Source organism: Burkholderiaceae bacterium DAT-1, assembly GCA_019084025.1.
Lineage (GTDB): Bacteria > Pseudomonadota > Gammaproteobacteria > Burkholderiales > Chitinimonadaceae > DAT-1.
Map to the genome: position 1 here is coordinate 280,085 of JAHRBI010000004.1, position 56,828 is coordinate 336,912.

The 56,828-nt window shown below is 54.3% G+C and carries 58 protein-coding genes and 2 tRNA genes (1 of these 60 cut by a window edge); 45 read left to right on the top strand and 15 right to left on the bottom strand.

The genetic code is table 11. From position 1 onward, the window contains the following. Positions 1-98, bottom strand: the start of a protein-coding gene (locus tag KSF73_09960; protein MBV1776037.1) for an ABC transporter ATP-binding protein. Its footprint begins 610 nt before the window's first position; only the first 98 of its 708 coding nucleotides appear in the window; the start codon lies at positions 96-98; the stop codon falls past the left edge of the window. Positions 99-220: 122 nt separating this feature from the next. On the opposite strand from KSF73_09960, the gene KSF73_09965 reads away from it, so the two are divergent. Continuing rightward, positions 221-1,141: a helix-turn-helix domain-containing protein gene (locus tag KSF73_09965; protein MBV1776038.1), complete on the top strand. Its 921-nt coding sequence runs from the start codon at positions 221-223 to the stop codon at positions 1,139-1,141. Positions 1,142-1,279: 138 nt separating this feature from the next. On the opposite strand, the gene KSF73_09970 is transcribed toward KSF73_09965, so the two are convergent. From KSF73_09970 to KSF73_09980, 3 genes are all read right to left on the bottom strand, one after another. Beyond that, entirely contained in the window at positions 1,280-3,058 is a 1,779-nt protein-coding gene (locus tag KSF73_09970) for a DUF885 domain-containing protein (GenBank protein MBV1776039.1), read from the bottom strand. A gap of 220 nt (positions 3,059-3,278) precedes the next feature. After that, on the bottom strand, positions 3,279-3,686 hold the full coding sequence (locus KSF73_09975; protein MBV1776040.1) for a response regulator: 408 nt from the start codon (positions 3,684-3,686) through the stop codon (positions 3,279-3,281). Positions 3,687-3,802: 116 nt separating this feature from the next. Beyond that, on the bottom strand, positions 3,803-4,846 hold the full coding sequence (locus KSF73_09980; protein MBV1776041.1) for a cation diffusion facilitator family transporter: 1,044 nt from the start codon (positions 4,844-4,846) through the stop codon (positions 3,803-3,805). Positions 4,847-5,011: 165 nt separating this feature from the next. On the opposite strand from KSF73_09980, the gene KSF73_09985 reads away from it, so the two are divergent. Both KSF73_09985 and KSF73_09990 read left to right on the top strand, forming a co-directional pair. After that, positions 5,012-5,344, top strand: a complete 333-nt coding sequence (locus KSF73_09985; protein ID MBV1776042.1) for a metalloregulator ArsR/SmtB family transcription factor — start codon at positions 5,012-5,014, stop codon at positions 5,342-5,344. A 105-nt stretch (positions 5,345-5,449) separates the two neighbouring features. Beyond that, complete coding sequence (locus tag KSF73_09990) at positions 5,450-6,133, top strand: hypothetical protein (GenBank protein MBV1776043.1); 684 nt, start codon at positions 5,450-5,452, stop codon at positions 6,131-6,133. A 93-nt stretch (positions 6,134-6,226) separates the two neighbouring features. Here KSF73_09990 and KSF73_09995 read toward each other — a convergent pair whose 3' ends face one another. The 3 genes from KSF73_09995 to KSF73_10005 all read right to left on the bottom strand — a co-directional run bounded on the left by KSF73_09995 (position 6,227) and on the right by KSF73_10005 (position 8,203). Next, positions 6,227-6,988 (bottom strand): transporter substrate-binding domain-containing protein, encoded by a 762-nt coding sequence (locus KSF73_09995; GenBank protein ID MBV1776044.1) that lies wholly within the window; start codon positions 6,986-6,988, stop codon positions 6,227-6,229. A 67-nt stretch (positions 6,989-7,055) separates the two neighbouring features. Further along, complete coding sequence (locus KSF73_10000) at positions 7,056-7,826, bottom strand: MBL fold metallo-hydrolase (GenBank protein MBV1776045.1); 771 nt, start codon at positions 7,824-7,826, stop codon at positions 7,056-7,058. Positions 7,827-7,933: 107 nt separating this feature from the next. Continuing rightward, a complete protein-coding gene (locus KSF73_10005; protein ID MBV1776046.1) occupies positions 7,934-8,203 on the bottom strand; it encodes a hypothetical protein in 270 nt (89 codons plus the stop codon). Positions 8,204-8,687: 484 nt separating this feature from the next. On the opposite strand from KSF73_10005, the gene htpG reads away from it, so the two are divergent. Next, positions 8,688-10,580 carry a molecular chaperone HtpG gene (gene htpG / locus KSF73_10010; protein ID MBV1776047.1) on the top strand — a complete coding sequence of 631 codons (1,893 nt, stop codon included), beginning with the start codon at positions 8,688-8,690 and terminating at the stop codon, positions 10,578-10,580. Positions 10,581-10,751: 171 nt separating this feature from the next. Here the strand turns inward: htpG and KSF73_10015 are convergent, their stop codons facing one another. Continuing rightward, a complete protein-coding gene (locus KSF73_10015; protein MBV1776048.1) occupies positions 10,752-13,775 on the bottom strand; it encodes an Rne/Rng family ribonuclease in 3,024 nt (1,007 codons plus the stop codon). A 556-nt stretch (positions 13,776-14,331) separates the two neighbouring features. Here KSF73_10015 and KSF73_10020 point away from each other — a divergent pair. The 5 genes from KSF73_10020 (at position 14,332) to motD (ending at position 18,211) form a co-directional block, all read left to right on the top strand. After that, positions 14,332-15,306 (top strand): RluA family pseudouridine synthase, encoded by a 975-nt coding sequence (locus KSF73_10020; GenBank protein MBV1776049.1) that lies wholly within the window; start codon positions 14,332-14,334, stop codon positions 15,304-15,306. Between the two features lie 14 nt (positions 15,307-15,320). Then, positions 15,321-15,959 (top strand): HAD-IIIA family hydrolase, encoded by a 639-nt coding sequence (locus KSF73_10025; GenBank protein ID MBV1776050.1) that lies wholly within the window; start codon positions 15,321-15,323, stop codon positions 15,957-15,959. Between the two features lie 6 nt (positions 15,960-15,965). Continuing rightward, positions 15,966-16,328, top strand: coding sequence for a Rieske 2Fe-2S domain-containing protein (locus KSF73_10030; GenBank protein MBV1776051.1), 363 nt, complete (start codon positions 15,966-15,968; stop codon positions 16,326-16,328). 56 nt (positions 16,329-16,384) lie between these two features. Then, positions 16,385-17,332 carry a S49 family peptidase gene (locus KSF73_10035; GenBank protein ID MBV1776052.1) on the top strand — a complete coding sequence of 316 codons (948 nt, stop codon included), beginning with the start codon at positions 16,385-16,387 and terminating at the stop codon, positions 17,330-17,332. A 93-nt stretch (positions 17,333-17,425) separates the two neighbouring features. After that, entirely contained in the window at positions 17,426-18,211 is a 786-nt protein-coding gene (gene motD / locus KSF73_10040) for a flagellar motor protein MotD (GenBank protein MBV1776053.1), read from the top strand. Positions 18,212-18,251: 40 nt separating this feature from the next. Here the strand turns inward: motD and KSF73_10045 are convergent, their stop codons facing one another. Next, positions 18,252-18,746 (bottom strand): flagellar protein FlgN, encoded by a 495-nt coding sequence (locus KSF73_10045; GenBank protein MBV1776054.1) that lies wholly within the window; start codon positions 18,744-18,746, stop codon positions 18,252-18,254. After that, the gene (flgM, locus tag KSF73_10050) at positions 18,743-19,078 is read right to left on the bottom strand and encodes a flagellar biosynthesis anti-sigma factor FlgM (GenBank protein ID MBV1776055.1); all 336 of its coding nucleotides are present in this window, start codon (positions 19,076-19,078) and stop codon (positions 18,743-18,745) included. The genes KSF73_10045 and flgM overlap by 4 nt, the downstream gene beginning before the upstream one ends. Positions 19,079-19,476: 398 nt before the next feature. Between flgM and KSF73_10055 the strand changes: the two genes are divergently transcribed. After that, a complete protein-coding gene (locus tag KSF73_10055; GenBank protein MBV1776056.1) occupies positions 19,477-20,445 on the top strand; it encodes an acetyl-CoA carboxylase carboxyltransferase subunit alpha in 969 nt (322 codons plus the stop codon). A gap of 108 nt (positions 20,446-20,553) precedes the next feature. Continuing rightward, on the top strand, positions 20,554-21,915 hold the full coding sequence (gene tilS / locus KSF73_10060; protein ID MBV1776057.1) for a tRNA lysidine(34) synthetase TilS: 1,362 nt from the start codon (positions 20,554-20,556) through the stop codon (positions 21,913-21,915). A 28-nt stretch (positions 21,916-21,943) separates the two neighbouring features. Here the strand turns inward: tilS and KSF73_10065 are convergent, their stop codons facing one another. After that, on the bottom strand, positions 21,944-22,891 hold the full coding sequence (locus KSF73_10065; protein MBV1776058.1) for an SPOR domain-containing protein: 948 nt from the start codon (positions 22,889-22,891) through the stop codon (positions 21,944-21,946). 215 nt (positions 22,892-23,106) lie between these two features. Here KSF73_10065 and ndk point away from each other — a divergent pair, with 215 nt between their 5' ends. From ndk to KSF73_10155, 18 genes are all read left to right on the top strand, one after another. Then, positions 23,107-23,532, top strand: coding sequence for a nucleoside-diphosphate kinase (gene ndk, locus KSF73_10070; GenBank protein MBV1776059.1), 426 nt, complete (start codon positions 23,107-23,109; stop codon positions 23,530-23,532). A gap of 54 nt (positions 23,533-23,586) precedes the next feature. Then, complete coding sequence (rlmN, locus tag KSF73_10075; GenBank protein ID MBV1776060.1) at positions 23,587-24,690, top strand: 23S rRNA (adenine(2503)-C(2))-methyltransferase RlmN; 1,104 nt, start codon at positions 23,587-23,589, stop codon at positions 24,688-24,690. Positions 24,691-24,723: 33 nt separating this feature from the next. Beyond that, positions 24,724-25,467 (top strand): type IV pilus biogenesis/stability protein PilW, encoded by a 744-nt coding sequence (pilW, locus tag KSF73_10080; protein ID MBV1776061.1) that lies wholly within the window; start codon positions 24,724-24,726, stop codon positions 25,465-25,467. A 27-nt stretch (positions 25,468-25,494) separates the two neighbouring features. After that, positions 25,495-26,610 carry a DUF4115 domain-containing protein gene (locus KSF73_10085; protein MBV1776062.1) on the top strand — a complete coding sequence of 372 codons (1,116 nt, stop codon included), beginning with the start codon at positions 25,495-25,497 and terminating at the stop codon, positions 26,608-26,610. Positions 26,611-26,703: 93 nt separating this feature from the next. Continuing rightward, positions 26,704-27,969, top strand: a complete 1,266-nt coding sequence (gene ispG / locus KSF73_10090) for a flavodoxin-dependent (E)-4-hydroxy-3-methylbut-2-enyl-diphosphate synthase (protein ID MBV1776063.1) — start codon at positions 26,704-26,706, stop codon at positions 27,967-27,969. Positions 27,970-28,009: 40 nt separating this feature from the next. After that, complete coding sequence (hisS, locus tag KSF73_10095; protein MBV1776064.1) at positions 28,010-29,269, top strand: histidine--tRNA ligase; 1,260 nt, start codon at positions 28,010-28,012, stop codon at positions 29,267-29,269. Between the two features lie 70 nt (positions 29,270-29,339). Then, entirely contained in the window at positions 29,340-29,576 is a 237-nt protein-coding gene (locus KSF73_10100; protein ID MBV1776065.1) for a hypothetical protein, read from the top strand. 5 nt (positions 29,577-29,581) lie between these two features. Continuing rightward, the gene (locus KSF73_10105; GenBank protein MBV1776066.1) at positions 29,582-30,214 is read left to right on the top strand and encodes a tetratricopeptide repeat protein; all 633 of its coding nucleotides are present in this window, start codon (positions 29,582-29,584) and stop codon (positions 30,212-30,214) included. A 2-nt stretch (positions 30,215-30,216) separates the two neighbouring features. After that, entirely contained in the window at positions 30,217-31,341 is a 1,125-nt protein-coding gene (bamB, locus tag KSF73_10110) for an outer membrane protein assembly factor BamB (GenBank protein ID MBV1776067.1), read from the top strand. Between the two features lie 18 nt (positions 31,342-31,359). Further along, positions 31,360-32,739, top strand: a complete 1,380-nt coding sequence (gene der, locus KSF73_10115) for a ribosome biogenesis GTPase Der (protein ID MBV1776068.1) — start codon at positions 31,360-31,362, stop codon at positions 32,737-32,739. Between the two features lie 113 nt (positions 32,740-32,852). Next, positions 32,853-33,104: an RNA chaperone Hfq gene (gene hfq, locus KSF73_10120; GenBank protein ID MBV1776069.1), complete on the top strand. Its 252-nt coding sequence runs from the start codon at positions 32,853-32,855 to the stop codon at positions 33,102-33,104. A 75-nt stretch (positions 33,105-33,179) separates the two neighbouring features. After that, a complete protein-coding gene (gene hflX / locus KSF73_10125; GenBank protein ID MBV1776070.1) occupies positions 33,180-34,307 on the top strand; it encodes a GTPase HflX in 1,128 nt (375 codons plus the stop codon). Then, the gene (gene hflK / locus KSF73_10130; GenBank protein MBV1776071.1) at positions 34,294-35,475 is read left to right on the top strand and encodes an FtsH protease activity modulator HflK; all 1,182 of its coding nucleotides are present in this window, start codon (positions 34,294-34,296) and stop codon (positions 35,473-35,475) included. The genes hflX and hflK overlap by 14 nt, the downstream gene beginning before the upstream one ends. A gap of 1 nt (position 35,476) precedes the next feature. After that, entirely contained in the window at positions 35,477-36,352 is an 876-nt protein-coding gene (gene hflC / locus KSF73_10135) for a protease modulator HflC (protein ID MBV1776072.1), read from the top strand. A gap of 16 nt (positions 36,353-36,368) precedes the next feature. Next, positions 36,369-36,554: a DUF2065 domain-containing protein gene (locus tag KSF73_10140; protein ID MBV1776073.1), complete on the top strand. Its 186-nt coding sequence runs from the start codon at positions 36,369-36,371 to the stop codon at positions 36,552-36,554. A gap of 20 nt (positions 36,555-36,574) precedes the next feature. Then, complete coding sequence (locus KSF73_10145) at positions 36,575-37,732, top strand: ATP phosphoribosyltransferase regulatory subunit (protein ID MBV1776074.1); 1,158 nt, start codon at positions 36,575-36,577, stop codon at positions 37,730-37,732. A 97-nt stretch (positions 37,733-37,829) separates the two neighbouring features. Continuing rightward, positions 37,830-39,125: an adenylosuccinate synthase gene (locus tag KSF73_10150; GenBank protein MBV1776075.1), complete on the top strand. Its 1,296-nt coding sequence runs from the start codon at positions 37,830-37,832 to the stop codon at positions 39,123-39,125. A gap of 79 nt (positions 39,126-39,204) precedes the next feature. Then, on the top strand, positions 39,205-39,963 hold the full coding sequence (locus KSF73_10155; GenBank protein MBV1776076.1) for a pyridoxine 5'-phosphate synthase: 759 nt from the start codon (positions 39,205-39,207) through the stop codon (positions 39,961-39,963). Positions 39,964-40,155: 192 nt separating this feature from the next. Here KSF73_10155 and KSF73_10160 read toward each other — a convergent pair. Both KSF73_10160 and KSF73_10165 read right to left on the bottom strand, forming a co-directional pair. Then, positions 40,156-40,242, bottom strand: a tRNA-Leu gene (locus KSF73_10160). Positions 40,243-40,304: 62 nt separating this feature from the next. Further along, positions 40,305-40,391: transfer RNA gene (locus KSF73_10165), tRNA-Leu, on the bottom strand. A 274-nt stretch (positions 40,392-40,665) separates the two neighbouring features. Here KSF73_10165 and KSF73_10170 point away from each other — a divergent pair. Next, the gene (locus KSF73_10170) at positions 40,666-42,951 is read left to right on the top strand and encodes a response regulator (protein ID MBV1776077.1); all 2,286 of its coding nucleotides are present in this window, start codon (positions 40,666-40,668) and stop codon (positions 42,949-42,951) included. On the opposite strand, the gene KSF73_10175 is transcribed toward KSF73_10170, so the two are convergent. After that, positions 42,948-43,292: a hypothetical protein gene (locus KSF73_10175; protein MBV1776078.1), complete on the bottom strand. Its 345-nt coding sequence runs from the start codon at positions 43,290-43,292 to the stop codon at positions 42,948-42,950. The two genes, KSF73_10170 and KSF73_10175, sit on opposite strands and share 4 nt — an antisense overlap. A 95-nt stretch (positions 43,293-43,387) precedes the next feature. Between KSF73_10175 and KSF73_10180 the strand changes: the two genes are divergently transcribed. After that, positions 43,388-43,747 (top strand): hypothetical protein, encoded by a 360-nt coding sequence (locus KSF73_10180; GenBank protein ID MBV1776079.1) that lies wholly within the window; start codon positions 43,388-43,390, stop codon positions 43,745-43,747. Positions 43,748-43,941: 194 nt separating this feature from the next. Beyond that, positions 43,942-44,190 (top strand): hypothetical protein, encoded by a 249-nt coding sequence (locus KSF73_10185; protein ID MBV1776080.1) that lies wholly within the window; start codon positions 43,942-43,944, stop codon positions 44,188-44,190. Between the two features lie 45 nt (positions 44,191-44,235). On the opposite strand, the gene nadB is transcribed toward KSF73_10185, so the two are convergent. After that, a complete protein-coding gene (gene nadB / locus KSF73_10190) occupies positions 44,236-45,819 on the bottom strand; it encodes an L-aspartate oxidase (protein MBV1776081.1) in 1,584 nt (527 codons plus the stop codon). 322 nt (positions 45,820-46,141) lie between these two features. Here nadB and rpoE point away from each other — a divergent pair, with 322 nt between their 5' ends. The 13 genes from rpoE (at position 46,142) to KSF73_10255 (ending at position 56,801) form a co-directional block, all read left to right on the top strand. Beyond that, a complete protein-coding gene (gene rpoE, locus KSF73_10195; protein ID MBV1776082.1) occupies positions 46,142-46,747 on the top strand; it encodes an RNA polymerase sigma factor RpoE in 606 nt (201 codons plus the stop codon). A gap of 9 nt (positions 46,748-46,756) precedes the next feature. After that, complete coding sequence (locus KSF73_10200; GenBank protein MBV1776083.1) at positions 46,757-47,287, top strand: sigma-E factor negative regulatory protein; 531 nt, start codon at positions 46,757-46,759, stop codon at positions 47,285-47,287. A 60-nt stretch (positions 47,288-47,347) separates the two neighbouring features. Next, positions 47,348-48,358 (top strand): MucB/RseB C-terminal domain-containing protein, encoded by a 1,011-nt coding sequence (locus KSF73_10205; GenBank protein ID MBV1776084.1) that lies wholly within the window; start codon positions 47,348-47,350, stop codon positions 48,356-48,358. Positions 48,359-48,459: 101 nt separating this feature from the next. Further along, the gene (locus KSF73_10210) at positions 48,460-49,971 is read left to right on the top strand and encodes a DegQ family serine endoprotease (protein MBV1776085.1); all 1,512 of its coding nucleotides are present in this window, start codon (positions 48,460-48,462) and stop codon (positions 49,969-49,971) included. Between the two features lie 47 nt (positions 49,972-50,018). After that, positions 50,019-50,216 carry a glutaredoxin family protein gene (locus KSF73_10215; GenBank protein ID MBV1776086.1) on the top strand — a complete coding sequence of 66 codons (198 nt, stop codon included), beginning with the start codon at positions 50,019-50,021 and terminating at the stop codon, positions 50,214-50,216. Positions 50,217-50,370: 154 nt separating this feature from the next. Beyond that, positions 50,371-52,164: a translation elongation factor 4 gene (gene lepA / locus KSF73_10220; GenBank protein MBV1776087.1), complete on the top strand. Its 1,794-nt coding sequence runs from the start codon at positions 50,371-50,373 to the stop codon at positions 52,162-52,164. A 249-nt stretch (positions 52,165-52,413) separates the two neighbouring features. Beyond that, positions 52,414-53,199: a signal peptidase I gene (lepB, locus tag KSF73_10225; GenBank protein MBV1776088.1), complete on the top strand. Its 786-nt coding sequence runs from the start codon at positions 52,414-52,416 to the stop codon at positions 53,197-53,199. A gap of 27 nt (positions 53,200-53,226) precedes the next feature. After that, the gene (locus tag KSF73_10230) at positions 53,227-53,592 is read left to right on the top strand and encodes a DUF4845 domain-containing protein (GenBank protein ID MBV1776089.1); all 366 of its coding nucleotides are present in this window, start codon (positions 53,227-53,229) and stop codon (positions 53,590-53,592) included. 14 nt (positions 53,593-53,606) lie between these two features. Then, the gene (gene rnc, locus KSF73_10235) at positions 53,607-54,281 is read left to right on the top strand and encodes a ribonuclease III (protein MBV1776090.1); all 675 of its coding nucleotides are present in this window, start codon (positions 53,607-53,609) and stop codon (positions 54,279-54,281) included. A 1-nt stretch (position 54,282) separates the two neighbouring features. After that, positions 54,283-55,173, top strand: coding sequence for a GTPase Era (gene era / locus KSF73_10240; GenBank protein MBV1776091.1), 891 nt, complete (start codon positions 54,283-54,285; stop codon positions 55,171-55,173). Positions 55,174-55,183: 10 nt separating this feature from the next. Next, on the top strand, positions 55,184-55,939 hold the full coding sequence (gene recO, locus KSF73_10245) for a DNA repair protein RecO (protein MBV1776092.1): 756 nt from the start codon (positions 55,184-55,186) through the stop codon (positions 55,937-55,939). Between the two features lie 7 nt (positions 55,940-55,946). Beyond that, the gene (gene acpS / locus KSF73_10250; GenBank protein MBV1776093.1) at positions 55,947-56,342 is read left to right on the top strand and encodes a holo-ACP synthase; all 396 of its coding nucleotides are present in this window, start codon (positions 55,947-55,949) and stop codon (positions 56,340-56,342) included. Positions 56,343-56,456: 114 nt separating this feature from the next. Then, on the top strand, positions 56,457-56,801 hold the full coding sequence (locus tag KSF73_10255) for an STAS/SEC14 domain-containing protein (GenBank protein ID MBV1776094.1): 345 nt from the start codon (positions 56,457-56,459) through the stop codon (positions 56,799-56,801). Positions 56,802-56,828 lie beyond the last annotated feature (27 nt).

Sequence of the window (56,828 nt, forward strand, 5' to 3'; positions counted from 1 at the left end):
TTCTGGCGAAGATCGACCTGAATATCGATCAGCGCGGGCACCTCAACGGTATCCAGCCGATAGGTTTTGCCCACGCCGCGCAGGCTGGCCGTGTACATGATGCGTCTCCCTGATTCGAATCATTTGTTGTAGATCCTAGCGCGTGTTGGTCGCAGGGTATTGAATGATTTCGACATGCAATACCCATGACAAAACCGCATGAGTCTTTCTATACTCGCGCATGCGTAAAATTGACCATGCCCTCCCGGATCTTCAACACGTCTTTTCTTCTGCGCGCAGCGAACTCTGGCTGCCGGAGGCTAATCTTGCCTCATGCATCCGTGCGGTTCTGACGCGTGATACGCGTGGTGCAGGGTTGGCGGCGCATCAGCGGTATAACCACATTCCCGCCTCGCCACTGTGTGCGATTGTCTGGTATTTCCATGGCGACGCCGAACTGCTTGCTCCGGGCTTGCCTGCTGATGCTGGTACGCCTCGCGCTCGTATCAGTTCATTTGCGTTTTGTGGCCCGTCCACGCGTCCAATGATTACCTGGAATCCCGGTGATATGGAAACGCTGGTGATCCTGATGCTACCCGATGCCTTGCAGCACCTGACCGGTATTGATCCCGGAGCGTATCTTAATTGCTGTGTCCCCGCAGAGGGGCTGTTAGGCTCTGAATGGCATGCACTCGGGCAAACTTTGCATGCCTTACCGGATAATGCCGCACGCGTTAGGGCAATTGAGACTTGCCTGAGTCCGCGCTGGCAGCAAACCCGGCCGGATGCGCATGCCATTCGACATTACTATGCAGACTGGTCGACCAGTTTGATGCTGCGCGCTGCAACGTCCGGCTTCGGGCGCAGCTTGCGCCAGGTAGAGCGGCGGATCAAGCAGTGGGCTGGATTGCCGATGCGCGAACTGAAAGGATTGAGTAGGGCGGAACAGGCGTTTTTCGATGCCGCGATGAGGGAGCCTGACGCCACCGTGAACTGGAGTGATATCGCTGCGGCTGCCGGCTATACCGATCAATCGCATATGATTCGGGCGACCCGAAAGATCACCGGCTTTGCACCTGACGCATTGCGCAGGCTGATTTTTTCAGACGAGTGCTTCTGGGTTTATCGCCTGTGGGGAATGGCAGATCAGTTTCCCGAATAAGGGTGACCAACCTACCTCGTGACAACAAAGATGAACAGGCCAGGCAGCGCAAACTGACTGGCCTGCATGCCACACTCAGTCGTTAAGGCAGTGCAGGGCGGGACATTGAATGCGATCCATGCCCCGCTCAGACTGGGATCAATGCTTGCGCATCATTTCTTTGATCAGGCGGACGGGCGCACTGCCGTAGCTCAGGAATTGCTCATGGAAGTTGTACAGGTTGAATTTTTCGCCCTGTTCGGCCTTAAGCTGATTGCGGAAGTCATATATTTCGGCAAAACCGGCAAAGTAGCTGGTCAGCTGAACCTGACTCAGACTCGCGCGGCGCCATTTGCCTTCTGCTTCAGCTTGAGACTGGAAGGCCTCGCGCGTCAGCATCTTCAGCGCGTCTTCCTTGCTCATGTCGAGCACATGAATGCTGTAATCCAGAATGGTGTTGCTCACCACGCGCAAATTCCACTTGGCATACATGAACCACATTTCCGGTGTGTTGCCACCATAGCCCGACTCCAGCATCATGCGTTCGCTGTATACCGCCCAGCCTTCCACCATGGCGCCATTGCCAAAGATGGTTTTGACAATGGATGGTGACTTGTTGGCGTGCATCAGCTGCACATAGTGACCCGGTACCGCTTCATGGATGCTCAGAATCTGCAGAATCCAGTCGTTGTATTCGCGCAGCCAGGACTCCGCACGCTCGGGTGTATCGCCATCCAGCGGCGTCACATTGTAATAAGTGTTGGCTTTGGGATCATATGGCCCTGGCGCACTGATAGACGCACCAGCGGTACCACGCATATAAACCGGTGTTTCCCGCACAACCAGCGGACGTGTTTTGTCTTGGCTGACCAGATGATGCTCGTCAACCCAGGCTTCTAGAATCGGAATGCGGCGTTTGATTTCCGGTACAAACTCTTCCACTTTGACATGGTGTTCGGACATTTTGTTGATCAGCTGCCCGATCCGGTCAAAGCGATCTGCTGGCATGGCTGTATCACCCATATACTTGGGCCAGAGTTCGACAGACAGTTTGTCCATGCGACCCAGCAGCGATTCCTTTTCTTGCAGTGCGCGATGATACAGCTGCTCGGCGGTCATCCCGGCCTGAATCTCATAGGCAAACATGGGTTCATACAAGGCCTTGCCAATGCGGAATGAACGGGCATTGCCGTTCTTCTCAAGGGACGCTTTCAGATCCTTGAGCCAATCGCCATACCCTTGTATGGCTTTGCGCGCCGCAGCCACCCGGGATGTAAACAGGGCTTTATCTGCTGCAGACAGCTTGGATTCGCCTAATTTTTTCTCCAGCGAATCAAGTACCTCAAGGTTACCCGGGTTCTGGTCGATGGCCAGCTGGGTATGCTCCATCACCGGCTGGTGAATATTGGCCTTGGCTGCTTCGTAGTAAGCAGGCACGCGCGCAAGGCGCTTACTGATGGCCTGCAGGCGTGTTTCAAGCGGGGCATAGGTGTTGGCCAGCATCAGCGAAAGTGGCTCTGCAACACCGTAGTTGGCAGGCGACCATTCCCAGGAGCGGAAGGTCTCTTGATACCAGCGAGCCGCATCCAGCTGATTGTTCAACATGGCCAGATCGGTGCGATGGCCATCATCCAGCCTGTTCGTATTCAGTGCCGCAAACCGCTTCTGCCAGTCGTTTACAAAGCGCAGCAGTTCTTTGCGACTTGCTGCATTCGGGATGTCTAGTACGTCGGCGTATTTATAGTAGCCGGCGCTGACTGCGCTATCCGGATTGTGTTTCCAGTAGTCGTCCAGGAATTGCTTCACGAGTTGATCAAAGCGTGCATCTTCACTCGACTGAGTGTGTGCGGCGTTTGCTTTGACTGTTGTGGCGCTCGCAACGGGCGCAAAAGACAAACACGCTGTAGCCAGGGCGGCAGCAATAAGGGTGTACTTCATGAGGTTGTACTCTTCCTGTTCTTGTTGGTGGTAATCGTGTTTAACGGTGGGAATGGAAAGAAAACGAAAATTATACCAGCTTCCATGATCGGAAATGAGGTGTCCAGTCACACCGCATGCAGACAGTATGTTCAACTGGATTCAGTCGTATAAATGCAAACAGGACACGAGGGCGTGTCCTGTTGCACGAAAATAAAATGCGACTTGGGATGCGGGGAAATCAGTCGTCAGGCTTGGGTGGACGCTTCACTTTTCTTAGTGTTGCACTCAATTTGACCTGAAGTTGCTGCATATTGAAGGGCTTCATCAGAATCTGGGTCACCCCGCTGGTCACAACTTCCTTGAGCAAATTGGCATCTTTTTCTGATGTAATCATCAAAAATGGAATTTCGGCAAGATCAGGCTCGCTGCGCATTGCCCTGAGCAGATCCAGCCCGCTCATATTCGGCATGTTCAGATCCGACAGGACGACATCGAATTTGCCTCGCTTAAGCGAATTCAGGGCTTCGCGACCACTGCTCACTTGGACGATCTGCTCAATGCCAAACTCACGCAAGTAGCCCGAGACCACCTGGCGCACCGCCATTGAGTCGTCCACCACCAGAAATTTCAGAAGCTTTACCGACATCGCGTCCGCTCCACATTGTGCGCTCCCGCAAACGCATACACATAGAACCCTACATCTTGTTAGCAGCTCGGCCGTGAATGCTCAACGCCGTCTGGCGGATATGGGCTGGGTAGAGCCTAGACGACATGATGCGGCGCCAGCGAACACTCAGCATCCGAGTCACTAACTTCAATCTGGATCGTCGTATGCGAGATGCCAAAGCGAGCCTGTAACGCATGACTGATTGCATGTACAAATGCAGATCCCGGATAGCCTGCAGGCATGCGTAAATGGGCGGTGAGTGCTGTTTCCGTCGTGCTCATTGCCCAGATATGCAGATCATGTACACCTGCAACGCCAGGCTGTGCTGCCAGAAAATCGGATACGGTTGCTGTCGAAATCGTCGGCGGCACGCCATGCAGTGCCAGATTGATTGCATCCTTGAGCATGCCCCAGGTCGCCACAATGATGACAAGCGAAATGAAGACACTTACCAACGGATCCAGCCATATCCAGCCGGTGACCAGCATGATGACTGCGGAACCAGCCACGCCAAGGGAGATCAATGCATCTCCCATCATATGCAGGAAGGCAGCCCGCACGTTTAAATCATGTTTACGGCCCGACATGAACATGATGGCGGTACCTAAGTTGATGACCACACCAATTAGCGAAACCACAATGACAACTTTTCCCTGAACCGGATCAGGGTGCATGATGCGCAGCAAGGCCTCCCATGCAATGCCGCCAGTGACCAGCAATAGGACAACCGAATTCAGCAAGGCGGCAAGAATGGAGCTGCTGCGTAGTCCGTAGGTGAAACGCCCTGATGGTTGACGTTTCACCATGATGCTCGCGCCCCAGGCGATTAACAGCCCCAACACGTCGCCGAGGTTGTGTCCGGCATCGGCCAGCAGGGCAACGGAGTTGCTCATGACGCCAAAAAGCGCCTCTGCGACAACAAAGCCACCATTCAATATCAAGCCGATAATAAACGCACGCCCGAAGTCTTTCGGCGCATGAACATGGCCTATGCCGTGGCCATGATCGTGACAATGGGAGTGATCGTGTGAGTGATCGTGTGAGTGATCGTGTGAGTGATCGTGTTGGTGTGGTTTTTGCCCGCGGGTCACAGGGTGTGGGGGCGAGCTTCTGCGATAGTGTGTAGAGGAGTCTGTCATGGTGGCATACTGCTTTCGGTAATCGGGCAATACGAGTATCAAACACGTGGTAGTTACTACAGAGTCAAGTATGCCAGCTATTACCGAAAGTGCATCCTCATGCGCGATGTTGCAGATTCACATAGAATCAGCCCATTCCAGCTTATTAATCCAAGGTCGCATGTGATGGATGGACTGCCCGAGCAGGCTCTCGAACGGGTCGCGCGTTACTTTCAGACACTGGCCGAGCCAACGCGTCTGCGCATTCTGAATGCGCTCAGACATACGCCGCACAGCGTAGGCGAGTTGGCCACTGTATGCGAATGCTCCATTGCCAATGTTTCCAGGCATCTGGCGCAATTGGCAAGGCAGGGCATGGTGATCAGAGAAGAGCGGGGCACCAGTGTGTTCTACAGCATTGCCGATCCTGCGATCTACGCATTGTGCGATATCGTCTGCGGGAGTATTGCGCGGCAACACGCTGATTTCTCGCGAATGATGGATGCCGGTGACGAATAGTTGATGCGGTCATTTGTATGTTTGTCATCAAGCCGATAAGCGGCAGGGAATCAGTCATCTGGATTGGTCTATCATGTCAGGGTGAATGTCTTTGGCCCGTGCGTCATGAACAGCCCGGAATCCACTTCTTCTTTTGCTGAATTCGATCAGGGAGGTTTCCCTGTCAGCCTCGACTTGCGTCGAGCAATCGATCGTGCCGTTCACGCTGTGGTGTCAGAGGTCTTTTTGATACAAGGCTTTGGCCAGTGTGCGACATATGCGGTTGTGGGGGCGGGTGTACTGAGCAAAGTACTCAACCAACCCTATCGCGCGGTAAGTGGCGGGGAAATCATTGATTGCGGGAATGGCAACTATCTATCCATGTTCCCGGATCGAAAAGCGCGCCGGGATGCCAAAAAGCTGTCCGACCTGCGCGAGTACCACTGCTGGATAGAGTGCGGACGTCAGGTAGCAGGTGTTGGACGCAGAATCGAGTTGGTAGATTTAACCTGCAGACATGATCAACTGACTGCAGAGCATTTCGGCGTGCATTTCTCCAGACGCTACGTGAACAGTTTCACGTGGGACTGGAAAGATCAGATCGAGGCCTCCTTCCCGGCCATCCTGCGCGACAATCCATTAATGAGTGGTCGACCCAAGGCGTGGTACTGGGAAGATAGTCGATGTACTAAATTGCTTCAGCAGTGGCATCAGGCAGAACCTGTGATTGAGCGTGTGATGATTCCGGCGGCACTCGATGCTTTCCGACAGATCTTCTGTAACAGCGATCTTCAGATAAGCGGTCAGTAAGGTCGTCATTCATCTGCAATGACGGAGACAGGCGCGCAGACGCATAAGGTGCTGCGACCAGTCGGCTACCTTTATCCGCCTCAGACTCCTCCCCTAATTACCAATGCCGTGCTTGGCCTTCAGGCGCGCAAGTGTGCCGTCGGACTGCATGCCTTGCAATGCAGTAGCAATGCGATCCTTTTGCGAGAACAGAGGAGAGCGCTTGCCGATCATGATATGAAACGGCAAGGTATCGAGTACCAGTGGCAGCTCGACCACCTCCGCGCGCACCCCCCTGTCACGTATCATCCAGCTCGCGGTTTCATGCAAGTCTGGTATCAAATCAATTCGACCAATCAGCAGCTTATCGATGCTTTCCGTGAAATCGCGGGCTGCATCGACCTTGTACCCAGTTAAGTGGGCTTGCACCCAGCCTGAGCCAAAATAGGCGCCAATACGAAAGGGGCGCGCATCTTCGAGCTGTTTGATTTTATAGAACGATTTAAGCTCGGGGTGCGAGCGTAGCGTATAGAAGCGAAGCTGTTCGACCTGTATCGCGGGGGAGATTTTGTCGCTGTATGCCAGCCGATCGGTAGTAGGCGCGGTGACCATTAAATCGGCCTGGCCATTGGCGACCATCGCCTGCGCACGTTTCCAGGGCATACCCTGATGCTTGAGAGATATCCCGGCGCGTTTTGCGACGGCTTCGTTCAATACGTCAACGAAGTAACCCTTAACCTGGTCGTGCTGTCCAAAGGAATAGGGTGCAAATTGCTCAAAATACACTGCCAGACCGGATTGTGCCGATGCAGTGACGGCCAGAATTGTAAGCGCAATCCTGATCTGCCAGTGAATGAAATGGGCGCCGTTTTTCACATCAAGTTGCCATATCGTGATACTTCTTTATACACGGTTACGAAAACCTTGACATGCCGTCGGGCGATCAGGGAATGCGGTAGCTTTGCTGTGTTACGACATCGACACCACATTCGAGCAGTTCAACCCAGTCGATAAAGCGATTGACCATATCGTAACCTTCGAATCGGCAGCCATGCTGCGGCACGATCATGCGGATATCCAGGTCGCGCACCATACTGGCCCACAGTCTGCACACCTTGCCTGAGACCATATAGCGCCTGTGGAATTTGTCCATGTATCGGATATGGGCATCGAAATCCTGGACCGGCAGCTCAGCACGATCAGGTGGTACCAGCGAGGTGCCCAGGTCACCGGAGAACAAGATTTTCGAGACAGGGTCGTAGAACTGGAAATTACCTTCTGCGTGCAGAAAGTGCGCAGGAATCGCCAGCACTTCTGTCTTGCCCAGGCGCATGCGCATCCCTTCGTCCGGGATGCCGATGATTCGTCCGGTCAAGTCTTTGCCAGACGTGAAGTGCGGCAGAAAACGTGTCCATAGCTGAGAGATCATGACTCGGCAAGGCGTTGCAATGAGCCACTTGTTCAGCGAGGCAATGATGTCTGGGTCGGCATGCGACGCGAAGATGTAATCCAGATTGCGCGATGAGAAATGCTTCTGCATATCCATCAACAGACCGTTGTAGGTCATGTTGCCACCCGGATCGATCAACGCGCCATGCTCATTGTTCACGATCAGAAACTGGTTACTCTGAACGACTGCACCGTCGTCTTCAGAGACCAAATCGTAGAACGCATGCACGATATGGTTCCCGTCGTTATAGAGCTCTACAGCCATGGGGAATCCTGCGAGTAAAAGACGCGATTATCAGTGCAGGTGTAGCTGGCGTCCAGATGTCTGCTTGAATTCGTGTACGAAAATTCGGACGATCTTTACCCGGAGGGTCACATGATGCGTCTTAACATGAACATGAGTACGATGAGCAGGCCAGTTCCGGTAAGAAATCCGCTAATTGTCAGAGGCCCCAATTTCTTACCATTGCGTAGCGTCCCTTTACGCTTAACGGGACCGCTCAAGGGCTGGGAAATTTTACACGTAGGGTTGATTGGCATTTGCAGACGCTTGATCAGCCGCTGTTGTTCCTCTTGTTTGCGAATTGCTTCCAAATCAGCCCTGGAGGGCTTTTTCCCAGTCTCAAGCCAGTCTTGCTGCATGAGTTTCTCCATCCATTAAATACATATTTACGACACATGCTTTGAATGCGCTGTTTAGTGCAGCGTCCAGCATGGGGTGGGACAAATGAATAACAAAGTTGCCATAGCGATCATGTATGACCAAGTCAGACATTATACACTATATTTTCAGCAATCATTTCAATGTACTATGTATTGAAGACAATATGATGAATGATTGCTTATGAATATGTGTCGCTTGTTACTGATAAAATTAGGAATTGACAGAATCACGTAAATACCACGTGCGCTTTACTATTTTATTAATCGTGTAGTGGATTAATTGATTTATGGTATTACATATTAATGAATTAATAATATTCCATAATTTATTGTGCATGCGTACTAATAAGTCGCTAAAAGATCGATTTGATCAATCAAATGATGTTGCTTGCTCATCACTTGAAATCTGCTGATGCTGCCCCGATCTACCCGCTATCTTTCTGTCACCCACGGGTAGAACACCATGAGCAAGCAAACCCTCGGCTTTCAGACCGAAGTCAAACAACTGTTGCAACTGATGATTCATTCCTTGTACTCCAACAAGGAAATCTTTCTGCGCGAGCTGGTGTCCAATGCCAGTGATGCCTGCGACAAGCTCAAGTTTGAATCGCTGAACAACGATGCGCTCTATGAGGGCGACGGTTCCCTGCATATCGATGTGTCCTTCGACAAGGATGCGCGCACCATTACGATACGCGACAACGGCGTCGGGATGACACGCGATGAAGTGATCGCCAACATCGGTACCATTGCGCGTTCAGGCACCAAAGCTTTCTTCGAGCAGTTGTCCGGCGATGCCAAGAAGGACGCCAATCTGATCGGTCAATTCGGTGTGGGCTTTTATTCCGCCTTTATCGTCGCCGACCGCGTGACGCTGACTACCCGCCGCGCAGGCGCATCAAAAGAACAAGCCGTTCGCTGGGAGTCTGAAGGCGCAGGTGAATTCACGCTGGAAGAGGTGACCCAGGACGTGCGCGGCACTGAAGTCGTACTGCATCTGAAAGATGGCGAGGACGAATTCCTCGATGACTGGCGCCTGAAGTCCATCATCCGCCGCTACTCCGATCACATCACCCTGCCGATCCGCATGAAGAAGGGCAATAGCTACGGCGAAAACGGCGAAGTGATCGTGTCTAATGAGCTGGAAACCATCAACAAGGCATCGGCTTTGTGGGCGCGCAGCAAGAACGACATTACCGAAGAAGAGTACAAAGCCTTCTACAAGCATGTTGCTCACGACTGGGAAGATCCGCTGGCGTGGAGCCATGCCCGCGTCGAAGGCCGTCAGGAATACACCGAGCTGCTCTATGTGCCAAAGCGTGCGCCATTCGATCTGTACGATCGCGAGCGTCGTCATGGCGTGAAGCTGTTCGTGCGTCGCGTATTTATTATGGAAGATGCGGAAAAATTGCTGCCGCAATACCTACGCTTTGTGCGCGGGGTCATCGACAGCAATGATCTGCCGCTGAACGTCAGCCGCGAAATCCTGCAGCACAGCAAGGATATCGACACCATCAAGGCTGGTTGCGTCAAGAAGGTGCTGGGCCTGCTCGAAGATATCGCCGAAAACCGCACGGAAGAGTATGCATCCTTCTGGACCGAGTTTGGCAAGGTGCTGAAGGAAGGCGTGGGCGAAGACACGGGCAACAAGGATCGCATTGCCGGTCTGCTGCGTTTTGCATCCACTCATGCCGATTCCGACGTCCAGAATGTGTCGCTTAAGGACTATGTGGCGCGAATGAAGGATGGTCAGGACAAGATTTACTTCGTGACTGCCGAGACCTTTGCTGGCGCCAAGAACAGCCCGCATCTGGAAATCTTCCGCAAGAAGGGCATCGAAGTCCTGCTGCTGTCTGATCGCGTGGATGAGTGGCTGGTCTCCAGCCTCACCGAGTTTGATGGCAAGCAACTGGCTTCAGTTGCCAAGGGCGGGCTCGATCTCGGTACGCTGGAAGACGAAACCGAGAAGAAAGAACAGGAAGCCAAGGCTGATGCCTTCAAGGATCTGGTTGGTCAGGTTCAGGCCACGCTGGGCGACAAGGTCAAGGAAGTGCGTATCACTCACCGCCTGACTGATAGCCCGGCCTGTCTGGTGGCTGACGAGCACGCCATGAGTGGCAATCTGGAGCGACTGCTGAAGTCGGTCGGTCAGGATGTAAATGCTTCCAAGCCGATCCTGGAAATCAATCCGGATCATGTGCTGGTCAGCAAGCTGAAGGCGGAGCAGGCTGGCGAGCGTTTTAGCGAATGGACGCATCTGCTCTTTGATCAGGCACTGCTGGCTGAAGGTGGCACGCTGGAAGACCCGGCAGGCTTCGTGAAGCGTATGAACCGCCTGATTGTCGATCTGGGTTGAGTGATCCAGCTTGAATCAAGCGCCTCTGAGGAGGCGCTTTTTTTGACGCACAATCAATGCTGATCGCTTGAGCCTTTATGCTTATAGCAAACCGACAGGTCAGACAAAAGCATCGGGCAAAATAAAACCCCCGCCATTTCGCGGGGGTTTATCTTTGGTGGCTAATCAGCCTTACTCAGCTTTGTCGCCGGATCGAGCAGTTTCAACCAAAATCAGCTCTTCCTGAACAGGTGCCGAGCGCTCGGATGGCTGAACATCGCGGCGGCGTTTACGTGCCGGAGCGGCAGGTGCATCCACCACAGCAACGGGTTCGAACGCCTTGGTCGCGACCTGAACCAGACCTACGTCTTCAGGTGAGGCGATTTCCGGCAGGACAATTGGCGCAACCACTGGTGCAGGTGCTGCTACCACAGTTTCTACAACAGGCGCGCTTACTTCGACTGCTACCGCTTCAGCTGCTGTATCAGCAACGGACGCTGCGGCAGGCGCCGTAGCGGCAAGCACTACGTCTGTGACTACTTCCACAGCAGGGGTGCTTACGACTTCTGCTACAACGTCTGCAACCTGAGCGGCTGGCGCTACAACAGGCGTGGCTTCTACAACTGGTGCTGCGACAACTTCCACCACAGGGGCAGGGGCTTCGATGATCGGCGCAGTTTCAACAGGCTCAGCTGCAGCAACGGGTGCCGGAGCGGCTACGACGTCTGCTGGCTTGGCTGCTGCAGCAACCGGGGTTGCAAGCTCTGCCACAATCACTTCTGCAACAAAAACTGCTGCAGGTGCCGCTGCGGCCACCGATTCGGTCGATTGTTCCGCGCTGTCGGTTACGGACACGCCTTGATCCTGCTGGGCGTTGTCCTGACGATCACCACGACCGCGGCGGTTGCGGCGGCGACGGTTACGGCCTTCGCCACTGTCCATGATTGGTTCGGCAACGATGATCGCGCTCTCATCTACAGGCTTGGTATCCTGCGATGCGGCCTCGACTGCTGCCACTTCCGTGCGTGGCTGACGCTCGCCACGCGGTTCGCGTTCCTGACGCGGCTGGCGTTCGCCTCGTGGTTCGCGTTCCTGGCGTGGCTGACGCTCTTCGCGACCCTCACGTTCCTGACGTGGTTCACGCTCAGCGCGCTCCTCGCGTGCCGCACGTTCTTCGCGAACCGGGCGCTCCTCGCGCGGTTGACGCTCTTCACGCGCCGGGCGCTCGTTGCGCGGCTTGTTGTTTTCAGAGCGGCCTTCACTATCCTGATTCTGGTTACGACCATTGCGACGCTCGTTGCGGCCATTCTGGCGCGGTTGCTCGTCTTCCTCAATGCGTGGCTTGCCACCTGCAGGGCGGCGATCTTCGCGTTGTTCGCTGCGTTCGCCATTTTCGTTGCGATCACGGCGACCATCACGGCGACCATCGCGACGACCATTGCGTTCACCCCGTGCCGGACGCTCCTGAACCACAGGTGCCGGCGCCGGAACAACTTCCTCTTCACCCTTGAAGAAGGAAATGATGCGCGAGAACAGGGACGGCTTTTGTGCCTCAATCACTTGTGCTTGCTTGGCCTTGGGCGCTGGCTCAGCCGCAATCGGCGCTGGCTGGCTTGGTGTAATGCCCTTGACCGCAGCTTCCTGACGCGGCTTGACGGCTTCTGCTTCCTTGGCTGGCTGATAGACTTCATCCGCAGGGACGTCGACCATCTTGTAAGACGGAACGGCATCATCGCCATGATTCAGATCGTCATGGCGCAGACGCTGCAGATGATAGTGCGGCGTTTCCATGTGAATGTTCGGGATCAGCACCACGCTGACCTTCAGGCGCGATTCGATCGAGAAGATGTCGGCACGCTTTTCGTTCAGCAGGAAAGTAGCCACATCGACCGGCACCTGTGCGTGGATCGCACCGGTGTTTTCCTTCATGGCCTCTTCCTGAATGATCCGCAGGATGTGCAGGGCGGATGATTCGATCCCACGGATAAAGCCGGTGCCATGACAGCGCGGGCACGGCTGGTGCGCGGTTTCGCCGAGGCTAGGCTGCAGACGCTGGCGTGACAGTTCCATCAGGCCGAAACGCGAAATCTTGCCGGTTTGCACGCGGGCACGATCATGACGCAGGGCATCGCGCAGGCGGTTTTCCACCTCGCGCTGATTGCCGGCCTTTTCCATGTCGATAAAGTCGATGACGATCAGACCGCCCAGATCGCGCAGGCGCAACTGGCGGGCGATTTCATCGGCCGCTTCGAGATTGGTACGGGTGGCGGTTTCTTCGATGTCGCCGCCCTTGGTGGCGCGAGCCGAGTTCACGTCAACCGATACCAGTGCTTCGGTGTGGTCGATCACGATGGCGCCGCCGGATGGCAGCGGGACTTCGCGCGAGAATGCGGTTTCGATCTGGTGTTCGATCTGGAAGCGGGAGAACAGCGGCACATCATCGCGGTAGAGCTTCACGCGGCTGACGTTGCCCGGCATCACATGGCTCATGAACTGGCGAGCCTGCTCGTACACGAATTCGGTGTCGATCAGGATTTCACCAATGTCCGGCTGGTAGTAGTCGCGGATAGCGCGGATCACCAGACTGCCTTCCTGATAGATCAGGAATGGACCGTTCTGTGAGCCGGCAGCGCCTTCAATCGCTTTCCACAGTTGCAGCAGGTAGTTCAAATCCCATTGCAGTTCTTCGGCGGTACGGCCAATACCGGCAGTACGGGCAATGATGGACATGCCGCCCGGTACTTCGAGCTGATCCATCATTGCGCGCAGTTCCTGGCGCTCTTCACCTTCGATACGGCGGGAGACACCACCACCACGCGGGTTGTTCGGCATCAGCACCAGATAGCGGCCAGCCAGGGAAATAAAGGTGGTCAGGGCAGCGCCCTTGTTGCCACGCTCATCTTTTTCGACCTGGACAATGACTTCCATACCCTCGCGCAGGGCGTCCTGAATACGGGGACGACCACCTTCACCGCTGTCCTGGAAATAGGAGCGTGCGACTTCCTTGAAGGGGAGAAAACCGTGACGATCGGTGCCGTAATCTACAAAGCAGGCTTCGAGCGAGGGCTCGATGCGGGTAATGATGCCTTTGTAGATATTGCTCTTGCGTTGTTCCTTGCCGACTGTTTCGATGTCCAGATCAATCAGCTTCTGGCCGTCGACAATCGCGACGCGCAGCTCTTCGGCCTGCGTCGCATTGAACAGCATGCGTTTCATAATCAACTCTCCTGCACCCGGACGCGCAGGAACGAACACACCGGCGGCACTTTAGCCGTCGCGTGGTAAAAAACCGCTAGGGGTGGCGATGCAATAATACCTGCAAGGCTGATGATTCCCTGTTCGTGTTCAAATCTTCATGCGCGCCATGTTGCACGCATGGGTATGTTCGTCTGTCGCGGGCAGATGCGACGTAGGCATCTGCAAGTGTCCGGCAATGCATTAAAAATGCTTCATGGGCGCCGTTGCTTGTGGTGAACGGCGATGACCGGTTCCGGCTGGTTCGTCTTGGTCTGTTTTCCTTGTCAGGCCGCGAATGAGCGGGCAGGCGTCGGTCTTGCGCACGTGGTGCCAGACGGGATCGGCACGGCAAGAATGTGAACAACGCAGGGAAAAGAACAGAGAAAGACCGCGCGAGCCGGTCGCACGTGAGATAATCAGATTTTGATCCCCGCAGATGTTTGCCGGGATCTCCGGGCAACCATTCTGCAGGCCATCGCGGATAAACGGGCTAGACTGATTTGTCTCACACCCGTAAGGTCCGTTGCGATGGACCATGCAAGTATATGACAAGATGACTGACACTAGCAAAGTTTCCTGGCTGACTGTTGACGCCGAAGAAGCAGGACAGCGGCTCGACAACTATTTGATGAAGCACCTCAAGGGTGCGCCAAAAAGCCTGATCTACCGGATCATCCGCTCGGGTGAGGTACGCGTGGACAAAGGACGTGCCGATGTCACCCACCGGATTGCCGCCGGTCAGGTCATCCGCATCCCCCCGATCCGGCTCGCGGAGCCCGATGAATCGCGCAAGGCTGCCGTGCCTGCGCTGGAATTCCCGGTTATCTTCGAAGATGAAGCGATCATTGCCATCAACAAGCCTGCAGGCGTGGCCGTGCATGGCGGCAGTGGCGTGAGCTTCGGGGTGATCGAGCAGATTCGTGCTGCACGGCCTCAGGCCAAATTTCTGGAGCTGGTTCACCGACTGGATCGTGAAACATCCGGACTGTTGCTGATTGCCAAAAAGCGCAGTGCGCTGGTGGCGCTGCACGATATGCTGCGTGATAACCACAATATCGATAAGCGCTACCTGACGATGGTGAAGGGGCATTTCCCTGACCCCAAGCGCGCAATTAAATACAAGCTGACTAAATACAACACTGCAGACGGCGAACGTCGGGTAAAGGTTGATCCGGAAGGCATGACCTCGCACACGATTTTTTACCGGCGCACGCTTGGTAAGGCATCGACTTTGCTGGAATGCGAGCTGAAAACAGGCAGAACCCATCAGATTCGGGTGCATTTGTCCCATGCCGGATTTCCGATTCTTGGCGATGACAAATACGGCGATTTCCCGCTAAACAAGGCATTGCAGCGGGCAGGGCTCAAACGCATGTTTCTGCATGCCTGGCGCTTGAACCTCAAGCATCCGCTGTCGGGCGAGATGCTGTCGCTAGAGGCGCCTCTGCCCAAGGAGCTTCAGCGCTATCTGGATCAGGAAACCGCGCAGGATGAGGGAGCTGCATCATGAGTCGGCGCTACGATCTGATCGTGTTTGACTGGGATGGCACACTATCCGACTCTACGTCACTGATCGTGCGATCGATCCAGCATGCTTTTGCTGGCGCCGGTCTGCCGGTTCCCCCGGATGAAGAAGCGGCACACGTCATCGGATACAACTTGCGCGAGGCGCTGGAATATCTGGCGCCGGGCGCAAATCCAGATCATGTGTCACACGCGCTAGAGGCCTACAAGGATTACTTTCTGGCGCATGCAGATGAAGTGGTGCTATTCGACGGGGTGCGCGAAGCACTGTCTCATTTTCGCGAAGAGGGGTACTGGCTGGCGGTGGCCACGGGCAAATCGCGTCGCGGGCTGGATCGCGTCATGGCCGAAGCCGACCTCACGCATTTCTTCGATTTCACCCGCTGTGGCGACGAATGTTTCTCCAAGCCGCACCCGCAGATGCTGGAACAACTGATGGAATGGACGGGCGTCGAAGCGCGACGAACCATCATGGTCGGTGACACCACGCACGATCTGAATATGGCACTCAATGCCAAAGCCGATGCGCTAGGCGTGACCTATGGCGCCCATCCTGTCGAGGCCTTGCATCAATGCAAGCCCCTTGCTGTACTGGATCGTTTCACCGAAGTCGATGCCTGGTTAAGAGCGAACGGGTGACCAGACATGGATGTTTCAAGCGAACGCATTCTGATATGCGACAGTGATGCACTGGCTGATCGTGGCGCAGGTGTGCGCTTTACCGCCAGTTGGGCTGGGCAGTCTGTACCGGCTTTTGTCTTGCGCCACAATGGTGTGCTGAAAGCATTTCTCAATGAATGCCGGCACGTACCCATCGAGCTGGACTTTAATGAGGGTGACTTTCTTGATCTCACCCGGGAGTACATCATCTGTTCGACACATGGTGCCATGTATCGTCCGGTGGATGGTATGTGCGTAGGGGGGCCGTGTCGCGGTAAATCCCTATATCCACTGAAGGTCATCGAGGAAGACGGGCAGGTGTATTATCTGCCCGAAAAGCGAGCCTGATCATCAACGCTTCAAATTCGGCTGCACGATGTGAATCACCTAAAGGAATGCATTGAATGAATGAGCAACAATCTCCCGGTTGGGAAAAGGAAGTGCTGGAAAAGCTGGTACTGGCTAGCCTGAAAGAGCAACGCGCAGCCCGAAACTGGGGGATATTTTTCAAGTTTCTGACCTTCGGCTTTCTGTTCCTGATCCTGATCCTGATTTTTGGCGCACGTGAAGCCGGTGATGGGGAAACATCCAGCCGTGGGCCGCATACTGCCGTGGTCGAACTCAACGGCGTCATTGCAGCCGGGAATGACGCCAGTGCCGAGCGGATTAACGAAGGACTGCGTGCCGCCTTCAAGGATCACAACACCAAGGGTGTGATCTTGAAGATCAATAGCCCGGGCGGCAGTCCCGTACAGGCAGGTCAAATCAATGACGAAATTCGTCGACTGAAGGCGCAATATCCAAAAATCCCATTGTTTGTGGCGGTTGAAGATATCTGTGCCTCGGGTGGGTATTACGTCGCAGTGGCGGCTGACAAGATTTTTGTCGATAAGGCCAGCCTGGTCGGTTCGATTGGCGTGCTCATGGATGGGTTTGGCTTCACCGGCGTCATGGATAAGCTGGGGGTTGAGCGTCGCCTGGTGACAGCAGGCAGCAATAAGGGCTTTCTTGATCCGTTCTCTCCTCAGAATCCCCAGCAGCTCGCCTATGCGCGCGATATGCTGGCGCAAATCCACCAGCAGTTCATCAAGGTGGTCAAAGAGGGGCGTGGCAAGCGCCTGAAGGATGATCCGGAGCTGTTTTCGGGTCTTGTCTGGAATGGGGAAAAGAGCGTGGCGCTGGGTCTGGCTGATGGCTTTGCCAGTACAGACGTCATTGCGCGAGATATGATTCATGCTGAGGAACTGGTTGACTACACGCCGCGTCCGCATTGGGCTGAACGATTTGCTAAATCGATTGGTGCCGAAGCTGGCACGCGTTTAGGGGCTGCACTGCAAGTTCAGCTGAAATAAGCCCAGTTTTTGCCTAAAACAGTAGTGAGCGGCCCGGACTTGCCCGGGCCGTTTTACTGTGGAGCGCAGAGGATGAAATCCAGGCGTAGGCAAATGCACGAGGAGCACGACAACCACGAACGCTGGCTGGTATCGTATGCCGACTTTATCACGCTGTTGTTCGCGTTCTTTGTGGTGATGTACGCGCTCTCGGCTGAAAATAACGGCAAATACAAAATTCTGGCGGACTCATTTGTTCGCGCCTTCAACCTGCCTAATCCCGAAACATCCAACAAGATCCGCATGGAGCAGACCGCAGGCGCCATGCCGCCCGCGCTCATCCCCCTGCCCATGAATCCGGTTGCACGCGCGCGGCTGGAGCAAGAAGTGAGGCAGCGCCAAAATGAAGAATATCGGATGAAGCAAATGGCGATGGAGTTGCGAAATAGCATGTCCTCGCTGATTGAAGATGGACAGGTGAAGGTGTCGGAAAGCAAGCGTGGGCTCGCAATCGAGATTAATGCAGCCCTATTGTTTCCTGTGGGCTCCGCTACCTTGCAGGGTAAGGCAGTGAATACCCTGGTAGACATTGCACACAAGGTGGCAGGGCATGACAACTTGATTCAGATTGGCGGACACACCGATAACGTACCAATTGCCTCGATGCAGTTTCCGTCAAACTGGGAGCTGTCGGCCTCCCGTGCGGGTACGGTTGTCCGTCTGTTTGAGGCATCCGGCGTAGAGCCTGCCCGTCTGGTGGCCATTGGGTATGCCGATAATCGACCCAAGTCCGGTAACGATTCTGCTGAGGGGCGGGCTAGCAATCGTCGCGTCACAATCGAAATCCTGGCAGATACTAAACAGGAAGTGGCGACATTACCTGCCGATGCAGTTCATTGATTCGTTGGGGGCGTGCAGATGAGTTGCGTGAACCCAAGAATCAGGCTTTGTCGTTCAGTCGACCGCCGCTGAACGCCTGTGGCTGTCCGCTGGCGTCGTAAACAAGCGGGGAACGGCTGGCGCGTAGAATTTTAATCAGGTGCCGGTTTTGCTGGGTGCGACTTTCGATCAGCTGCCCATTCACCGTATTGCTATCATTGGCTTGTCTGGCCAGTTCCAGCAAACTCGTCCAGGCTTGAGCGATGGACTGAAACACAACCTCAGGCAATTTGCCATGATTTTCAAGGGGATGTCCTGCTGCCGATGAAATCAGTACCCCGTTGATTTCAAACTGCTGCTTGCGTGTTTTAGCCAAGCCTTCCAGCACTTGCGCGTGCAGCGTTTTCTCAGCCGAAAGGCGTTCGAGTTCCGGAATCGCATTGTTGATCAGCGCGTCGCGTTCAGCTTCCAGCAATGCAACAAAATCCCTGACTGCCTTGATTTCGGCTGCCAGAGATTCATGTACGGGTAAGGTCGGGATCGCGATGTCGCTCACTCGTTGTGCTCACCATTTTGTTTGGATAGCAGCTGTTTGACATTTTCAACCAGCTTGTCAGCAATCGCATCCGGCCGCACCTTGAATTTGCCGTTGGCGATGGCGTCGCGAATTTCCTCCACGCGCGCAGCGTCAAAGGCCGGCTGGCTGGTCATGGATGTTTCCAGCATCTTCAACTTGGCGCTGAAAATCTGGATGTCGTTGGCGGATACGCTACTGCTACCCGTTGCGGCGCTAGAGGACGCCGAACTCTGGTTCCCGACCGACACACGTCTGCTTGTGCCGACGGATTGGCCGTTTACAAGCGATTTACCACTGTTATCGATCTTCATTTTGCTCAATCTCTGCTCGTTGTGTGCCCTGTACAACTCGTTCTGGGCATCCTGTTACGCAGAATATCGACAGGCTAGCAGGAAACTTTAGGCTTGCGACGGTTTTTTTTACACCTTTTGTCGGTCTGTTGCACCGATGCGCGCATCGCTTGACTATCCTTGTGCCACAAGGCTAAACCAGTGTTCCTCAAGCATTCTTGCAGGTTTTTGCGCGTTCAGGCATCCTTTACGATTAACGGTTTTGAATATCCTGATTTGCCGGACGGTTGCTCGATTTTCGATTGTGTCAATCTTGTAGAACCTTGGCAATTCGCTATCATGGCGGCGATTTACCGGATCACCGGTCAACGAATCTTGCTTACGAAGTGCGTGTATCGCGCGGACTTCGGACGGACATAATGAAGACCACATTCCTAGACTTTGAACAACCTATCGCGGAACTCGAAACCAAAATCGAGGAACTGCGTTTTGTGCAGGATGACTCCGCAGTCGATATTTCTGTGGAAATCGGCCATCTGCAAAAGAAAAGCCAGGAACTGACCAAGAGCATTTATTCCAAGCTGTCTCCCTGGCAAATTTCGCAAGTTGCGCGTCATCCTCAGCGTCCTTACACGCTGGATTACGTGCGCAGCATCTTTACTGACTTTGAAGAGCTACATGGTGATCGCCACTACGGTGACGATCAGGCCATCATTGGTGGCATGGCGCGCTTCAACGGTCAGTCGGTTATGGTGATCGGCCATCAAAAGGGCCGTGATACCAAGGAAAAGATTCTGCGCAACTTTGGTATGCCGCGCCCTGAAGGCTATCGCAAGGCGTTGCGCCTGATGCAGCTGGCCGAAAAATTCAATATGCCGGTGATCACCTTTGTGGATACGCCGGGTGCTTATCCAGGCATTGGCGCGGAAGAGCGCGGCCAGTCAGAGGCAATCGGCCGCAATCTGTTTGAAATGGCCAAGCTCCGCGTGCCGGTGATTGTGACAGTGATTGGCGAGGGCGGCTCCGGTGGTGCACTGGCAATTGCTGTGGGTGACCATGTGCAGATGCTGCAGTACGCAACCTATTCCGTGATTTCTCCGGAAAGCTGTTCGTCGATTCTGTGGCGTAACACCGGCAAGGCTGCCGAAGCTGCCGAAGCGCTGGGCATCACATCCAGCCGTCTCAAGACACTGGGGCTGATCGACAAGGTGGTGAATGAACCAGTGGGTGGCGCGCATCGTGATCATCAAGCCATGATGATTTCCGTGAAGCGAGCCATCAACGATGCTTTGCGCTCGCTGGAAGGCAAGTCGATTGATGATCTGCTCGATTCTCGTTATGAGCGTCTCCTGTCCTTCGGCAAATTCAAGGAAGTCGCAGCGGACTGAACCGTATACAGGGGAACCGTGTACTAGGCATCTCGCATTTGCGGATGACTCACTGCGAATGACTACTGATGGCGCGACTGGTTCGCGCCATTTCCTTTTGGAATCCGAATGTCCGCCCAACCCTCAAAATATGCATCACCCGACGTACTGCGCCATTACGTGCTAGATCGAGCACGGGCGCTACCAGAAGATTGCCGCTCTCTCGTGATTGGGTATTCCGGGGGGCTCGACTCATCCGTGTTGTTGGATGTCATGGCGTGGGTGGCAAATCAGCGTTCAATTCATCTGTCAGCGATTCATGTGCATCATGGGCTCAGTCCTCATGCAGATGCCTGGGTCGCTCATTGCGAAGCGCAAGCCAGCCGCTATGGGCTATCTATCCGCATTGAGAAGGGTGAAGTTCGCACACGTGGTGAGGGCATTGAGGCTGCGGCAAGGCAGTTGCGACAGTCTGCCTTCCAGTCCTGCGCGCCAGCTACGATCGTACTGGCACATCATTCGGATGATCAGGCTGAGACATTGCTGTACCGGCTGGTACGCGGCACGGGGGTGCGTGGTGCAGGTGCAATTGCCGAATGGCATAGGACGCATACGCAAGTCATCTGGCGTCCTCTGCTCGAGATCCCGCGTTCTGCGCTTGAGGGATACGCGCGTGCATTAGGACTGAGCTGGATCGAGGATGAAAGCAATCAGTGCGATGATTTTGATCGCAATTATCTGCGCCAGCATGTTCTGCCGGCCATTGATCGACGTTTCCCGTCTGGTAAGCGTAACTTGGTGCGCGCTGCGAAGCAGTTTTCCGAGGCTGCAGCGTTGCTTGATGAACTTGCGGGCGCAGATGCAGGTCCGTGGCAGACTGGCCTGAATTTGTCCGCGCTTCGCCAGCTGAGTGCAGCGCGGCAGCGGAATGTACTGCGCTACGTGCTGGGTGAGTGTGGCGTCCAGGCAGCTGAAAAACACATCGATCTGGTGCTGCAGCAATTCTTGGGAGCCGGTGAAGATCGTATCCCGATGCTTCGCTTGGGGGAGCATGCGGTTCATCGTTACAGGGATCGGCTGTATATCGTCCCATGGGTGCAGTCGGTACCGCAGGGGCAGGATGTATCGCCCGCCATCGGTGAGGCACGGCGGCCGGTGGGCTGGTTCGGCATGCTGCGCTGGCAGCCTGTGCCGACGGGTGGAATTGATCCTGCGCATAGCGGATTACGCGTATATTCGCGGCGCCAGGGATTGTCTATGCGTCTGTGGGCAGGCGGGCCAACCAAGCAAATGAAACAACTGTTTCAGGAGGCCGGCATTCCGCCCTGGTTGCGCGAGCAATGGCCCATGATTTTTCGGGGTGATGAACTGGTTGCCATTCCGGGGATTGGCGTCGCCTCCCAATTCCAGTCTGCGTCCGGGCAGGTTGGCTGGCTGCCGATATGGACGCCGGATGGTATGGCTGCGGTTTTCGGTCAGTCGACAGACTGACCGGATGTTGGTCTAAGTGGGGGTGTGACTATTGCCCCGGCGCCTGCAAGATCGGCTGGATTCCCATTTCCCGCAGTCGGTTTTCCATGCGCACTGCATCTTCCCTGGAACGGAATGGTCCGATCTGAATACGGGTTTCAACACGGGCGGGAATCCCTGCTGCGCGCAGTCTGCTCAATAATTTTTCTGCATTGTCACTACTTTGAAAGACACCTGCCTGTAAATTGTAACCTTTGGCGCCTAGGGGCAGGATGCCACTGGCGATGCCGGTAATCATTTGCTCTGCCGTCTGTGGAAGTTGTTTCACAGGCTTGCTGGTGGGCATGGCTGGCGCTGGTACTGCAGCGGGTGTGCTTGGGGTGGAGGTGGCTTGCTGCGCCGTCGATTGAGTGGCTGACGCGCCCTTTGCGGGTGCCACCTGCTGTGCCGGCTTGTTCACCGCGGCTGCTTGGTTCGATGCCGTATGTGGCGCAGGGTGCTGAGCATTCACCGCAGGCGCTGGCTGATTGATGGTGTCTGCATCATGCTTTTCATTGGGTGCGTTCGGTTTGCCCTGTGCGGCATGTGTCGCAGGTGTCTGGGAACCGGATGGTGCATGAGCGCCTGTTGGCGCTGCTGTATCGCTTGCCTTGCTGTCGGTAGCGGCAGTTGCGGGAATCGCCGCACCGGTTGTCGTGGTGGGTGCTGGATGATCGCCGACCACTTCAGGCTGGGCTGTGGAGGCTGGTGTTTCATCTGACTTGGCGGCAGGGGACGGCGTAATGGGTTTGGATTGGGGTTTAAGGGCTTGAACCGGGCTGATGTTGGAGGACTCGCGTGCGACAGATTTGTCCGGTTCATCGAGTCTGTTCAGAGCGCCAATGATGATGGCAACAATGACGACCAGCACGACGGCAATGGCCAGTCGCTGGAAAAGTCGCTGCCGGATTTCCCGTTGAGCGTCGGCGTCGTCACGATCTGGCGCGTAATTTTGCATATGGGCGTCTGTATTTGCCTGCTGGTTTGTCGGTTTGTCTGGCCCATTACGCGCAATTGCGCTTTCACTGAGCCAAAAGCTGCTAAAATACTGGGTCATTCAAATGCCGACAAGCACTGGCCCCTGATGTGGCCTGCTTTGCAGTACTTATGTTGCAGTCGGCGCAGTTCGTTGTAAACAGGTTTCCTTTTATCTTTTTGTTTGGAGAGTAGTCAATGGCTATCGAACGCACCCTGTCGATCATCAAGCCCGATGCAGTTGCAAAGAACGTGATCGGTCAGATCTACGCTCGCTTCGAAAATGCTGGCCTGAAGATCGTTGCTTCGCGCATGGCTCATCTGTCCCGCGCTGAAGCTGAAGGCTTCTACGCAGTGCACAAAGAGCGTCCTTTCTTCAAGGATCTGGTTGATTTCATGGTGTCCGGTCCGGTCGTAATCCAAGTGCTGGAAGGCGAGAACGCAGTTCTGAAGCACCGCGATCTGATGGGTGCCACCGACCCGAAGAAGGCAGAGAAGGGCACCATCCGTGCTGACTTCGCTGAATCCATCGACGCAAACGCCGTGCACGGTTCCGACAGCCTGGAAAATGCAGCGAACGAAATCGCTTATTTCTTCCCGGCTTCGCACGTGTTCGCACGCTAAGTCGAAATCTGGTCTAGTACCAAAGTAATCGCGTGTAAGGACTGGTTGTAAAAGATGTCTGTCAATTTGCTGGATTTTGATGCTGCCCGTTTTGCCGAATTTCTGGCTGAGCGTGGCGAGAAGCCATTTCGTGCCAAACAGCTGATGCGCTGGATTCATCATTTTGGTGAGTCAGACTTCGGCAATATGACCGACATCGCCAAGGTAACACGCGAAAAGCTTGCAGCCGAGGCGGTCATTGCGCCGCCCCGGTTGATGACCGAGCAAGCTTCATCCGATGGCACCCGTAAGTGGTTGCTGGATGTGGGTACCGGTAACGGTGTCGAAACTGTTTTTATCCCTGAAGATGATCGCGGTACGCTGTGCGTGTCGAGTCAGGTGGGGTGTGCGCTGGAGTGCACTTTCTGCTCGACGGGTCGTCAGGGCTTCAATCGTAATCTCACCACCGCCGAAATCATCGGCCAATTGTGGTGGGCAAATCGTGCGCTAGGTCGTGATCCTAAAGGTGATCGCATCATCTCCAATGTGGTAATGATGGGGATGGGTGAGCCGCTGGCCAATTTCGACAATGTCGTTGCGGCCATGAATATCATGCTGGACGACAATGCTTACGGATTGTCACGTCGTCGCGTCACGCTATCTACGTCTGGTATTGTTCCTGCCATGGATCGTCTGCGTGAAGCGTGTCCTGTGGCATTGGCTGTCAGCTTGCATGCGCCCAACGATCCCTTGCGCGACGAAATCGTCCCGATCAACAAGAAATATCCACTGCGTGAGCTGATGGCTGCGTGTGAACGCTACCTCGAAAAGGCGCCGCGCGACTTCATTACCTTCGAATATGTGATGCTTGATGGCGTGAATGACACGCTCGAGCATGCAAAGCAGCTGCTGGCGCTTGTCAAGCATGTGCCATGCAAGTTCAATCTGATACCGTTCAACCCGTTCCCGAATTCAGGGTACGATCGGTCCCGTCCTGATTCAATCAGACGTTTCCGTGACCGATTGATCGAAGCAGGGTACATTGTGACCGTGCGCAAGACGCGTGGTGACGATATTGATGCTGCATGTGGTCAACTGGCTGGCCAGGTACTGGATAAAACAAAACGTACTTTGCGTTTAAAGCAGCTCGATGATCAGGGCGATAGCCTGACAAACTGATTAACACTGAAGCGGTTGGAGGTGAGTAAGGCGATGAAATGCATCCGGAAACTATTGGCTGGAGTTTGGTTAGTCGCCTGTTTACCTGCTTGGGCAGAGGTAGACCATATTGAAGTCGCCAAGATTCGGACAGAGCTTGCTGCCAACTATTTCCAGCGCGGACAGTTTGAGGTTGCGCTGGAAGAGCTGAATCATGCGCTGGGTGCAGCAGGCTCATTTGCGCCTGCATATGGTTTGCGTGCGCTGATTTATACCGAATTGCGCGATTATGCGACTGCCAACGAGGCATTTCTGCGCGCCCTGCATTATGCGGGCAACGATTCAGACATTAATCACAATTACGGCTGGTTTTTGTGCATGCGCATGAATAAACCGGCAGAATCTATCAAATATTTCACAGCGGCACTTCAAAATCCCCTGTACGCTTCTCCCGCACGTACGCAGGCGGTCGGCGCGCATTGTGCGGTTTCAGCGGGGAAGCTGGAACTCGCGCAGGATTGGATTTCACGCGCTTCACGATTTAATCCGAATAACACTGATTTAATGCTGAGTCAGGCCGAATATGCACTTGCAGGTGGCGACCTGATCTCGGCGCGGCGGTATCTGAACCGGTTTAATCAGGCATCTCCCCAGACATCTACCTCACTGTGGCTCGGGGTGCGTCTTGAACATAAGGCCGGGGATATGCCTGCGCGCGATAAGCTGGCGCGCGAGCTGAAAAATGCATTCACTGACAGCTTTGAGGCAAGCCTCCTGGCTGCAGGCAAATTCGAATAATATTCAGGCAGGGTGATCTGGAGAGTCATGACAGTCATGAATCAAAGCGAACAAGAATTGAATGAGGGCGTGCTTGCATCTGCAGTGGAGACCTCTTCCGCAGGCGCAGTGCTTTCAGAGCAGCGCAAAATTGCAGGGTTATCGGTTGCTGATGTAGCGTCAAAGCTAAAGCTATCAGCTCGACAGATCGAGGCCCTCGAAGCAAATCGCTACGATCAGCTTCCGGGTAATACGTTTGTTCGCGGATTTGTACGGAACTATGCACGCATTCTGGAAGTGGATGCGATGCCATTACTCGAATACCTGGATAGTCATCTTCCTAAGGAAGTTCCGCAGTCGGCGCTGCCTCGCCTGGCAGATCAGCATCTTCCGGTGTTGCGTCCTGATGGTGGCAAAGGCGGTGTCGGCGGACGATTTATCGCGGCTGGCGTTATGCTTGGCGCGCTTGCAGCAGGTGGATTCTACGTTTACCAGCGAGGTCTGGAACCTAAGCTGATTATGGCAGAGACCGAAACGCCAGCGCCCCCTGCCTTGGTGCAGCCGGTGCAGCAGGCTGATCTCGTCAAGAGTGATGTCCCGCAGATGGATGCAGCCGCTACCGCACAGCAGGCAGGTGGTACGACAGATGGCGCTGCACCCTTGGCCGCAGATGCAGCACAGTCCACAGCACCCGCTGTTACTGGGACGACACCTGTCGATGTAAAAGACGCACCCAAGGCAGGCGCAAATTCCGCCCCGGTGGTCGCCGATTCCACTCGGCAAGAAGCAGGGCGCCCGGTAGCTGGAGCGTTGCCCAAATCGGAACCAAAGCCTGATACCAAGCCTGTTGTTGAAAATAAACCAGCTGAAATAAAGGTAGCGACCGCAGATGCCAAAAAGGTGTCCGATCAGTCTCCCGCGGACGCAAAGGGTGACATTCGTCTGGTTGCGCACGAAGAGGCATGGGTGCAGATTACCGATGCGACGGGTAAACGATTGTTGAATGAGCTGGTGCCCGCCGGCACAACGCGCATTGTTGGTGGTGTTGCGCCCTACAAGGCCCGGATCGGAAATGCGGGGCAAACCGAGCTCTATTACAAGGGCAAGCCGACCGACCTGACTTCGCGCACCAAGGTCAATGTGGCCAATCTGGATTTGCCGTAATTTTTTGGCAATATCCTGTACAATCGCAAACTAACGATTCAACCTGTCGACCGGCTTGTCCGGTCGACGCATTTTGAAATGATCTGAAAGAACATGGCTTTAACTCGTCGCGAATCCCGACGTATGCTGGTGGGTGGTGTGGTTGTCGGTGGAGGTGCCCCGGTTGTGGTTCAGTCCATGACCAATACGGATACCGCAGATGCCGAAGCCACGGCAGTCCAGGCTTTTCAGTTATGGCAAGCTGGCTCCGAGCTCGTCCGCATTACAGTCAACTCACCAGAGGCGGCGGCACAGGTATCCGCAATTCGCGCCCGTCTGGATGAGATGGGATGTCCTGTACCGCTGATTGGCGACTTTCATTTCAATGGCCACAAATTACTTGCGCAGTATCCCGATTGTGCTGCCGCACTGGCTAAATATCGCATCAATCCTGGCAATGTAGGCAAAGGCAGCAAGCGAGACGAGCAATTTGCCGCCATGATTGAAACGGCCATCCGTTTCGACAAGCCGGTTCGCATTGGTGTGAACTGGGGAAGTCTGGATCAGCAGATGCTGGCGCGGATGATGGACGAGAATGCACATGCGGCGGTACCGCTGGGCCCTGATGCGCTGATGCGTGAAGCGCTCATTCGTTCGGCGCTAGAGAGCGCCGCCAAGGCCGAAGAACTGGGCTTGCCCGGTGATCGCATCTGTATCTCCTGCAAAGTCTCCAATGTTCAGGATTTGATTCTCGTATACCGCTCGCTGGGGCAGCGATGCAGCTATCCGCTACATCTTGGTCTGACTGAAGCGGGCATGGGTTCGAAGGGAATTGTCGCATCAACCGCTGCCCTGTCAATTCTGTTGCAGGAGGGGATTGGTGACACGATTCGTGTCTCGCTGACACCTGAGCCCGGAGAGGCTCGCACCAAGGAAGTTGTGGTTGCGCAGGAAATTCTGCAGACCATGGGGATTCGTTCGTTTACCCCGCTGGTGACGGCATGTCCCGGGTGTGGTCGCACGACATCGACCTATTTTCAGGAGTTGGCGCAGAAAATCCAGACATGGCTGCGCGAGCAAATGCCGGCCTGGCGCAGTCAGTATCCGGGTGTCGAAACGCTGAATGTGGCTGTGATGGGGTGTGTGGTCAACGGCCCGGGTGAGTCAAAGCTGGCCAATATCGGTATTTCCTTACCGGGAACGGGTGAGGTGCCGGTGGCGCCCGTCTATGTAGATGGCGAAAAAAATGTCACATTGAAGGGTGATCACATTGCTGAAGAGTTTCAGGCATTGGTTGCTCGCTATGTGCAGGAACATTACGCAGAGGGTGGCCGTTTGCGCAGACAGCACACCGTGATCCCCCTCAAGCCGCTGGCCTGATGGCAGCGAGCAGAAGAAAAGTATAAGGATAATCAGATTCATGGCTGACAAGATTGAACGCATCAAGGGCTTTTACGACATTCTGCCCGATGACGCGGCGCTCTGGCTGAAGCTGGAAGAGGCGGGTCGCAAGGTGCTCGCTCAGTACGGCTATCGTAATATCCGCATGCCGGTAGTAGAGGACACTGCACTGTTTGTGCGTGGTGTAGGCGAGCACACTGATATCGTCGAAAAGGAAATGTACTCCTGGACTGACGCGCTCAATAGTGATCGTTTGACACTGCGTCCCGAAGGAACTGCAGGGTGTGTGCGTGCCGTGGTTGAGTCCAATCTCACCTATAACGGTCCGCAGCGCCTGTGGTATATCGGACCCATGTTCCGTCATGAAAAACCGCAAAAGGGTCGTCAGCGGCAGTTTCATCAGCTCGGCGCCGAAGCATTCGGGTTCGCCGACGCTGAAGTTGATGCCGAACAGATCATCATGCTGGCGCGCCTGTGGCGCGAATTGGGCATTGCCGATGTCGAGCTGCACCTGAATACCATTGGCGATGCGCCGGAACGAGCGGCATATCGCCAGACCCTGATCGCCTATTTCGAGCAGCATATGGACGTGCTCGATGAGGATGCACGCCGTCGTTTGCATGCGAATCCGCTGCGTATTCTCGACAGCAAGAATCCGGCGATGCAGGCAGTGATCGAAGCTGCGCCGCGCCTATTTGATACGCTCGGCGAGGATACTCGCAGTCATTTTGAACGCGTATGCAGGCGTCTGGATGCGGCCGGCGTGAAGTACGTGTTCAATCATCGTCTTGTGCGCGGGCTGGATTATTACAACCGCACCGTGTTCGAGTGGGTGACGACCCGCCTTGGCTCTCAGGGTACGATTGCAGGTGGCGGCCGGTACGATGGTCTGGTCGAGCAACTTGGTGGTAAGCCCACCCCGGCATGTGGCTTCGGACTTGGTCTGGAGCGCGTCTTTCTGCTGATGCAGGAGTACGGTGTGCAGGCTGCGGCTGAGCTGGATGCCTATATGGTGGTGGCGGGTGACAAGGCAGCAGCTGTGGCACCGCAAGTCGCAGAGCAATTGCGTGACGCAGGGCTTCGCATTGCGATGCATGTCGGAGGCGGAAGCTTCAAGTCGCAAATGAAAAAGGCAGATGCATCAGGTGCGCCTTGGGCAATCATCATTGGTGATGATGAGGCTGAGCAGGGTGTGGCGGCACTCAAGCATTTACGCGATGCTGACCGCGCACAACAGACGCTGGCTGTCATGGAACTTGCGGCAGCAATGACTGCCTGATACAGATAGCGTCCGGAACATCATGACTCAAGTCGCAACCGCAGCAGGAAAACTGAAAATATCCCGTAAAATGACGCTTATCAACGCGATCGGTGCGGTATGTCTCGGTTTGGGTTTGACCAGTGTACTGGGTGAAGGGGGCGCATTGCATCCTTTGCTGGCCAGTCGCACGGTGGGCGGCATGCTATGTCTGGTCGGTACAGGGTTAACCGGCTGGTTCACAGTGGATTTGCTGAAACGGATACAGGCCAGACAGCACGCTTTGATGCGTCAGGCCTTCGAACAAAACAATTCAGGGAAGCATTGAACGCAATGGCAGCTTTTGATTTGCAGGAACAGGAACAACTCGCGTCTTTCAAGGCATGGTGGCACAGCTGGGGGCAGTACTTGGCGATTGGTGTTTTCGCACTGTCTGTTGCCTATGTGGGTAGCAAAGGTTGGCAAGGCATACAGTCCGATCGTGGTGCAAAGGCAGCAGATGCATTCGCGCCAGTAGCCGAAGCCATTAAGTCGCACGACTTTGCCAAAACAGATAGCGCGTTGAAGGCGTTCATTCTCGATCAGTCGGGTAGTCCGCTTGCGGCGCGAGGCCAGCTGGAACTCGCCAAGATGGCATTTGAATCGGGTAAGCTTGACGATGCGCGCAAGGCGCTGGATTGGGTAATCGCCAATTCCAAAGAGTCCGCCCTTGTTGACACTGCTTCCATTCGTTTGGCCAATGTTTTGCTCGATCAAAAGCAATATGATGCGGCACTGGCGGCAGTCAAAGCACCGAAGAACCTGACTTTTGATCGTCTGTTTGCCGAAACCCGTGGTGATATTCTGTCTATCAAGGGCGATGTGGCGGGTGCGCGTACAGCGTACAATGACGCGATCAAAACAATGGAAAAAGATGCGCCCGCACGCAAGCTGATCGAAATCAAGTTATCTGGTCTGGGAGGTTGAGCGTGAATCTGCGTCACTTCTCATTACTGGCAGTACTGGGTTTGGCTGCGTGTGCAGGTACCGATAACGCGCCGCAACCTACTCCGCTGGAAAAAATCGAATCGCGTGCTTCGTTGACTCCGGTCTGGCGGAACAGTCACGCGTCTGCTGGCCTGTACCGATTCGTACCTGATCAAGAAAACAACCGTCTGTTCGTAGCAAGTGCCGAAAAGGGCGTGATTGCATATGGAATGGATGATGGCCGCGAAGAGAACCGTTTCCGGCCTGAAGAAGGTATTGCGGGGGGCGTACTGGCGGACAAGGGCTTGGTCATGGTTGGCTCGATCAAGGGCCGCCTGTTTGCATTTGATCAGGTAAGTGGCGCGTTGAAGTGGAAAGCACAACTGTCGAGCGAGATCGTATCTCCGCCGGTGAGTGCCGAAGGCGCCGTGATTGTGCGCACGGGCGATGGCAAGATTACCGCCCTGAATATTGCAGATGGTCAGCAGCGCTGGCGGTATGAAGTACGTATGCCGGCATTGGTATTGCGTACCTATGCACCTGCTACGCTTGCTGATGGCGCTGCCTTCATCGGTGTGCCTGGTGGCAAAGTGATTGCGTTGTCGCTGGCAGACGGGCGCCTGATCTGGGAGGCGGCAGTGGCGCAACCCAAGGGGGCGACAGAACTGGATCGCGTTGCAGATGTAGCATCCTCTCCCGTGATTAACAATGGTCAGGTGTGTGCTGCAGCCTTTCAGGGCAAAGTAGCCTGTTTTGCGGCTGCAAATGGCAACCAGATATGGTCGCGTGAATTGTCATCCTTTGCCGGGGTGGCGATGGATCGCGAGCGAGTGTACGTCACCGATGAAACCGGTAACGTAGTGGCCTATGATCGTAATAGTGGCCGTTCGCTCTGGAAGCAGGAAAAGTTGTATGGCCGGCATGTTACCGGTCCAACCGTGTATAACGGCAATGTGGTGGTTGGCGATCTGGAAGGTGTGGTACATGTGCTGTCTGCAGAAGATGGCTCTTTCCTGACCCGTCAGACCACGGATAAGTCTCCGATCAAGGTTGCCCCGCGAGTGATTGGCGGCAAGCTGGTTGTGCAGACCTCGGATGGCGGTGTTTACGCCTTCGCGAGCAAGTGATTAGAAAGTAGTAGCGAGATGAAACCAACCGTCGCCCTTGTAGGGCGTCCCAATGTCGGCAAATCGACACTGTTCAATCGTCTGACCAAAACGCGTGATGCGTTGGTTGCCGACATGCCGGGCCTGACCCGTGACCGTCACTATGGTCACGGCAAGGTCGGTAGCAAGCCGTATCTCGTCGTGGATACCGGGGGCTTCGAGCCCGTGGCCGATGACGGTATCCTCCATGAAATGGCGCGTCAAACGCTGCAAGCGATTGATGAAGCCGACGCTGTAGTGTTCATCGTGGATGCGCGCGTTGGGCTGACCCCGCAAGATAAGCTGATTGCCAATCGCTTGCGCCAGTTGTCCCAGCCGGTGCAGCTGGTTGTGAACAAGGCTGAAGGGATGAATTCAGCTGTTGTTTCTGCAGAGTTCTTTGAGCTTGGCCTGGGCGAGCCTTGGCCAATTTCGGCTAGTCATGGCGAAGGCGTGCGCAATCTGATGGAGTCAGTGTTGTCGACCTTTGAAGTCGATCCTGATGAAGCTGAGCCAGATCATCCGCGTTTCGCCATTATTGGCCGTCCCAATGTCGGTAAATCCACTCTGGTGAACGCTATTCTGGGCGAAGAGCGCGTGATTGCATTTGATCAGCCCGGCACCACGCGTGACTCGATCGAGATCGAATTCGAGCGTAACGATCGCAAATACACCATTATCGATACGGCTGGTGTACGTCGCCGTGCCAAGGTATACGATGCAATCGAGAAATTCTCAGTCGTGAAAACGATGCAGGCGATCGAAGATGCCAACGTGGCAGTCTTGGTGCTGGATGCGCGCCTGGATGTGTCCGATCAGGACGCCCATATTGCCGGCTTCGCGCTGGAAGCAGGACGTGCATTGGTGGTCGCGGTGAATAAGTGGGAGGGCCTCGATCAATATCGTCGCGATCAGGTGCGTCGCGATATTGCCCGTAAACTGTCTTTCCTCGATTTTGCAAAATTTCACTTTATTTCAGCTTTGCAAGGCCAGGGTGTGGGCGATTTGTTCGCAAGCATCGATCAAGCCTATGCGGCAGCAATGGTGAATTTGCCCACTCCGAAATTAACGCGTGCGTTGCAACTCGCGGTGGAAAAACAACAACCGCCACGTGCAGGTCTCGTCAGGCCAAAACTCAAGTATGCTCACCAGGGTGGCGTGAACCCGCCTGTGGTCGTCGTGCATGGTACTGCGCTTGAAGCCATTCCTGCCAGCTACTGGCGCTATCTTGAGCATTCTTTCCTCAAAATGTTCAAATTGCAGGGAACGCCGCTCAGGGTTCAATATAAAAAGAGCGTCAATCCTTACGATGATAAAAAGAGTGAAGTCCGCAAGATGAGTTTCTTGGAACACCGGCGTGCCAAAAAGGCCGCCTCCTGAGGCTTGAGTATCCCCATAAAAATGCTAATTAATAAAGGGGAGGAATGGTGTCGGACCTGCTTGGGCGAAATTTTCGCTGTTTTTTCACTTTCTGAATGTCGGAGAACTACAACATGAGCGCGAAGGGGCAAATGCTACAAGACCCGTTTCTGAATATCTTGCGCAAGGAACATGTGCCGGTGTCGATCTATCTGGTCAATGGCATCAAGCTGCAAGGGCAGATCGAGTCTTTTGATCAATACGTGGTTCTGCTGCGTAACACCGTGACGCAAATGGTGTACAAGCATGCCATTTCGACCGTCGTGCCTGCGCGTCCGGTCAGCATTCCTTACGAAAAGGATCAAGCTGCGCCTGCTGACGCCTGATGCAGTTGTTCTCTGCGGCGCGAGGCCATGCCCGCGCCGCGTCCATTTTTTGTCCCATCCTAAAGAGTCATCAACGTGTTTGAGCGCCATGAGGGCGGCAATCGTGCCGTTCTGGTTTGTCTCGATTTCGGTGAGCCCGAGCATCGCGAAAGTATTGAAGAATTAAAATTGCTCGTTGAGGGCAATGGTTACGCCGTACTTGGTGTGATTGAGGGTAAGCGCCAGAAGCCCGATCCAAAGCTATTTGCCGGAAGCGGCAAAGTTGAAGAGGTGGCGGCATTAGTGCGAGCGCACGATGCTAGCATTGTCATCTTCAATCATTCGCTCAGTGGCGCACAGGAACGCAATCTTGAACGCGCGCTTGAATGTCGGGTTTGTGATCGTGTACGTCTGATCCTGGCTATTTTTGCGCAACGCGCCCGAAGCAACGAAGGTAAGCTGCAAGTTGAGCTGGCTCAGTTGCAGTATATGTCCACTCGCCTTGTGCGCGGTTGGACGCACCTTGAGCGGCAGGCTGGTGGGATTGGTATGCGCGGTGGGCCGGGTGAAACCCAGCTCGAAATGGACCGCCGTATGCTGACTGAGCGCATCAAACAGGTGAAGGATCGCCTGAAGAAGCTGGAAAAGCAGCGTGATACCCAGCGTCGTGCACGGGAGCGGTCAAATACGTTTTCAGTGTCCCTGGTCGGTTATACCAATGCGGGAAAATCGACGCTGTTTAATGCGTTGACGCATGCGCGAGCTTATGCTGCCGATCAATTGTTTGCGACATTGGATACGCAGAGTAGAAAGCTGTTTCTTGATTTGCAGCACAGTCTGGTGCTGTCCGATACAGTGGGATTTATCCGGGATCTACCGCATAGCCTTGTCGAGGCATTCAAGGCGACACTGGAAGAAACTGTTCGGGCAGATCTACTGCTTCACGTGGTGGATAGCGCAAGCGATACCCGTGAAATGCAAATGATTGAAGTGAACAAGGTATTGCAGGAAATTGGTGCGGATTCGATTCGCCAGCTGGTCATTCTGAATAAGATTGACCTGCGTGATGGCGAGCCCGCGGTGGAGCACGATGAATATGGTAGAATCTCGGCCGTCCGTTTAAGCGCCCGTACTGGCGTTGGGCTGGATTTACTCCGCCAGGCGTTGATCGAATCCATGGATAACACATCATCTTCGACGGAAGATACGCATGACCCAACCTGATCCGCAGTGGGGCAAAAAGCCCGAGGGCGGCCCGCCCGATCTGGACGAAGTGTTCGGCCGGATGTTCAAACGAATGAGCCAATTTTTTGGCGGCAAACCCGGTTCACAGCAACCGCAAGGAAATCATGCCGGCATTGCTGGCGGCTTGACCGTTGCTGGATTTGTACTCGGCGCGATCTATCTGTCGAGCGGATTTTATATGGTCGATGCTCGAGAAGAGGCGATTGTGCTCCGCTTTGGCAAGTTTGTTGCGCTGAATGAGGCTGGCCCGCATTGGCGTCTGCCCTGGCCGATCGAACGTCACGAAATTGTGCGTTTGTCGGATGTCCGCTCCGTTGAAGTAGGTGGCAGCGGTCGCAATGAGTCGCAAATGCTGACTCAGGATCAGAACATTGTTGATGTACAGCTAGAAGTGCAATACGACATCAAGGATGCAAAGGCGTTCATGTTCAATAATGATCGTGCCGCAGGCGATCAGGATGCGCGGGATCTCGTTCGTAAGGTCGCCGAAACCTCGATCCGTGAAGTCGTCGGGAGCAATAAGGTCGATTTTGTGTTGCGCGAGGGTCGTACACAGATCGCGGCAGATACGACACGATTGGCGCAGAGTTTGCTGGATAACTATGCATCCGGAATTCATGTCGTCAAAGTGAATATCAACGATGTGCAACCGCCAGAGGAAGTACAGGCTGCTTTTGCCGATACGGTTAAAGCCGGTCAGGATAAAGTGAAGTACAAGAACGAAGGTCAGGCTTACGCAAACAGCCGCCTGCCTGAGGCTGAAGGTGTTGCTTCGCGCCTGCTGCAGGAAGCCGAGGGACATCGCCAGACCGTGGTAGCACGGGCCGAAGGTGATGCTGCACGTTTCCGCAAGGTGGCCATGGAATATGCCAAGGCACCACAGGTGACGCGTGACCGCATGTACTACGACACCATGCAGCAAGTGTTAAGTAGCGCCACCAAGGTTGTGTCAGACCAGAAATCCGGTGGGGGCGGCAATCTGATCTATCTGCCGCTCGACAAGATCATGCAGATGGGTGGAGCGAGCGCAGGTAGCGGTGCGACAGATTCAAAACCCAAGGAGCAGGCTAGTGTCGTGATGCCGGAGTCCCTGACCGCTAAGCCGCACGATTCAAGTGTCCGCTCAGAAGTACGGGAGGGCCGCTGATATGCAGAAGCTCATGTCTAGTTTGATCGGGATACTGTTTGCCGGACTGTTGTTATCGGCATGCGTATTTACCGTTGATCAGCGCCAATATGCCGTCGTATTCCAGATGGGCGAGATGGTGCGCGTGGTGAAAGAGCCCGGGCTGCAGTTCCAGTTACCCTTTGTTCAGAACGTGCGCTACTTCGACAAACGCATCATGACCCTGGATGGCGGCATGGCGCAGCGTTTCATCACCGCTGAAAAGAAGAGCGTGCTGGTGGATAGCTATGTCAAATGGCAGATCGTAGATGTCGAACAGTTCTACCGCAGTGTGGGTACCAGTGTAAAGCAGGCCAATGATCGCTTGATGCGTACGCTCAACGATGCCTTGCGTGCGGAGTTTGGTAAGCAGACTGTTCAGGATGTCATTTCTGGCAAGCGCGACGATGTGATGGCTATGGTACGTGCCGTGGCGAATGCCGACGCAGGCAAAATCGGCGTGAAAATTGTCGATGTTCGCCTGAAACGCGTTGATTTCCCCGAAGAAATCAGTGCAGCGGTGTTTGATCGCATGGTGTCCGAGCGGAAGACCGTGGCTGCGCAGCTGCGTGCTGAAGGGATGGCTGAACAGACGCAGATTCGCGCCGAAGCTGATCGTAAACGCGAAGTGATTATTGCGGATGCGTATCAGAAAGCACAGGAAATTATCGGTGAAGGTGATGCGCGTGCGTCGGCAATTTATGCGGATGCGTTTGGTAAAAATCCAGAGTTTTATGCGTTCTACCGTAGCATGGATGCTTACCAGAAGACGTTCAAGTCAAAGAGCGATGTGATTGTGCTCGACCCGTCTTCAGCCTTCCTGAAATATATGCGGGATCCCAAGGCAGGCGGCAAGTGAGGACCACTTTGACGCAATGAATACCGACCTTGTGGTAACGGTACTGGCCCTCGTCCTGATTGTCGAGGGCCTCTTGCCGTTTATATCCCCGGCGACCTGGCGTAAGGTTGTGCTGCAGATGATGACGCTTGAAGACGGACAAATCCGCTTTATTGGTCTCGCTGCCGTGTTGTCGGGTCTGTTTTTGCTCTGGTTGAGCTGATTAAAGTCGATTGAAATCGTATGCGTAACTGGATTCTGCCTGAAAATACTGCCGACTTGCTGCCACCCCAGGCACGGCGAGTCGAACTGCTGCGCCGAAGCATGCTGGATCGTTGCGCGGCTTTTGGTTATGAGCTGGTTTTACCGCCACTGCTCGAGTACGTCGAGTCACTGGTGGGTGAGGATGACAGCGCACTGGATATGAAAACCTACAAGCTGATGGATCAGTTATCTGGTCGTCAACTGGGTTTGCGCGCTGACATTACCCCCCAGGTGGCGCGTATTGATGCGCACCTGCTGAACCGCCAGGGGGTGGCGCGCCTCTGTTATGCCGCACCAACCGTGCAAACGCTGCCTGATGGTATTTTTTCCGCGCGCGAACCCTTGCAGCTTGGCGCGGAAATATATGGCCATGCAGGCGTTGAAGCCGATGCGGAAGTGCTGGAGCTGGCGGTGGATTGCCTGTCGCTTGCCGAGATCAATGTGCTGCATATTGATATTGGTCACGTTGGCTTTTTTGCCGAGCTGGCACAGTCTGCAGGATTGAGTGCTGCAGCGCGTGCGGAGGTCTTCAACGCGATCCAGCAAAAAGATACCGCCACACTCAAATCGCTAACTGCTGCAGTACCAGCAGAGCTAGCCGCTGCATTACAGGCACTGCCCGCACTGTATGGGGATGCTTCGATACTGGATAAGGCCGCTGCAGTGCTGCCGGCGACAACTGTGTGCAGCGCCGCCTTGTGTGAACTGCGTGAACTGGCTGCGCAATTGCAGGCGAGGGGAATCACCGTCAGCTTTGATCTGTCCGAGTTGCGCTCCGGTTTCTACCATACAGGTCTCGTATTTACGATATACGCCGAAGGCTGGCCGAACGCCATCGCCCGTGGTGGCCGCTATGATCACGCAGGCGCCCGCTTTGGACGCAGTCGTCCGGCTACAGGATTTAGTATAGATATCAAAGAAATTGCCGACCGCTTGCCGCCTGCGCTGGCCCGCCCAGCCATTCTGGCGCCGTCAGGCAGTGATCCGGAATTGCTGGCAGCAATTCGTACGCTGCGCCAGTCCGGAGAAACCGTCGTTGTTCGCCTCGGCGACATCGTGGATGTGGAGGAGCTTCATGCCGACCGGATTCTGGTACGCATGAATGATCAATGGGGTGTTCAGCCACTCGTGGTGTGATCACTTCGACCGAATATCGTGTGTGATGCTGCTCTGTAAAAGTAACGGGTAGCATCACCTATTCTGTATTGTGGGTTTTCTTTAAGGACTAGCAGCAATGAGCCGAAATGTAGTCGTCATTGGCACCCAGTGGGGTGACGAAGGGAAAGGTAAGATCGTCGATTGGCTGACCGATCATACCGATGGTGTGGTGCGCTTTCAGGGCGGTCACAACGCTGGTCATACACTGGTCATTGGTGGCAAGAAAACTGTTCTGCGCCTGATTCCGTCGGGCATTCTGCGCGCCGGTACCGCCTGTTACATCGGTAATGGCGTGGTGCTGTCGCCGCAAGCTTTGCTGCAGGAAATCGGCGAGCTGGAAGCTGCTGGCGTGGATGTGGCCAGCCGCCTGAAGATCTCCGAAGCCTGTCCGCTGATTTTGCCGTATCACATCGCCATGGATCAGGCGCGTGAAGCCGCCAAGGGCGCAGGCAAGATTGGTACCACCGGTCGTGGTATCGGCCCGGCATATGAAGACAAGGTGGCGCGTCGTGCTATTCGTGTGCAGGATCTGTTCCACCGCGAGCGTTTCTCTGCCAAGCTGGGTGAAAACCTCGACTACTACAACTTCATGCTGAAGCACTACTACAAGGCAGAAACGGTCGACTTCCAGAAGACACTGGACGACACCTTTGCACTGGCAGAGCGCATCAAGCCGATGGTGGCTGACGTGTCCCGCCTGATCAATGACCAATTCGCGGCAGGCAAGCAGTTCCTGTTTGAAGGTGCGCAAGGTACCCTGCTGGATGTTGATCACGGCACCTATCCGTTCGTGACTTCGTCCAACTGCGTGGCAGGTGCTGCTGCGCCGGGCGCTGGTGTGGCGCCGCACATGCTGCATTACGTGCTGGGTATTACCAAGGCTTACACGACCCGCGTGGGTTCCGGTCCGTTCCCGACCGAGCTGTTCGATGATGTCGGTGCTGGCCTGGCCAAGCGCGGCAACGAATTTGGTTCGGTAACCGGTCGTCCGCGCCGTACTGGCTGGTTTGATGCAGCTGCACTCAAGCGTTCCATCCAGATCAATGGCGTGTCAGGTCTGTGTGTTACCAAGCTCGACGTCATGGATGGCATGGACGTGATCCAGTTGTGCGTGGGCTACGAAATCAACGGCGAGAAGCGCGACATTCTGCCGGTTGGCGCAGATGAGCTGTCGGGTTGCAAACCGATTTACGAAGAGCTGCCAGGTTGGCAGGAAAGCACCTTCGGCGTGAAACGCTACGAAGATCTGCCTGCTAGCGCCCGCGCCTACCTGAAGCGTATTGAAGAAGTTACCGGTGCGCCGATCGATATCATTTCGACCGGTCCGGATCGCGAAGAAACCATCGTGATGCGCCACCCGTTCACTCACTGAGCGAGCGTGATCTGAAACGGGGGCCTAGCCCCCGTTTTGCATTTTTACTGCGATAAATCATGAAATAGGGGAGAGCGGCATGACCGTGTTGTCAGTCAATGTGAATAAAATTGCGGTGCTGCGTAATTCACGTGGAGATGATTTGCCCAGTGTCACGCAGGCTGCGCGCGTGTGTATTGCGGCAGGTTGTGGCGGCATTACCGTTCACCCGCGTCCGGATCAGCGCCATATCAGGCCGCAGGATGTATATGATCTGGCATCCATGCTAAAAGGCACCTCCATCGAGTTCAATATCGAGGGCAATCCGTTTGCACCGCCGCGAGATGGCTATCCGGGCATGATCGAACTTGTGCGTGCTACACGACCGGCGCAAGCGACTCTCGTGCCGGATGCCGATGGACAAATTACGTCTGATCACGGGTTTAATCTGCGTAAAGATGCAGATCGTTTGCGGCCGCTGATTGCGGAGCTGAAATCGCTTGGTAGTCGGGTGAGTCTGTTTATTGATGCCGATGCAGAAGATATTGCATTGGCTAAAGAAATTGGCGCAGATCGACTCGAAATCTATACCGGGCCCTATGCAAAAGCATTTGCAGCAGGGGGGGCGACTAGCGAACTGGCTCAGTGCCGGAAGTTAATTGATCAGGCGCGCGCGAATGGATTGGGCATGAATGCGGGGCACGATTTGAGTCAGGCAAATCTGGGTGCATTTCTGAGGGCGTTACCGGAAGTTGAAGAAGTATCTATCGGGCATGCGCTGATCGGCGAGGCGCTCTATGATGGGTTGGCCACCACCGTGAAAAACTATCTGAATGTGATTCGGTCGGTATCTGCGTAACGAGACGCATGCATGAGTGAGCCCCGGAAGTTGATTCCGGGCTACTTTGTGAAGACTGGCGCTAATATCCGGTGGGCGTAACTCACTAACAATATTGATCCGGAATTAAGGGTTCGGCCAGTCGATCGAATAAAAGAAAAAAGCCATACATTTTCATGTATGGCTTTTCCGGAATATGACCTCTAAAAGAGGTGGTGCCCAAGAGAAGACTCGAACTTCCACGGTGTTGCCACCGCTAGGACCTGAACCTAGTGCGTCTACCAATTCCGCCACCTGGGCATTTCCGACTATTTTTTGAGCTTCGGTGCTCATGTCGATGATTAACCACAATCGACAAGTGGTGGTGCCCAAGAGAAGACTCGAACTTCCACGGTGTTGCCACCGCTAGGACCTGAACCTAGTGCGTCTACCAATTCCGCCACCTGGGCTTCGCTGCATCGCGTTGTGCGTTGCGTCGAGAGATGCGCATTATAAGGACTTTTTACCGCCTGTCAATACTTAAGGTGCAATATTTTTTTGCGTGATACATCAACCCGCTGATTTCATTGGATATATACACGACCGCATTATGTGTCGCAGATCGATTCAGCGTAAAACTTGCAAGATTTCCACTAGGATAAATCCAGGCGAGTATGAAGTGATTGGACGCCAAATCGCCGAATGGGTAGATGTGCATACGGACGCACTCTGAGGATGGGCACAATGGCAATGTTGAACTGGCAGGATATTGATCGTTTTGACTGGTTGGCGACGCCTGTGTGGGTGATTGATCCTGTCACTGCTCACTGGAAATGGGCGAACGCGTCTGCGCTCGCATTTTTCGGCGTCAATCGGATAGAGGAATTGCACTCACAGGGTGGCTTACCGCTCGGTGAAGTGAATACGGGCATGCTTGAACACATGGTCATGCAAGTGTCCGAAGGGAGCACGCATCATTCACAGCAAATTCTTGCACCCAAAGGTAAGCGCGAGAGTGTCAATCTGAGCGTGGCCGGCATGATGGACAGCGAGGGCAATATCGCCTTGTGCATGCAGGCAGAAACCATGACCGCTCATGCTGATCCTATGGCACTGCGTGGTGTGGAGGCAGTGCTTCATTTTGCGATGGCTGTGTGCATGCTTGATCTGGATGGCACCATTCTGATGATGAATCCATCCGCACAGCGAACCTTTCCGCAACTGCAGGCAGGGGCGGAATTCGCTGCGGCATTTGCGGTCATGGAAGAGGGGCGCCAGGTCTGGCGGGATGCGATCGAAGATGGCGTGGGCGCTGGCGAGTTTATGATGGCGAGCCTGCCTCGTCAGGGATGGCACAATATCGTGCTGCACCGCGCAATTGATCCGGTGATGCAGCGCCCGGCCATGCTGTTTACTGCGCTGGACGTCACATTGCGTAAGGCATTTGAAACCCAGTTGATTACCGCGAAGGATGCGGCAGAGGCGGCAAATCAGGCCAAGAGCGAATTCTTGGCCAATATGAGTCATGAAATCCGCACACCATTAAATGCCATTGTCGGCATGGCGGATCTGCTCAACGAAACGCGTCTTCAGGCTGAACAGCGTGACTATCTGGATACGATCCGCTTTTCCGCTCGTGCTTTGCTTGATCTTGTTGGCGATATTCTCGATTTCTCGCGTATCGAAGCTGATAAGCTCGAACTGGATCGTTACCCATTCAATCTAAGTGAAACCCTGACTAAGTGTGTCGATTTGATGCGCTTGCGGGCAAACGAAAAAGCAATCCAATTGCGCTTGGAGGCCGATCCAACGGTACCTGCGTGGGTGATGGGTGATGCCGGGCGCCTGCGGCAGGTATTGATCAATTTATTGGGGAATGCAGTCAAATTCACCGAAGCGGGGGAGGTCGTGTTGCGTGCCGCAGTGTTGCATACCGCTGAGGGAGAAACTCGTCTGCGCTTTGCGGTGAAGGATACCGGGATTGGCATTCCTGCCGATAAGCTCAGCCAGATATTTGAGGCGTTCTCCCAGGCGGACGGTTCAATTACCCGCCGGTATGGTGGAACGGGACTGGGACTGACGATTTCCAGACGACTTGTCTCCATGATGGGTGGCTCACTTGCGGTGCAATCACGTAGTGGCGAGGGAAGTGAGTTCAGTTTCGATATTGTGATGCCGATTACACGTGCGTTGGAGCAGGAATCGAGCCGTAATCTGATACCGTCAAGATCCCTGCATATCCTGCTGGCAGAGGATAACGCGATGAACCGCAAACTTGCGCTTGCGCTTCTGCAGGGCGGCGGTCACCGCATCACCATCGCCGTAAATGGCCGCGAAGCGGTTGAGCATTACCAGACTCAGCGCTTTGATCTTGTTCTGATGGATATGCAGATGCCGGAAATGGATGGTCTGCAGGCTACTCGTAACATACGTGAAATCGAGGATGGTAAGGGGCATACGCCCATCGTTGCCATGACAGCCAATGCTTCTCCGGAAGATAGGCGGAAATGCATCGAGTCAGGCATGGACGAGTTCTTGACCAAACCATTGTCCATCGATGCATTGCGGGCGCTGATTGCGGATATCGCCAATGCGGGGCCGGAAGCGGAAGCGGATGCCTTCCTGCAATCAAACGCAGATGAGGCGGGGGGAGAGTCAGATTCTCATTATCTGGAGTCTGCCAATCAGGGCTTGTATCACTTTGATGTGGAGAGTGCGATGCGCTGCTGCGGCGATAATCGCGAACTTGTCTCGGCACTGATCGAAATATTTTGCGAGGAATGGCCCGAGCGACGCAGAAGCATCGAGCAGGCCGTGGACTGTGAAGCACTCTCGCAGCAGGCTCACAAGATGAAAGGTAGTTTTGGTGCGCTAGGCATCTCCGTGGGCGTGCAGGCAGCCTATGATGTTGAGCGCCCGGCCCGAGAGGGGATTCGCGATGAGGTCGCGCTGACTCATCTATTTGCGCTTGGTGATGCGGTCGTCACCGTCACCACGCAATGGCGGGAACAGTTTATGCGCGTGGCTTAGCCACTGTTGCGCAACATCTGGTCGATTCTGGTTTTGTAATCATTGCTGATTTCGGTGAGCTTCATGCCGGTGCGGAATTGCCCCATGGGGCCCACCAGGGAAGAGTAGGTGGGCTTTCCATAGACCTCAACGTAGGTCACGCCCACGTGAAGCGGGTCGGGAATCTGCAGTACGATCCTGTATACCTTGTTCGGATAGAGCTGCTTGTCGCAAAATAGCGCCAGTCCCTTGGCGGACACCTCGGTGACATGTCCCGGAATGATGGTGGGGTCGCCATCAGTGGAAATGATTGCCGTCCGCCAGCGAACGAGGCGTCTACCGGATGTGCGTTGATCGAACATGCTTCTTCCTCGCTACGGCGAATACACTTCATTGTAGACCGTACGATCCGACTGCGCGTGGTATCCTGTCGTCATTGTAAGACAGGAGATTCCAGATGTATTTCGTTGACCGTTCCATTGCAGTGATTCGCCCCAAACAACCGTTTCTCGATTGGCTGAATCAAATTCCCGGCAACGATATCAATCTGACGCTGGACGAAATCCGAAGCGATTGCACCACGTTGATGATTCCAGAGGTCAACGAGCAGGAAGACGGCATTGCCTATATCGACGATATAGCTGACCGAATTTTCGAGCTGGAATTAGCCTCTTGGTATCAGGATGACAAGCTGTGGCCCAAACATCGTAATCTGAAACTGTTTTGGGAATGGTTTGACGTTGAGATTCTGACCGTGGTGATGGATACCATTGATCAGGATATCCGCAATTCCCCGGCAGACCACGGCCTGCATTAATCTTTGTCCGAAGGGTGCGAGGCATGCCCGCTGATCATGTGTTCAGGCTGAGATCTTCAAGGCTGGCGTTTATCGGTCTGGCTTGTCTTGTTTGCCTTGCCGCCCTTGCACCTTGGTTGAGTCAGGTGCCGGGGTGGGTTGCGCTGCTGATATCCACTGGCTCGATTACCTTAGGTCTAAGGGTTTTACGGCGAATGAGCATGCCACCCACATGGGTTTGGCAACATGATGAATTGTGGCAGCAAACTCAGGATGGCAAGCTTGAATGGCTCGGTGTGTTACCCGGCAGTGGCGTCTGGGGATTACTCTTGCGCCTTCATGTAAGCAATGCGCAGGGTCGGAGCGGCGTGATGATTATCTGGCCAGATCAATTGTCTGACGCAGAATTACATAGCCTGCGGGTACGCATCCTGACCAAGTCAGTCAACGCCCGCCTTTCATAGAGGGGAGGCATATGATTGCCCCCTCACTGTCACTTGCTGCCGCAGTTAGTGTCTGGTTCGAGCAGGTAATAGGGTAGGCAATGCCTGCTCCTGCTTTTCGGGGTAATCCAGACTGCAATGCAGGCCACGACTTTCCTTGCGCAGCTGGGCTGATCTCACAATCAGATCTGCTGTATCGACCAGATTGCGTAATTCAATCAGATCCCGACTAATCCGGAATTGTGAATAGAATTCGTCAATTTCTCGGCGGAGCAGGGCGATACGGTTGGCGGCACGTTCGAGGCGTTTATCTGTACGTACGATGCCTACGTAATCCCACATAAAGCGACGCAACTCGTCCCAGTTGTGGGAGATCACCACTTCTTCGTCAGCATCCGTGACGCGACTCTCATCCCAATCTGGCGCGTGTGTAGGCAGGGGGCGATTGGCCTGACGAATTGCCGCTGAGGCCGACTTGCCAATCACGACGCATTCAAGCAAGGAGTTGCTGGCCAAACGATTTGCGCCATGCAGACCTGTGCATGCACACTCGCCAACAGCGTATAGTCCGGGCAAGTCCGTGCTGCCATCCAGTCCGGTCACAATCCCGCCACACGTGTAATGTGCGGCCGGCACCACGGGAATCGGATCGCGCGTGATGTCGATGCCCAGTTCTAGGCAACGGCTGTAAATCGTTGGGAAATGTTCGCGGATAAAGTCGGCTGGCTGATGGCTGATATCCAGATAGACACAATCCAGTCCATGTCTTTTCATTTCGAAATCGATGGCTCGTGCAACGATATCGCGGGGAGCCAGCTCTGCCCGCTCATCGTGCTGAAGCATAAAGCGCGTGCCATCCGGTAATTTCAGCAGCCCGCCTTCGCCACGTACAGCCTCGGAAATCAGAAAGGATTTGGCGTCGGGGTGATACAGGCAGGTGGGATGAAATTGAATAAATTCGAGATTGGATACACGGCATCCCGCGCGCCAGCCCATGGCAATGCCGTCGCCGGTCGATGTATCGGGATTACTGGTAAACACATAGACTTTACCGGCTCCTCCCGTCGCCAGAACGGTATCGGCGGCCAGTATTGTATGTGTTTCACCGCTTGCCTGATCTAACACCCAGGCACCAGCGCAACGGCGCTGATCTTCACCTAAATGGTGGTGGGTGATCAGATCAACTGCCAGGTGATTTTCCAGAATGGTGATATTGGGATGCTGGCGAACCTGCTCGGCAAGCGTGGCAATCACGGCTGCACCAGTCGCATCGGCAGCGTGAATGATGCGGCGTTGCGAATGTCCGCCTTCGCGGGTCAGGTGAAATCCTGTTTCATGCCCTGGGTCGGTGGTAAACGGTACGCCCAGATCAATCAGCCACTGAATGGCGTCGCGTGAGTGCTCGACAATAAAACGAGTTGCAGACTCATCACACAGCCCGGCGCCCGCAATCAAGGTGTCCGACACATGCTGGTCAACAGAATCCACCTGATCCAACACAGCTGCAATGCCGCCTTGAGCCCATACGCTGGCACCCTCGCACAGACTTCGTTTGCTCACCAGGGCTACCTTGCGTGATGCGGCGAGTTCCAGTGCCATGGTCATGCCGGCCAGGCCGCTGCCGATGATGAGCGTGTCGAAAGTCTTCATGTCTTGCCTGTGAATATGATGCATTGAACGATTTAGCGATCCGGAATTCTAACAAAAAGGACTGCATGAGGTTGCTGGAGAATGTACGGGAACTTTCCGGGAATCTGTCGGTCAAGAAGCAGACACTCGCACAGATGATGCTGGTAAAAGGATATTGTGTATGGATACGATGGTACTTGTGCCCGGTGGCAGACTCAGCAGGATTGAAGGCCTGTCGGATGGACAGCGGGCTTCGGGGCGTGTGCTGGGTGAACGGCAGGTTGCCGCGCCAGACTGTCCGGTCGATACAAGCAAGCGTGCCGGCAAGGAGAATGAAAACAGGATGTCGACCGAGCGCGATATGGATCACGAACTGGTGCTGCGAGCCCAGTCAGGCGACAAGCGTGCATTTGAGCTGCTGGTGGGTAAATACCACAGGAAGATCGCGCGGCTCCTGTCCCGTATGATTCGTGATCAAAATGAAATCGAGGACGTGACGCAGGAGGCATTCATTAAAGCCTATCGTGCCCTGCCTTCATTCCGGGGCGAGAGTGCCTTCTATACCTGGCTATACAGAATCGCCATCAATACGGCGAAAAACTACCTGAGTACGCTGGGACGCCGCCCTTCATTGGCAACCGAGTATGAGGATGAAGACGGTGAATCGTTAGATATGACCGAGCAGGTTCCTGATTATCATACGCCCGAAACCGAAATGATGAACCAGCAGATTGTGGGGGCGGTGAATGCGGCTGTTGAGGCCCTGCCGGATGATTTGCGCACGGCTATCACCTTGCGGGAAATGGACGGATTGTCGTATGAAGAAATTTCGGCCGTGATGGACTGCCCTATTGGAACCGTGCGTTCAAGAATCTTCCGTGCGCGCGAGGCGATTGCCACCCGTTTGCGTCCGCTGATTGACTCGGTTGGCAAGGATCGTCGCTGGTAGGAGTGCATGATGAACAAACATGAAAAGTTATCTGCCTTTCTGGACGACGAACTGGATGACGCGCAGCTGGATGCATTGCTGGCGGAGCTCGATCGTGATGAGACACTGAATTCTGAGTTGCATGATTTTCAGTTGATTCACGATGCGATGAATCAGCGTCCCCTGCTTTCTCCAGATTTTATGTCGCGATTTTCGGAGCGTCTGGCCGACGAACCCGTTGTGATTGCGCCAGCGCGTCTGCGTGAGGCGAGGCGACCCGCCAAAAGACAGCTGATTGCAGCGTCCATGGCAGCGTCCTTTGTCTTGGTGGGTGCGGTTGCATGGTGGTCGATGGGGAGTGGGCGCATGTCCGCCGAGGTACCGCCTGCAGCGGAAGTTGCCCGTGCGGCTTCTGTTCAAGATGATCCTGCGATGGGCTATATGGCTGCGCATCGTGTTGTTGCGGGGTTACCGATGCCGGTTGGGCAGGCTGTCATTTTGTCATCCGAAGAGTCCGAACGTCTCAAGCCTGTACCGGTTGCAAAACCTGTCAGTCAGTAAGTCTCACACCCTAGGTCAATTCGCGAGGTTGCATACAGCATGATGTTTTTGAGCAGGGTAATGCATGTCTTGTCCGGGTCGCGTCGCGGTGGTTCGCGGTGGGGGCGGGCAGGGATGGGTGCGCTGGCCCTTGCAATGATGGCATCGGTTCTGGCCGCTGATTTGCTGACCGCCAGTGAAGCTGCAGATGTGCTCAAACGAGCGAGTGCTGCGGCACGTAACAAAACTTACACAGGCATCTACAATTTTATCGGCCCGGGAACAGCCATGTCCTTCAGGCTTTATCACCTGGGCGATGCGCTGGCCGAGCAAGAGCGGCGGGAAGCACTGGATGGTGTACCGGTAGAATATGTACGTACAGGCGATACGGTATTGCTATATGCAGAAGGTCGCCGGCCTATGCATATCGATAAGCAAACCAGTAGCCGATTCTTTCCCGCTATTGCTCCGGATCAGATCGCCGATGTGCTGGAAAACTATGTGCTTAGGCGTATCGCGGTTGAGCGTGTGGCAGGGATGGAATGCATGTCCTTCTCGCTTGAGCCTAAGGATAAGCTCCGTAATCCGCATCGAATGTGTGTCGACCAACATTCCGGGCTGGTGCTGAAATTTGTGCGCTTTGCGCCGGGTTGGAGCGAAATCATTGATCAGCAAGCCTTTTTGCAGATTGACCTGAGTGGCGGCTTCGACCGTCGGTTGCTCGCCTCCGTTCTGGCGTCCAAATCACCGGAAAGGCAGGTTGCTGCAGCCGTGCCCGCCCCTCCCGCTCAAACGGCAGGTGAGGGACCGGTAATGGGTGAGCTGCCAAAAGGATTCAGGCTGATGCAATCAAGCGTCACCATGATTCAAGAGGGAAACCGTGTCCGGAAGGCTCGCCAATATACCTTCTCGGATGGGATGGCGCTGGTATCCGTGTTCGTCGAACGGGATAGCGGCACCCCCGTGAGTCAGCCTGCCGTAAAGGGTACGTCGTTTTATACCCGTCAATTAAATGGCTGGCGCGTCGTGGCAGTTGGTGAAGTGCCACCGCAAACCGTGCAGTTGTTTGCTGAAGCCTTTGCGCTGAAGTAACGACTCTCTTGAATTCCCCTTTTCAGCCGCCATGTTGTGGCTAAATCCAGTACCCGGTTGAACCGGGGTGTTAGCGTGAGTATGTTGAAAGGAAAATGCGAATGATGCAGAAAGTACTGTCTGCCAGCCTGTTTGCGATCGGGCTGGCTGCCTGTTCCGGGGCGGCTAACCATGCTTCTGCCGAGACACGCTCAGCGGTTGCGGCACCCGCCACAGTTCAGGAGCGTGCGCCATTGGTCACCGGACTGCCTGACTTTACGGCACTGGTTGATCGTGAAGGTGGTGCAGTCGTCAATATCAGTGCGTCACAAGTACGCCGTGTGCAGCAAGCACAAATGAATGGGGACGAGGATCCGTTCGATATCTTCCGGCGATTCGGCTTCCCTGTGCCACCCAACCAGCGTATGCCGGGCCGGCCCAGCGAAGAGCGTGCCCAATCACTGGGATCCGGATTCATTATTGATAAGGCGGGGTACGTGGTGACCAACGCCCACGTCATCGCCAATGCGGATGAGATCACGGTCAAGCTCGAGGATAAGCGCGAATTCAAAGCCAAGGTGATTGGCTCTGATGCACGAACCGATGTTGCCCTGCTCAAAATTGAAGGTAAGGAACTGCCGACTGTTGACGTAGGATCGAGCGAGCGTCTGCGCGTTGGCGAGTGGGTGGTTGCGATCGGGTCGCCGCTTGGTCTTGAAAATACCGTGACCGCAGGGATTGTGAGTGCCAAGGGGCGCAATCTGCCTGAAGAACAGATCATTCCATTCATCCAGACAGATGCGGCTGTAAATCCGGGCAACTCGGGTGGACCGCTATTCAATGTGCGCGGCGAGGTGGTTGGGATCAACTCCCAGATCGTTAGCGGCACCGGTGGGTATATGGGCTTGAGCTTTGCAATCCCGATTGATTACGCCATGCGTGTGGTCGATCAGCTCAAGGCGCATGGCAAGGTGACGTATGGCCGGATTGGCGTCGTGATTGGTCGCATCGACGAGGGCCTTGCGAGTGCCTTTGGTCGGTCCGACAACAAGGGCGCGCTGGTTCAGGATGTCACGGCAGATGGTCCTGCTGCGAAGGCTGGCCTGAAGAACGGTGACATTATTCTGGCATTTAATGGCAAGTCGGTAGACGAGGCGAGCGATTTGTCCCGTATTGTCGGGCTGACTTCGCCCGGCACGGTTGCCAATGTCGATATCTGGCGTGACAAAGCTCAGAAAACCGTCAAGGTGACGGTTGCTGAAAACGAAGATGAAATCCAGGGGCGCAGCAAAACGCGCGAATACCGCAATAAGCAGAAAGCCGAGCCACTGAATAAGTCGGGATTGACAGTACGTGAGCTGGATCCACAATTGCTGAAGCAACTGAAGATCAAGTTTGGTCTCGAAATCACAAATGTGGTTGGCGCCGCGGCGCGCTCCGGATTTGCGGTGGGCGATGTAGTGGTCGGAATCGGTCAGGAAGAGCTGAAGTCACTGGCACAGCTCAATGAAATGCTGACCAAGGCCCGGCCGGGGCAGGCAATCCCGTTGCGTGTCATTCGCGGTGGTCAGGTTGCACTCTACATTGCGCTACGCATGCCGGAAAAGCAAAACGACCGGGATAACGACGAGTGATCGCCTTAACCTTGTATGGTCGGGAGTACTGCAGTCTGTGCCAGGATATGCTGGCGCAACTGCAGTCCCTGCTGAAGGGGCGGGATATCCAGCTAAACTGGGTGGATATAGATGATGATGACGCCCTGGAAGATCAGTACGGTACGATGATTCCCGTTTTGCTGGGGGATGATGGCGAGATGCTGTGCTTTTATCATCTCAATGTCAGCAAGCTGGAAAAATGGATTGCCGGACGTCAGGCTTAACGGATGAATGAATTTCCGCTAAAATCGGGAAATCCGATGGGTGTGCATTGGCTGCTCACCCATTTTTTTTGTAAAGATTCAGGACAATGGCGCAACGCTGTGGGATGTTTTCGCCCGGCTTTGCGCTTTTTGTGCTCAGGGCTGTGACCGCTTCATGAAACATATTCGTAATTTCTCGATCATTGCGCACATCGACCATGGTAAATCCACTCTGGCCGACCGTTTCATCCAGTTTTGCGGCGGTCTCGAGCTGCGTGAAATGAGTGAGCAGGTGCTGGACTCGATGGACATCGAGAAAGAGCGCGGCATCACCATTAAGGCGCAGACGGCAGCCCTGCAGTACAAGGCACGTGACGGGCAGGTGTACAACCTCAACCTGATTGATACACCCGGTCACGTCGACTTTAGCTATGAAGTCAGCCGCTCGCTGGCCGCCTGCGAGGGTGCACTGCTGGTGGTGGATGCATCGCAGGGTGTGGAAGCTCAAACAGTCGCCAACTGTTACACCGCCATCGAGCAAGGTGTAGAAGTGGTGGCTGTGCTCAACAAGATTGATCTGCCTGCTGCCGAGCCTGAACGTGTCATCGAAGAAATCGAAGACATCGTTGGTATCGAGGCGACAGATGCTGTGCGCGCCAGTGCCAAAAATGGTATCGGCATCGAAGATATCCTCGAGGCAGTCGTCGCTAAGGTGCCGGCTCCGACAGGCAATCAGGATGGCCCGCTCAAGGCACTGATCATCGACTCGTGGTTTGATAACTACGTGGGCGTGGTGATGCTGGTTCGCGTAGTGGATGGCGCGATTCGTCCAAAGGATAAATTGCTGTTCATGTCGACCAAGGCTCAGCATTTGTGCGAGCAGGTTGGCGTATTCACGCCTAAGTCTGTACAGCGCGATGTGCTGTCATCAGGCGAAGTAGGCTTTGTCATCGCCGGTATCAAGGAATTGGCCAGCGCCAAGGTGGGCGACACAATTACCCTGGTAAAACCTGCCGCAACCGAAGCGCTGCCGGGTTTCAAGGAAGTAAAGTCGCAGGTGTTTGCAGGTTTGTATCCCGTCGAATCTCATGATTACGATTCGCTGCGCGATAGCCTGGAAAAGCTGAAACTGAATGATGCATCCCTGCATTTCGAGCCGGAAGTGTCGCAGGCACTCGGTTTTGGTTTCCGCTGCGGTTTCCTTGGCCTGTTGCATCTGGAAATCGTGCAGGAACGCCTGGAGCGTGAATTCGACATGGATCTGATTACAACGGCACCGACTGTTGTCTATCAGGTACTGATGAAGGATGGCGAACTGATCGAAATTGAAAATCCGTCGCGCCTGCCGGAAATCAGCAAGATCGAAGAGATTCGCGAGCCGATTATTACGGCCACCATCCTGGTGCCGCAAGATTATGTTGGCGCGGTCATGACGCTGTGTAATCAGAAGCGCGGCGCCCAGCGCAATATGCAGTATATGGGTCGCCAGGTCATGCTGACTTATGATTTGCCGATGGCCGAAGTGGTGATGGACTTCTTTGACAAGCTGAAGTCTGTTTCGCGCGGCTATGCATCGCTGGATTACGATTTCAAGGAATTCCGTGCCGATGATCTGGTCAAACTGGATGTGCTGGTCAACAGCGAACGCGTAGATGCGTTAAGTCTGATTGTGCACCGTGCAACGAGCGTGTATCGCGGCCGTGAATTGGTATCGAAAATGCGCGAGCTGATTCCGCGCCAGATGTTTGATATTGCGATTCAGGCTGCAATTGGTGCCCACATCATTGCGCGTGAAACCGTTAAGGCGATGCGTAAGGATGTGTTGGCCAAGTGTTACGGTGGCGATATCACCCGTAAGAAAAAGCTGCTTGAAAAGCAAAAGGCCGGTAAGAAGCGCATGAAGCAGGTGGGCAATGTGGAAATTCCACAGGAAGCCTTCCTGGCGATCTTGCAGGTTAGTGACAAATAAGCCCAAATAAAAGGGAGTAGCGCTTCAATGAATTGGACCTATCTGGCGATTGCAGCCATTGCTGTTGGCCCCATCCTGATCGGCATTGCCCGTAGCAAGATGCGTGAGCCAACTTTTGATGCCGAGCAAATGCCCGAATTGGCATTGTGGGGATATTTTCTCCTCTTGGTCGGTTCTTGGGGGGCGCTATCGGCCATTGCCAATCCAAGCGATTTGTTTTTCCTGGTCATCGGGGTGACGCCGGCAGTGATGGCGTTAGTTGCTCGACTGAAAGGATATCGCGCCAGGGGTGGGGAAAAGGCCTTGCCAGATTGGGCTGCATTTGGCTTCTCAAATTGGATCGTGCTGTTGTCTATCGGTGTGCTGAAGACATTCGTGATCGAGCCGATGCAGATTCCGTCCAGCTCCATGCGTCCGGGTTTGGTCGTCGGCGACTTCATTGTGGTCAACAAGTTTGCCTACGGTATCCGTGTGCCCTTTATCAATGAAGTAATTGTCCCAACTGGTGCGCCAGCTCGCGGCGACGTGGTTGTTTTCCGTTACCCGCTCAATACAAAGATCAACTACATCAAGCGTCTGATTGGCCTGCCAGGGGATACAGTTGAATATCGCAATAAGCAGCTGTCGGTGAACGGTATTCGCTATGAAAGCCAGCCAATTGGGGTCTACAAATACGATGAGCGCGAAAATAGCGTGAATCGTATGCAGGAAAAGACACCGTCGAAGACATATCAGACGCTGAACGATCCGGATCAGCAAGCGTACAACCTCATGCAGTTGGCACAAATCAGCATGCAGCCTGAATTTGCCAGCAGCGGGGAGCGTGATCTTCAGTCTGCAAACTGTCAGATTGACGAGACTGGATTTGTGTGCAAAGTTCCGGCGGGGCATTACCTGATGCTGGGTGACAACCGCGACAATTCGTCTGATGGTCGCTATTGGGGTTTTGTGCCAGAGAATCATCTCGCGGGCCGCGCTTTCATGATTTGGATGAACTTCAAAGACATGAGTCGCGTTGGCACAATGATTCACTGATGATCTGATTGTTACCGGGAGTTTTGTATGAAAAAGCAATCAGGATTCAGTTTGATGCAAGCGTTTGCGGGCATGGTGCTGCTTGGCATGCTAGCAGTGGTTGGCTTTAAGCTTATCCCTGTTTATACCGAGTATTTTGCAGTTAAGCGGTCTCTGCAGCGCGTGGCGATTGAGCAGAAGGGCTTGCCTGTGGCTCAGATTCGCGAGTCATTCGATAAGTATGCTCAAATCGAGTCGATTTCGTCTGTTCATGGTCAGGATCTGGAAATCGAGTCCGATAATGAAGGGATGGATCTTCATGTCGAGTATTTCAGAGAAGTTTCACTTGTCGCAAATATCAGCCTGAAATTTAACTTCAAGGCGGATGGCCGCTCATCAGGGAACGCCAAGTGACGCGAGAGGATTTATTGAATACCTTGGTCAAACAGCTGGGGTATTCGTTTGCTCAGGTGTCGCTCTTGCGTCAGGCACTGACGCATCGTAGTTATGGTGTACCTCATAATGAACGTCTCGAGTTTCTGGGGGACGGTATTCTGAATGCAGTCGTGGCCCGTCTGCTGTTTGATGCATTTCCGGGTGTATCCGAGGGCGAACTGTCTCGTCTGAGAGCAAGTTTGGTCAAGAAGGAAACCTTAGCGGAGTTGGCCGTTCGACTCGAACTTGGTCAGGTCATGATGCTGGGTGAAGGTGAACTGCGAAGCGGTGGCCGGGAGCGCGCCTCCATACTCGCTGATGCGATGGAAGCAATTTTTGCTGCCATTTATCTGGACGGTGGTTTTGATCAGGCCGCTGCAGTGATTCGGGCGCTGTTTGCGCCTATGATTGCGATAATTGATCCTGCTGTGCACGGCAAAGATAGTAAAACGAGATTACAGGAGTGGTTGCAGGCTCGAAAGTATGGCTTGCCCACGTATGTCATTGTTCGCCAAACCGGCGAAGCACATGATCAACAATTTTTAGTTGAATGCCGCATTGCAGCTGTCAATGTGGTGACTGAAGGAAATGGCAGTAGCCGACGCTCCGCAGAACAGGAAGCGGCGACTCATGCGATGGAACTGCTGGTCAACGGAACACGGAAATAACATGATGGACACCCCATTCCACGCAGGCTTTATTGCCATTGTCGGTCGACCCAACGTCGGAAAATCAACTTTGCTGAATCGCCTGATCGGTCAAAAGGTCAGTATTGTTTCACGCAAGGCACAAACTACGCGCCATCGAATTACTGGCATTCGTACTGATCCGGGTGTGCAGTATGTCTTTGTTGATACGCCAGGGTTTCAGACCAAATTTCGCAGCGCGCTGAACGATGCGATGAACCGTGGTGTGACCACGACGCTTGCAGATGTGGATGTGATTCTGTTTGTGATCGAGGCCAATCGCTTCGATGCACGTGACATGGAAGTGGTGAAGCTGCTGCCTAAGGATATTCCTGTCGTGCTGGTACTGAATAAGGCGGACATGCTCAAGGATAAAGCGCAGATGCTGCCCTTTATCGAGCGTGTAGCAGATCGTTTTCCATTTGCGGCAATCGTACCGATCTCTGCAAAGAAGGAAATGAAGATCGAAGTCTTGCTTGATGCCATCCGTCCGCATTTGCCAGAAGGCGTGCCGATGTACGAGGAAGATCAGGTCACTGATCGTAGCGAGCGATTCTTGGCGGCAGAACTTGTTCGAGAGAAAATCTTCAGACTGGTGGGCGATGAGTTGCCATATTCCACAGCGGTGGAAGTTGAACAGTATGAAGAAGAAGGTAATCTTCGTCGCATTCATATCGCCATTCTGGTGGATCGTGATGCTCAGAAGGCCATTCTCATTGGTCACAATGGCGAAAAGTTGAAGACCATTTCAACGCAAGCACGTATGGACATGGAAAAAATGTTCGATGCCAAGGTGTTCCTTGAGGTGTGGGTCAAGGTCAAGAGTGGTTGGGCTGACGACACACGCATGTTGCGTCAGTTTGGCTACGAATAAGGAATCGTGAATGGCCGGCAGCTGGTCGAAAGCACGCAATCGTGTGGATCGGGCGCCGGCTTTTCTATTGCATCAGCACCCTTGGCGCGAAACCAGTCTGATTCTGGATGTGTTCAGTCGTGACAAGGGACGGGTGTCGATTGCCGCACGTGGTGCAAGGCGGGCAGGATCACCTTTACGCGGGGTGCTGTTGGGTTTTCAACCGGTACTGCTATCCTGGTTTGGCTCAGGCGAAGTAAAAACACTACATACTGCAGAGTGGCAGGGCGGCGTGCCACACCTTGCCGGCTTACCGCTCATGTGTGGTTTTTACCTCAATGAGCTTCTTATCCGGCTTTTGCCGCGCGACGATCCACATCCCCAGCTTTTTGATGCATATCTCGAGGCCGTTGTAGCACTGTCGCTATCCCCGCGAGCCGGTATGCACGTGGTCGAACCCATTTTACGCCGAGCAGAACTCGCACTGTTAGCGGCCTTGGGCTACGGCGTTTCTTTCACTCACGACCGAGCCGGGCACCCGCTACAATCTGATTACACCTACCTCTGGTTGTCGGGTAGCGGATTTTCCCGTTGTCAGGTGGGAACACCACACTCAGTCATAGGGAGCAGTCTGCTTGCGATCGGGCAGGGCGAGTTATCTGATGCAAAGGTTGCACAGGATGCCAAGTCACTGATGCGATTGTTGTTTGGTGAATTGCTCGGGCCGGGGGAGTTGCATACAAGGCAGCTATTGCGGGATTTGCAATCTATTTATTCGGCAGAATGAGGTTTTCATGATTTTCGGGATTGGCACTGATTTATGTGATGTTGAACGAATTTCCGGTGCTTATCAAAAGCATGGCGATCGGCTTTTAGCTAGACTGTTGTCCGAAATCGAAATCAGTGAATTTCAGCACCATCATGATCCGGTACGCTTCCTTGCCAAACGCTGGGCAGCTAAAGAGGCTTTTGCCAAGGCGCTCGGGCATGGCGTGCGACCACCTGTAACATTGAATGGCATTACTATTTCACATGATGAAATGGGTAAGCCATTTATTATTACGAATAAACTAATAAACGAATTTATATTGGATAGAGGGATTAATTCAATTCATTTGTCCTTATCAGATGAAGCAAACCTTGTTTTGGCATTTGTTGTGATTGAAGCTAATCCTATTGGGATAATCTAACATTTAATTTAAAGTGCTGGACTTGCCATTGGCATGCATGCACAATGCATTGAATTGTCTAGCATTCAAATATAATCTGTACCTGTACAGATAGCGACGAATCGGAGGCAAGTCATGATAGCGATCGAAACCAGAGAACATTGTGTGTTTGCTTCGGTTGCAGGTGAGTTCACCTTAGCTGACTTCAAGTCGTTCGAAGACAATGTTCTGCACGAACTTGAATTTCACGGAACAGCAAATCTGTTGATCGACCTGTCCGACATGCTGTCTTACACAGTGGACGTCGTGTGGGAAGAGCTTCAGTTCGGGCGCGCGCACGCAGCATCATTCGGTAAAGTTGCTGTTGTCTGCCAGGATACCTGGGTCAGCTGGGCCGTATGGGTATCTCAGCTGTTTGTTCAGGCAGATGTTGTTCTATTCGATAATTCTAAAGAAGCAGAAAGCTGGTTAATGACTTGAACCGGCTTGCTGCTGGCGCCCACGTGG

Bases quoted from the DNA above. Each gene is read 5' to 3' on its own strand.
- era (MBV1776091.1), top strand. From the start codon at position 54,283: ATGATGGACACCCCATTCCACGCAGGCTTTATTGCCATTGTCGGTCGA.
- KSF73_09990 (MBV1776043.1), top strand. From the start codon at position 5,450: ATGAACAGCCCGGAATCCACTTCTTCTTTTGCTGAATTCGATCAGGGA.
- KSF73_10230 (MBV1776089.1), top strand. From the start codon at position 53,227: ATGAAAAAGCAATCAGGATTCAGTTTGATGCAAGCGTTTGCGGGCATG.
- KSF73_09975 (MBV1776040.1), bottom strand. From the start codon at position 3,686: ATGTCGGTAAAGCTTCTGAAATTTCTGGTGGTGGACGACTCAATGGCG.
- lepA (MBV1776087.1), top strand. From the start codon at position 50,371: ATGAAACATATTCGTAATTTCTCGATCATTGCGCACATCGACCATGGT.
- hflC (MBV1776072.1), top strand. From the start codon at position 35,477: ATGCAGAAGCTCATGTCTAGTTTGATCGGGATACTGTTTGCCGGACTG.
- der (MBV1776068.1), top strand. From the start codon at position 31,360: ATGAAACCAACCGTCGCCCTTGTAGGGCGTCCCAATGTCGGCAAATCG.
- KSF73_10100 (MBV1776065.1), top strand. From the start codon at position 29,340: ATGACGCTTATCAACGCGATCGGTGCGGTATGTCTCGGTTTGGGTTTG.
- lepB (MBV1776088.1), top strand. From the start codon at position 52,414: ATGGCGTTAGTTGCTCGACTGAAAGGATATCGCGCCAGGGGTGGGGAA.
- tilS (MBV1776057.1), top strand. From the start codon at position 20,554: ATGTCCGCCCAACCCTCAAAATATGCATCACCCGACGTACTGCGCCAT.
- KSF73_10200 (MBV1776083.1), top strand. From the start codon at position 46,757: ATGAACAAACATGAAAAGTTATCTGCCTTTCTGGACGACGAACTGGAT.
- hflK (MBV1776071.1), top strand. From the start codon at position 34,294: ATGACCCAACCTGATCCGCAGTGGGGCAAAAAGCCCGAGGGCGGCCCG.
- KSF73_10020 (MBV1776049.1), top strand. From the start codon at position 14,332: ATGCAAGTATATGACAAGATGACTGACACTAGCAAAGTTTCCTGGCTG.
- flgM (MBV1776055.1), bottom strand. From the start codon at position 19,078: ATGAAGATCGATAACAGTGGTAAATCGCTTGTAAACGGCCAATCCGTC.
- KSF73_10105 (MBV1776066.1), top strand. From the start codon at position 29,582: ATGGCAGCTTTTGATTTGCAGGAACAGGAACAACTCGCGTCTTTCAAG.
- KSF73_10005 (MBV1776046.1), bottom strand. From the start codon at position 8,203: ATGCAGCAAGACTGGCTTGAGACTGGGAAAAAGCCCTCCAGGGCTGAT.
- KSF73_10065 (MBV1776058.1), bottom strand. From the start codon at position 22,891: ATGCAAAATTACGCGCCAGATCGTGACGACGCCGACGCTCAACGGGAA.
- KSF73_10175 (MBV1776078.1), bottom strand. From the start codon at position 43,292: ATGTTCGATCAACGCACATCCGGTAGACGCCTCGTTCGCTGGCGGACG.
- KSF73_10145 (MBV1776074.1), top strand. From the start codon at position 36,575: ATGCGTAACTGGATTCTGCCTGAAAATACTGCCGACTTGCTGCCACCC.
- htpG (MBV1776047.1), top strand. From the start codon at position 8,688: ATGAGCAAGCAAACCCTCGGCTTTCAGACCGAAGTCAAACAACTGTTG.
- KSF73_10170 (MBV1776077.1), top strand. From the start codon at position 40,666: ATGGCAATGTTGAACTGGCAGGATATTGATCGTTTTGACTGGTTGGCG.
- KSF73_10180 (MBV1776079.1), top strand. From the start codon at position 43,388: ATGTATTTCGTTGACCGTTCCATTGCAGTGATTCGCCCCAAACAACCG.
- KSF73_10035 (MBV1776052.1), top strand. From the start codon at position 16,385: ATGAATGAGCAACAATCTCCCGGTTGGGAAAAGGAAGTGCTGGAAAAG.
- KSF73_09980 (MBV1776041.1), bottom strand. From the start codon at position 4,846: ATGACAGACTCCTCTACACACTATCGCAGAAGCTCGCCCCCACACCCT.
- KSF73_10205 (MBV1776084.1), top strand. From the start codon at position 47,348: ATGCATGTCTTGTCCGGGTCGCGTCGCGGTGGTTCGCGGTGGGGGCGG.
- rpoE (MBV1776082.1), top strand. From the start codon at position 46,142: ATGTCGACCGAGCGCGATATGGATCACGAACTGGTGCTGCGAGCCCAG.
- KSF73_10185 (MBV1776080.1), top strand. From the start codon at position 43,942: ATGAGCATGCCACCCACATGGGTTTGGCAACATGATGAATTGTGGCAG.
- KSF73_09965 (MBV1776038.1), top strand. From the start codon at position 221: ATGCGTAAAATTGACCATGCCCTCCCGGATCTTCAACACGTCTTTTCT.
- KSF73_10140 (MBV1776073.1), top strand. From the start codon at position 36,369: ATGAATACCGACCTTGTGGTAACGGTACTGGCCCTCGTCCTGATTGTC.
- KSF73_10030 (MBV1776051.1), top strand. From the start codon at position 15,966: ATGGATGTTTCAAGCGAACGCATTCTGATATGCGACAGTGATGCACTG.
- KSF73_10210 (MBV1776085.1), top strand. From the start codon at position 48,460: ATGATGCAGAAAGTACTGTCTGCCAGCCTGTTTGCGATCGGGCTGGCT.
- KSF73_10015 (MBV1776048.1), bottom strand. From the start codon at position 13,775: ATGAAACGCATGCTGTTCAATGCGACGCAGGCCGAAGAGCTGCGCGTC.
- motD (MBV1776053.1), top strand. From the start codon at position 17,426: ATGCACGAGGAGCACGACAACCACGAACGCTGGCTGGTATCGTATGCC.
- rlmN (MBV1776060.1), top strand. From the start codon at position 23,587: ATGTCTGTCAATTTGCTGGATTTTGATGCTGCCCGTTTTGCCGAATTT.
- hisS (MBV1776064.1), top strand. From the start codon at position 28,010: ATGGCTGACAAGATTGAACGCATCAAGGGCTTTTACGACATTCTGCCC.
- KSF73_09985 (MBV1776042.1), top strand. From the start codon at position 5,012: ATGGATGGACTGCCCGAGCAGGCTCTCGAACGGGTCGCGCGTTACTTT.
- KSF73_10000 (MBV1776045.1), bottom strand. From the start codon at position 7,826: ATGGCTGTAGAGCTCTATAACGACGGGAACCATATCGTGCATGCGTTC.
- KSF73_09970 (MBV1776039.1), bottom strand. From the start codon at position 3,058: ATGAAGTACACCCTTATTGCTGCCGCCCTGGCTACAGCGTGTTTGTCT.
- ispG (MBV1776063.1), top strand. From the start codon at position 26,704: ATGGCTTTAACTCGTCGCGAATCCCGACGTATGCTGGTGGGTGGTGTG.
- KSF73_10255 (MBV1776094.1), top strand. From the start codon at position 56,457: ATGATAGCGATCGAAACCAGAGAACATTGTGTGTTTGCTTCGGTTGCA.
- ndk (MBV1776059.1), top strand. From the start codon at position 23,107: ATGGCTATCGAACGCACCCTGTCGATCATCAAGCCCGATGCAGTTGCA.
- KSF73_10085 (MBV1776062.1), top strand. From the start codon at position 25,495: ATGACAGTCATGAATCAAAGCGAACAAGAATTGAATGAGGGCGTGCTT.
- KSF73_10155 (MBV1776076.1), top strand. From the start codon at position 39,205: ATGACCGTGTTGTCAGTCAATGTGAATAAAATTGCGGTGCTGCGTAAT.
- KSF73_10055 (MBV1776056.1), top strand. From the start codon at position 19,477: ATGAAGACCACATTCCTAGACTTTGAACAACCTATCGCGGAACTCGAA.
- pilW (MBV1776061.1), top strand. From the start codon at position 24,724: ATGAAATGCATCCGGAAACTATTGGCTGGAGTTTGGTTAGTCGCCTGT.
- KSF73_10150 (MBV1776075.1), top strand. From the start codon at position 37,830: ATGAGCCGAAATGTAGTCGTCATTGGCACCCAGTGGGGTGACGAAGGG.
- hfq (MBV1776069.1), top strand. From the start codon at position 32,853: ATGAGCGCGAAGGGGCAAATGCTACAAGACCCGTTTCTGAATATCTTG.
- KSF73_10215 (MBV1776086.1), top strand. From the start codon at position 50,019: ATGCTGGCGCAACTGCAGTCCCTGCTGAAGGGGCGGGATATCCAGCTA.
- acpS (MBV1776093.1), top strand. From the start codon at position 55,947: ATGATTTTCGGGATTGGCACTGATTTATGTGATGTTGAACGAATTTCC.
- recO (MBV1776092.1), top strand. From the start codon at position 55,184: ATGGCCGGCAGCTGGTCGAAAGCACGCAATCGTGTGGATCGGGCGCCG.
- nadB (MBV1776081.1), bottom strand. From the start codon at position 45,819: ATGAAGACTTTCGACACGCTCATCATCGGCAGCGGCCTGGCCGGCATG.